Genomic DNA, 57,394 nt, shown 5'->3' with positions numbered 1-57,394 from the left:
CAGACTAGCTTCCTGATTCATGCGCATGTCCAGTGGCGCATCCTTTTTATAAGAAAAACCACGCTCACGCTGGTCCAATTGAGGACTAGACACTCCCAAGTCATAACAAATTCCATCAATTTCCTGAACACCAGCTTCGCGCAAACGTGCCTGTAAATGACGGAAGTTATCCTTGATAAAAGTCACCATTCCCTTTTCAATGTAAGGAGCCAAGCGTTTTTGCGCGTTGTCAATGGCATTCTGGTCCTGGTCAAAGGCATAGAGATGGCCTTTTTCACTTAATTTACTCAATAAATATTCGCTATGGCCTGCTCCGCCCAAAGTCGCATCAACGTAGATACCGTCAGGTTTTACGTCAAGCATATCAATCGTTTCGTGGAGCAAGACCGTTACATGATGAAATTCTTTTGTCATATCTTATCTATTTTACCACAAATCCGACCAGCTTGCACTAGTCAGACAAATCAGACAAGGGTACTACTATTTCTTCAAAAAATATGTCAAAAATACTTGACACTTTATGTTTAAAAGAATATAATATAGTCAAATATATACGACATAAATCAGAAAGGAGAACAGATGAATCGTGTGAAAGAATTTCGCAAGGAACTGGGCATTTCCCAGCTCGAACTCGCCAAGGATATCGGTGTCTCGAGACAAACCATCAATATGATTGAGAACGACAAGTACAACCCAACTCTGGAACTCTGTCTCAATCTCGCCCGCAGCCTCCAAACTGACCTCAACAGTCTCTTTTGGGAGGAAGATTTTTAAAAAAGGAGCCAACTCATGAAAAAAGAAACCTTTACTGAAAAACTGATCAAACGCACATACGGCATTTCTGATCCCCTTGACGAATACAAACGGCGCGAGGCCGATCGTATCGGTAACCAAGTCTTTATCATCCTCTTTTATCTGATGATTTTCGGAAATCTTATTCCACTCCTTCTGGCCTATAAATATCCTCAACTAGTGGCTCTAGTCTATCCTCCTCTAATTTTAGTGATTGCCCTCATCGTTGCTGGATATCTCACCTACCAAATGCAAAAAACAGGGATTACAACTATTGAACCAGATATGCTGAATGAGAAAGAAAGCAAGCAACTACACTACCCAGGTCTGAAAGCTGGGATAGTCTATGGATTAATGAGTTTTTTTACAACCCCTCTTCTCCATATACTGCTAGGTGAGAGTCAGGACTATCTTCAGTCACTTCTCGCTTTTAAAAATATTTTTTCAAGTATCCTCCAGTCTGTCTTCTTTGGAGTGGTTATACAGATTCTCATCTCCCGTCGCATTGCAAAAACTAAGAAAGATCAAGATGAGGATTAGGAGGTGCCCTATGAAAAAAGAAAAGAAACAGTCACGTTATCCTGGTCTGAAAGCAGGTTCGATTTATGGAACAGTGATATTTTTTATAATTCCACTCATTGATACCCTAACAAGTGAAAATCCAAATTTTATCAGTTCTCTTCTAAATACAAAACATATTTTTAAAACTATACTGGGAGCTTTCTTTTTCGGAGTGATGATACATATTGTCGACTCACTTCGTATTGCAAGAGCTAAAAAAGACCAGGATTAAGAGGTGCCCTATGAAATCATTACTAACTTTACTTACCTATCATCTTTTGTTCAGTTCTCTGCTCATCTTCATCATCGTTTCAGGGAACTTAATCAGAGAGATATTCCTCGTGCTAGTCTTTGTTCCAGCCCTTAACAAAGGACTGACTTATCTAAAGATTGACTCCCAAAAAACACGCATACTCAACTTAGCACTATGCTTTATGATTCTATCTTTACCACAACTGATGCTCATCTCAAGCGATTGGAAATATTATTTACTGCTCACTATCGCTATCCTTTCTTCTATCACTTATCTTTATTATCTCTATCAACTCGTTAAAGAAGTCAATCAAAAACCGCTCATTTAGGAGGTTAGCAGCATGAAAAAAGAAGACTTCACCACTCGCCTACTTCGAAATCTCTTTCATATCCAAGGTCCTTTTGATGAATGCCGGCAAGAGATTATCTACAAGGCTTGTGCCCGTTCCATGGTCCAAATCGTTTATTCTTCCTTCTTTCTCTTCTTGTTTTATCTATTATTTGGACGCTTCATAGAGGGCGTTCGCTATGCCATGCCCTACGTTTACTCTGGACTCATTTTTTTCATTACTTTAAAAACTCAGAGAGCCGTCAAAGAACTCCATCTGGAAAAAGATGACAAGTCAGAAATCATCCTCAAAACCTACAGCAAAGCCCAAATCAAATTTCGAAGCTGGGTTGTGTTTATCGGTCTTCAGATTGGCCTCTTTACCCTACTCATCTTTCATAAAGTCTTCGTTCAGCAGATGTCCCTTTCAGATTTTGGAAAGTTGCTCGTGCAATTCGATAAAAGTGTTCCTTTCCTGATGTATGGCCTGATTATCGTCAGCATTTTTGGAACCCTGACCTACGGCTTTCTATCACTACAGGAGGAGAAAACTCCTAAAAATACCAAACAGAAGGAGAAAAGCAATCAATGACCTCACTATACGATTTTTCAGTCTTGAACCAAGACAACCAAGAAACTCCCCTAGATACCTATCGTGGGAAAGTTCTCTTGGTTGTCAACACTGCTACTGGATGTGGTTTAACGTCCCAGTACCAAGGGCTCCAAGAACTCTATGAACGCTATCAAAACCAAGGTTTTGAGATTTTAGACTTCCCTTGCAATCAGTTTATGGGGCAAGCACCAGGTAGCGCAGAGGAAATCAACGACTTCTGTAGCCTACATTATCAGACCTCCTTTCCACGTTTTGCCAAGATTAAGGTTAACGGTAAGGAAGCAGATCCTCTCTATGTTTGGTTGAAAGAACAAAAATCTGGCTCACTGGGAAAACGAGTTGAATGGAATTTCGCTAAGTTTCTCATCGGTCGTGATGGGCAAGTCTTTGAACGCTTCTCTTCAAAAACAGACCCAAAACAAATTGAAGAGGCCATACGAACCCTACTATAATTTCACAATCTCACTATAATTAGCTTTCTTTTAGCCTGACGAATAGTGAGATTTTTTGATTGGCTTTGACTTATACTCTTCGAAAATCTCTTCAAACCGCGTCAACGTCGCCTTGCCGTATATATGCAACCTCAAAACAGTGTTTTGAGCAACCTGCGGCTAGTTTCCTAGTTTACTCTTTGATTTTCATTGAGTATTAAATAGAAAAAGTGGACGATTGTCTACTAGGAAAATCAGAAACATTGTGAGTTTTCATCAAACTAAAAGGACTTAGCTCTATGCAATACAGAACTAAATCCTTTGAATAAATAATTAATCTAACTTTTAGAATCCCTACAGAAATTCCAGTTTTTTCTATTTGATACCAGACATTAGTTTTTCAATACGCGGAACGTAGAAGAGTAAGATAATACTGAATACAATCGTAATTCCTCCAACAATTCCATAGTAAGCAACTTCAGTTTCGCTTGTATAAAATTTTACAATTTGAGCATTGATAGCTTGAGCAGCAGCATCACTCAAGAACCAGATAGACATCATTTGTGCTTGGAAGGACTTTGGTGCTAGCTTATTAGTGACTGATAGACCAATAGGCGAAATCAACATTTCACCCACAATCACAATAGCCCAACTCATAATCAACCAGAAAGGACTGACCTTAACATCTGTCCCAAAGAACATCCCTGGTAACATCATCCACAAGAAGGATAAACCCGCCGCAAATAAGCCGTAAGCAAATTTCTTAGAAGAGGACGGTTGCTTTTTACCCATTTTCCCCCACAACCACGCAAAAATCGGCACATAAATCATAATGAAAAGTGGATTGATACTTTGGAAAAAGCTAGATGGGAAATGAATCTGATTCCCAAATACATTAAAGTAAAGTCGAGTTTGATCATCCGCAAATAGAGCGAGAACAACAGAACCCTGTTCCTCAATAGACCAGAAGAGTACTCCAGCGATAAATAGAGGAATGTAGGCATATACTCGGGATCTCTCAGTAGCAGTTATTTTCTGACTAGATAAAATCTTGAAGAAATAGTAGATTGGAATGATTACCGCAATCACTGTAAAGATATTAACAATCATATCCACATTAAACTGGCGAGTAAGGACTAAAGCCATAACCACGAGAATAACCATGACAAGTGCAATCAGCAAACGTTTAATCAAGGTCTGCTGCTCCTTCTGTGAAAGGGGATCAGTGGGGTAAAGGCTTGATTCAGGCAGGTATTTCTTCCCATCCAAAACATACTTCACCAGACCAAAGAACATCCCAATAGCAGCTAATGAGAAGCCTAGATGGAAATTGACTTCCTGACCTAGATAACCCACTAGATAAGGGGCAACGAAGGCACCTAAGTTAATCCCAAAGACAAAGATACTAAAACCTGCATCCCGTCTATCATCCTCTTTCTCATAAATTCCTCCAACCATATCTGAGATATTGGGTTTTAAAAATCCAGTTCCAAAGATAATCAAGGCAATAGAAAGATAGAGAGCCACTTGTCCAAAAGGTGTTGCCAAAGCAATATGCCCTAGCATAATCAGAATCCCACCGTAAAAGACGGTCTTACGACTTCCTAAAATACGGTCACTGACAAAACCACCAACAACCGAGGACAAAAATACCAGCGAGCCATAAATCGCCATAACCGATGCAGCCGTGGTCTTATCCATCCCCAACCCACCATCTTGCACACTATAGTACATATAGTAAAGTAGGATAGCTCGCATCCCATAGTAAGAAAAGCGTTCCCACATTTCTGTAAAGAAGAGGGTAGACAAGCCCATAGGATGTCCAAAAAATGTTTTCTGTTTTTCCATATATATTCTCCTTTAACGATATAATAATTTATTTTACAGAATTTTCAAACAAATGTCAAACAAATCCTGTTTGTTTTAGAAAATTTTCTGAAAAAATCTAACGTCTCATACTTAATTCCACCATAAAAATCCATTTCAGACTAACTTCCACTGCGGTCAGGCAAGTGGAAGTTACTTTGAGAAATCACCTTTAAAAATTTGCTCTTGTTTAGTTTAAAAAATATTTCAAAATTTGAAACTTACTTATCTTATCCTTTCCTCTTCAGTAAACAAAAAATCCCTATGCCAAACTTGTAATTACTAAAATACAAGCCAATAAGCATAGAGATGTAAAACTATTACACATTAAAAAATAAATAATTAGTAATTAAAGAATAGAAATTGTGTACGAAATGTCTCAATTAGTTTTCGCTAGTAAATATCATTTCCAACAAACGCCCTCTCAATTCCTTATCCTGATGATGCAAGATATTCATTAACTCATGAGAATTTTTGGCATTGATGAATTGATTTAACAATCTATCTTTTAATTCATATGGAAGAGAGGCCGTCTTTAGTAGTCTAAAAACTTCATCATTTAAAGATATTGTTTTATTATCTTTACATTCAAATCTAGCTGTATCATTCTTATTTGGCAATTCAATTATAGACACATTCGTTCCTTTAAAATGAATTCTATGTCTTCTATTACTTGGAACGATACTAGAATCTCCTTGTAATGTTAACTCTACCATCCCCATTTCCCAGTCGATTGATAATCTTGTTTTATATCTTTGACCATTTTGATCTTCAATCATTTCAAAAGAATGTTGTTTGCCTGGGAATACATACCAATCTACAACTTCAGGTAAATCAACACCCATATCTATCTCAGAACCAACCAAGGGAATGATTGCACCACTTTTTGCAAACACAGGTATAGTCGAAATGTCTCTATAAACACTTAACTTCACACCACCTGTATATTTTTTCTCTGAAAAGAAGTCATACCATTCACCTTCAGGGAACCATACATCTACTTTTGCAGATTGGAATGCCAAGTCCATCTTTTCTACAACGGGAGCTACCATCAGTTCTGTTCCAAAAAAGTATTGATTTGGAACATTATAGCTCTCATCATTTTCTGGGTAGAAATAATACATTGGGCTGATTAATGGGGCACCTTCCTCATGTGTCTTTACATTCATGGTATATAGATATGGAATCATCTGATGTCTCAAACGAAGGTATTTCTTCATAATCTTAGATGTTGTTTCTGAAAAAAACCAAGGTTCTTTACTATTGAAGGGACTTCTAGAACTATGTAAGCGAGTAATCGGACTAAAAACGCCAAACTGTAGCCATCTAGTTTGCAGCTCTTCGTCATAATCCCCCAGCATGTGTCCACCAATATCATGGCTCCACCAACTATAACCGATATTAGATGCTGTCGCTGTAAAATAAGGTTGAAATCTTAAGGAATTCCAACTAATAATAGTGTCCCCTGAAAAACCAACAGGGTAGCGGTGACTACCAGGACCTGCATACCTTGATAAAATCAAACCACCTTCTGCATTTTTACAACTATCCTGATAATGATAATGGTTTAAAAGCCATAGTGGATCCAATATGCCTTGTGTCCCTTGTTGCCAGTCAATCCACCAAAAATCTACTCCCTGCTTTTCTAGCTCATAATGAACATCTTTAAAGTAAGCTTCCCTAAAAGAAGGATTAAAAAAATCAAAAATAGCAGGTTCTTCTAGTTCTACATTTAACCCCAATCGTTTTGCGACTTGAGGATAAGCTTCTTCATAAGCCCGTATACCATCAGCAGGATGGACATTTAAGGAGAGTTTTAACTTTCTATCATGAAGTTGTTGCAATAACTGTTCTGGATTAGGTATTAAGTTTTTATTCCAACTATATCCTGTCCAGCCACTTCCAAAACGAGCTGGAATGTCAGTTATATGCCAATCCATATCTAAAACACCGATAGATAATGGAATTTTCTCTGTTTCAAATCTATCTATTAAATCCAAGTATTCATCCGACGTATAAGGCCAATACCTACTCCACCAATTACCTAAAGCATATCGTGGCAACAAGGGTGTTGAACCAGTCAAATGGTAAAAGTCTCTGATTGCTCCTCTATAATCATGCCCATAGGCAAAGAAATAGAGGTCAATTTGATTTTCTCTCTCAATATAACCAGACTGTTCATCCCAAATAAATCCTTGAGAATCGTCCAATAAGGCTATACCATTTCTGCTAATAATTCCATCTTCTAACGAGATTGCTCCATCTGCCTCATCCAGAGTCCGAGCTGTTCCTTTTAACGTTTCAATAGATTCACCAAAATACCAGCGACTACCATATACGGCAAAATTTCCTTTTAATTCTATAAATAAATTTTCGGCGTTAAATTCTCCTTTATTAAAGTGCAGATGAAAATAGTCCGTCATAATATCTAGTACATTTGATGTCTCGATATAATCTAACGAAACTTGGCCAAAATCTCTATTATAGATAAGTTGTGTCGTTCTATCCTCAAAACTTCCAGTTTGAGAGTATTCTAACCTTACTAACTTGTCTGTTAATACAGAGATTCGATAAAACTCTCCCTTAAAAATTTTCAATTTGTTTTCCTCCTTTTATGGTAGCATAAAAACAGAACGCACCATTTTTGATGCGTTTTTCGTTATTCTGAATGCAATATTCTATCTGTTATATCTATGACAAATAATAGTCAATTGAAAAAATGTAGTGGACAAAATATCTTTTAACAAACCAAGATGTTATTAAAGAGTTATCCCCAGAGCAAGAGCTTCATCTCGCAGTGTTTCAACATCAATAACCGTAGGTCGCCATCCTTCAATCATATTTGTACTTAAAGCATACCAAACACTCTTAAAAACGGATTGGTTTTCAAAAGCTACTCCCATGATTGTCATCTTTTCTTTATCTATATCTAAGGACATATGCTACCTCCTTTAGTTACATTATACCATGTTTCCCAGTAGCTTTTAAATATTTTATTTTGTCTGTAATATCTAAATTTCCAGAACGTTTATCCTATTTATCAGAGGATAATTAAATATCTATCTCATAAACCAGCGGTATTTGTTATTAATTGGCCATGTAACTCAACAATTTGTTCTACCATGAGTTTTTCATTTCACTAATTTCTTAAATGCTTCTAAATGACTTGTTAACACAAATGATGCAACATCAACAAATACAATTTCTTTTTCTATCCTGAAGATATTTAAATAGTTCCAGATATTATTTCTAAACACTTAGAAATATTCAAATAAATTAAGCATTATTTCTAAATATTTGAAAATAATTACTATTTGTATTATACTATCTTTGAGGTAACTATTATGAACTATATTAAAAGACCATATTATTTAGATTTTTTAAGAAGACATCGTGACCGTCAAATCATTAAGGTTGTGAGTGGAGTTAGACGAGCTGGTAAATCTGTTCTCTTTCAACTCTATAAAGAAGAGTTACTAGCAACTGGGGTAGACGAGGATCAGATTATATCCATCAATTTTGAAGATCTGAGTTACTATGACCTACGACATTTTCAAACATTATTTACTTATATAAAAGAGCAGTTAGTTGGGGAGAAAACATACTATATCTTTTTAGATGAAATTCAACATGTTGAAAAATTTGAACTGGTAGCAGATAGTCTATTCATCTTAGCAAATGTAGACCTCTATTTAACTGGTTCTAACGCCTACTTTATGAGCAGCCAATTAGCTACAAATTTGACTGGGCGGTATGTTGAGATAGAGGTTCTTCCTTTGTCATTTGAAGAATATCTATCAGGTCAATCTCTCACAGAGAATCTGAATACAACAGAAATTTTTAACAATTATCTCTTTAGTGCTTTCCCTTACTTATTGCAAACATCATCTTACGCTGAAAAAATTGACTATCTCAGAGGAATATATAACTCCATACTGTTAAATGATATTGTCACTAGATTGGGAAATCCAAATCCTACTATTATTGAGCGCATTGTCCGAGCCCTTCTCAGTAGTACAGGTAGCTTGATATCAACAAATAAGATTCGCAATACCCTAGTCAGCCAAAATGTTTCAATCTCCCATAATACTTTAGAAAATTATTTGACGACTTTGACAGACAGTTTACTTTTTTATTCCGTTCCACGTTTTGATGTAAAAGGTCGAGCATTATTACAACGCTTAGAAAAATATTATCCCGTTGATTTAGGTTTACGACATCTCTTATTACCAGACCACAAAGAAGACATTGGGCATATCTTGGAAAATATTGTATATTTGGAATTGAGACGTAGATATTCCCAAGTATATGTTGGTAATTTAGATAAATATGAGGTTGATTTTGTTGTTGTAACTGATCTTGGTCACTACGCTTATTATCAGGTCAGTGAAACAACACTTGCTCCAGAAACACTAGAAAGAGAACTTAGACCACTAGAAGCCATTAAAGATCAATTCCCCAAATATCTATTAACAATGGATACGATTCAGCCAACAGCCAATTACAATGGAATTGAGAAGAAAAATATCATAGATTGGTTACTAGAAAAATAGATAAATATAAATCATACAGCTAACTAGATTTGTAACAGTCTGTTATCAATGATTCTACCCACCCCTAACAAGATATAGTGAATTTAGAACACATTATCTAATACAGACACTTGAAAATAAAAATTGGGGATGTAATGGGATCTATAACTTCTGGAAGTACTATCAAAAATTAATATCATAGTCTTATTAGAGAATAGCATCACCCACTTTCTCAAATAAGATTAAATTGTAACTGAATTATAATGAAAAAGAGAGTGAGCAATCAGTCTTTAAAATCAGAAAAGCGCATAGTATCAGGTATTGAATGAACAACCTTGATAATATGCGTTTTATTATGGAAATATTTGCTTCATTTTTTCCTGAATAGAGCTTTTGCTATCCTATTTTTCTCTATTTCTAATGATTTACTTCAACTTCTTATCTCTTGGGAAAAACAACAAAGATATGAACTAGTAAAGTTTGTCATCATCAGTAATCCATAACAATTTGTTTTTACATATATCGACACAAAAGGAAACACCAACAAGCCTTTACATGCTGACTATCTGAACAATAAAATGAAAAGCATTAGAAAGCGACATAAAGAGCTGACACACGCTACACCTCACAAATTACGCCATACAGGCGCAACTCTAGCTAAACAAGCAGGAACTTCACTTGAAGCTATTTCTGAAGCTCTAACCCATAGTGATACTATTACAACTAAGACTTATGTCAACACTTCAAATGTCATTCCAATGGCTGTTGGTGAATTTGCTTTAAAGTCTCTAAAACAATAAGGTAAAAATAAGGTAAACTTTGAGGTAAGCTTTTCAAAAAAATACGAAAAAAGCACCCATAAGGTAAACTTTTGAGTGCTTTGAAACGTTGATATGATCGTATTGATTAACGTTTACTAAATTGTGATGCTTTACGAGCTTTCTTAAGACCTGGTTTCTTACGTTCAACTTTACGTGAGTCACGTGTAAGAAGTCCTGCGCGTTTCAATGAATCGCGGAAGTCTGGGTCTACTTGAAGAAGGGCACGAGCGATACCGTGACGGATAGCTCCTGATTGACCAGCGTATCCACCACCTACAACGTTAACGAAAACGTCGTATGAACCTGCAGTTGAAGTAACTGCGAATGGTTGGTTGATGACAAGACGAAGGTCAGCGTGTGGGATGTACTCTTCAACATCTTTTTTGTTAACAGTGATTTTACCAGTTCCTGGAACAAGGCGAACGCGTGCAACAGCGTTTTTACGACGTCCAGTACCTGCATATTGTGCTTGTGACATACTTTATTGTTCCTTTCCTTAGATAAGTCCTGAAATGTCAAGAACTTCTGGTTGTTGTGCAGCGTGAGTGTGCTCAGCTCCAACAAATACTTTCAACTTCATACCTTGAGCGCGTCCAAGAGTATTGTGTGGAAGCATACCTTTAACTGATTTCTCGATCAAACGTACTGCATTTTTAGAACGAAGTTCACCTGCAGAGATTTGTTTCAATCCACCTGGGTGGTTTGAGTGAGTGTAGTAGATTTTATCAGTTGCTTTTTTACCAGTCAATTTAACTTTTTCAGCATTGATAACAATCACAAAGTCACCTGTATCAGTGTGTGGTGTAAATGTTGGTTTGTTTTTTCCGCGAAGTACGCTAGCAACTACTGCAGAAAGACGTCCAAGTGGTACATCAGTTGCGTCAACTACGTACCATTTACGTTCAACTTGGCCTGGTTTAGCCATAAATGTTGTTTTGTTCATGATTTCTCCTATATATAGTTCGATTTTTGTTTACGGTGATGGGTGTTCCTTCCCATCGAAAAGTATTTGGAAGGTTCCGGGGCCTTTCAAATGGGGTAAACAATACCGCCTACTATCATACCAAATTTCACCCCTAAAAGTCAATAGATATGAAAAATATTTTTCTAAACTGTAACTTCTCAAAGTAACTTCCACCTCTCTCCCAAAACTGGAAGTTACTCTAAGACGACTCTGTTTTAAGGCCATTTGTCGTGCACTTTTTTCTGAGTCTTTTCTCTTTTGAACCCTTATATATCAAGAAAAAGAAAACCAGTGGAAGTTAGTCTAAGACGGATTTCCACTGATTTCACGCGTTTTTCTCACACTAAAAGCTAGGTTGTGAGAAACTGGAAGTTAGTTTGGGAATTTACCCTCAAAGCGCTTTTTCTGATGTAAGCCCTATCTACGATACTGTTTCAAGAAACGAGTCATCTTTTCTTGGATTTGGGCTAGTTCATCAACACGAGGAAGGTAAACGATACGGAAATGGTCTGGTTCCTGCCAGTTAAAGCCTCGACCATGAACCAAGAGAACCTTTTCCTGCTTCAAGAAATTAAGGACAAACTGCTCATCATCATCGATACGGTACATATTGCGGTCGATTTTAGGGAAGATATAGAGTCCAGCCTTGGGTTTAACCGCAGACAAACCTGGAATCTCTTGAATGGCATTGTAGATGAAATTTCTTTGCTCGTAAATTCGTCCACCAGGAAGGAGCAATTCATCGACTGATTGGTGACCACCCAAGGAAGTTTGTACGACTTGTTGGGCCAAAACGTTAGAGCAAAGGCGCATATTGGATAGCATATTGAGCCCTTCTATATAGCCTTTAACATGTGTCTTAGGACCAGACAAGACCATCCAACCCACACGGAAACCAGCGATACGATGGGATTTTGACAGACCATTCATGCTAACACAGAAGACATCTGGTGCCAAGCTCGCCACAGGCGTATGCACATGTCCATCCATGACCATGCGGTCGTAGATTTCATCCGCAAAGATAATCAAATCGTTTTGACGGGCAATCTCAATAATCTCCAACAAGAGTTCCTTAGGATAAAGGGCTCCAGTTGGATTATTTGGATTGATAAGGACGATTGCCTTGGTATTGGAAGTGATTTTTGACTTGATATCGTCAATATCTGGGTACCATTCTGCAGCTTCATCACAGATATAGTGAACGGCATTTCCTCCAGCTAGACTGACAGCGGCCGTCCATAGAGGATAATCTGGCATTGGGACTAAGACCTCGTCTCCATTGTCCAAAAGTCCCTGCATAGACATGACAATCAGCTCACTGACACCATTTCCAAGGTAAATATCATCAATATCCACGTTTGGGAATTTCTTCAGCTGGCAATACTGCATGATAGCCTTACGGGCTGAGAAAATCCCTTTGGAGTCAGAGTAACCTTCACTATCACGCGCATTCATAATCAAGTCATGAATGACCTCGTCTGGCGCTGTAAAACCAAATTCTGCCGGATTTCCTGTATTCAGACGTAAAATCTTTTCTCCGTTTGCTCGCATCCGCATGGCTTCTTCCAAAACAGGACCACGGATATCATAAGCAACATGCTCTAACTTACTAGACTTGTTATATTCTTTCATCTTGTTTCCTCAATTCATCGAGATAGTAACATTATACCACTAGAAAGAGAATGCGACAAGTTTACTGAAATGTGTTACTAGGTGCGGATAGAAGAAAAACCTCGCTAAAAGCGAGGTCAAGACAAGTAAGATAGCAGGTGTTTTGCGAAAGTCACATCACATACCAAAAGATAAACCTAGAAAAAGCAAGCCTAAAAAGGAGTCATAAAGAAGATTGAACATGAGGAAAAGTCCCCATATCATCAAGTAATCCCAACGCCCACTTCGTTTTGCAACTAGGAATAAGATTAGATGGTAGAGTAGGTGAAAGACTAAAAATCCGATAAACCCTGGATAAAGAAACGGTACCAGACTCTCTAATTGCCAGATCATGACAACTTCTACCAAGACTGACACTAGGATAATTCCATAATAAAGGAAATTTGAATTTTTTGTTTCTTGAAAAGAGTTTTTCATCATTCTCCCTCCCTTCACTTCTTTCCTGCTATCCTTTCTTTTATTTTATCATATATTTATATAGATTTTAATCGCTAACATTCTTTTAAAAAATACTTTTTTTACTTTACTTCTATAGTGAAAAGGTTTACAATGATAGTAAGAAAATTTCAGGAGGTTTCATTATGGCACAACGTTACCAAAATATCATGGTCGCAATCGATGGTTCTAAGGAAGCAGACTTGGCTTTTATCAAGGGAGTTCATTCTGCTCTACGAAACGACGCTAAACTCACCATCGCCCATGTCATTGACACACGCGCTCTCCAAAGCGTATCCACCTTTGATGCTGAAGTTTACGAACAACTCCAAGTCGACGCTGAAAGTCTGATGAAAGAGTACGAAAAACGTGCTAAAGATGCTGGGGTGACAAATGTCCATATCGTCATTGAAATGGGAAATCCAAAGACCCTACTGGCACGTACTATTCCAGATGCTGAGGAAGTGGACCTCATCCTCGTTGGCGCAACTGGTCTCAACGCCTTTGAACGCCTCTTGGTCGGCTCTTCATCTGAATACATTCTCCGCCATGCTAAGGTCGATTTGCTGGTGGTGAGAGAACAAGAAAAAACCTTATAGTCACGAAGAAAAAGGAGCTCAGCGCTCCTTTTTCTTTACTGTTTATTTCTCTCTTTATGGCGTTCATAAGCCTTGAGCTGGCGCTGCAGTTCCTTTTTAATAGCAGGTTCTGGAGCATATTTTTCTTCCCAATTATCTGGTTTTAAGATTTTATGGGTCACTGGATCAAAATGAGCCTTTCCATCAGGGAAAATTTTCCCCATATTTGCCTGGTGGACAATGTCAAAAATACGTTCTGGGTCCACCCCCATCAAGACAAAACTACCGTAGGTGAAGTAAAGCGTGTCAATCAAGGCATCCACTTGCCCTATCAAATCTTGCTGGGCAGGTGTCTTCTGAGCTACTTTATCTGCCGCCTTATCAAGAGCTTGATGAAGTTGCGATAGAGCTTGACCAAAGTCCTCTTCAGAAGGACTTGCAGCTCGAACAAACTCCACCAATTCTTCTATTTTAAAACCAGCCCTGTGGGTTGCACCTTCTAAATCCCAAGCTCGAGGTTCTTCTTGGGTTCGTTCATCCATCATGTGGTGGAAGGTCTTGACCTTATTGAAATGATAGTCACGGCTGACAAAGACTTTTTCCGAAGCCAGAACACCAAAATGTTCCAAAGCCTTGTGAATTCCGTCTTGCTGATTGCTGGTTGTAATGTGCTTGGCAACTTCCTTAACACTGCTACTACCATTTCCCATAGCGACCGACATACCGACACCCGCCAGCATTTCAAGATCGTTATCCGAGTCACCAAAGGCCATCACTTGATTAAGGTCAAAGCCATATTCTTTTCCAACTCGGCGAATGCCTTCTAATTTAGAGTTTCCTTGATTGATGACATCCGCTGCAAAAGGATTGCTACGTGTCAATTTCAAGTCTTCAAAATCAGCTGCCGCCTTCTCAGATTCTTCTGGCGTCATCAGCATCAAAACTTGGTAGATAGGCTGATTCATCAGATGAAGCAGGTCTTCTTCCTTTTGGGGAACCACCTTGCTGACCATGCGATTAAAAGACTGACTCACTGTTCGGGTTAAAACAGAGGGAACGAAGCGACTGATTCGTTGGGAAAAAGAACCCAGACCAAAGGACATGATTTTGGAACCCAGCATGGCATCCTTGGTCCCTAGGGCAATCTCCTTGCCCTCTTTTTTAGCATAGCTAATTAGATGGCGCAAATGCAACTTGGAAATAGGGCTCGTGAACAAGACTTTGTCTTTAGTAAAGATATACTGGCCATTATAGGTTACCGCAAAGTCCAAATCCAAATCGTCCATCAATTCCTTAACAAAAAAAGGTCCTCGACCTGTCGCTACGCCGACAAGTACCCCTTGTTCTTTGACAATCTTAATCGCGTCCTTAGTGGATTTCAAAACACTCTTGCGATCGTTGACCAAGGTTCCATCGATATCAAAAAAAACCGCTTTGACTTCCATCCTATCCCAATCTCCCCTTTTGTGATACAATGATTATACCACATTTCAGAAAGAGTGAGTAAATCATGCCTAAGAAAATCCTTGTTTTACATACAGGTGGGACTATTTCCATGCAGGCCGATGCTTCTGGCGCTGTTGTGACGAGTTCAGATAATCCCATGAATCATGTGTCCAACCCACTTGAAGGAATCCAAGTCCACGCCTTAGATTTTTTTAATCTGCCAAGTCCCCATATCAAACCCAAGCATATGCTGGCCCTCTACCAGAAAATTAAAGAGGAAGCTGCTAACTACGATGGAGTGGTGATCACACACGGGACCGATACTTTAGAGGAAACAGCCTATTTTCTTGATACCATGGAAGTCCCCCATATGCCCATCGTTCTAACAGGAGCCATGCGTAGTTCCAATGAACTCGGCAGTGACGGTGTTTATAACTATCTGAGTGCTTTACGGGTGGCTAGCGATGACAAGGCTGCTGACAAAGGAGTTTTGGTTGTTATGAACGATGAAATCCATGCTGCCAAGTATGTTACCAAAACACATACGACCAACGTCAGCACCTTCCAGACTCCAACACACGGTCCACTTGGTCTCATCATGAAACAGGAAATCCTCTACTTTAAGACAGCTGAACCTCGTGTCCGCTTTGACCTTGATCACATACAAGGATTAGTCCCTATCATCTCTGCTTATGCTGGTATGACAGATGAGCTGATTGATATGCTGGATTTGGAACAATTGGACGGTTTGATTATCCAAGCCTTCGGAGCTGGTAATATTCCCAAAGAAACGGCTCAAAAATTAGAAAGCCTTCTGCAAAAAGGAATCCCAGTCGCTCTGGTATCACGATGCTTTAACGGTATCGCAGAACCTGTCTATGCCTACCAGGGTGGGGGCGTACAGTTGCAAAAAGCAGGTGTCTTCTTTGTTAAAGAACTCAACGCCCAAAAAGCCCGCTTGAAACTCCTCATTGCCCTCAATGCCGGACTAAAAGGACAGGCTTTGAAAGACTATATGGAAGGCTAATACTCTTCGAAAATCTCTTCAAACCGCGTCAGCTTCCATCTGCAACCTCAAAACAGTGCTTTGGGCAACCTGCGGCTAGCTTCCTAGTTTGCTCTTTGATTTTCATTGAGTATAACTCCTTCTCTAAAAAGCAAAATCAGGAAATCTTCACGATTCCCTGATTTTTTCTATTTACGTTTTCGTGTTGAACGACGTTCTGTCAAACCATGAGGTAAGAGAACTTCACGTTCTTCCAACTCTTCCTTGTGCATAATCTTAGTCAACATACGCATACTAATGGCACCAAGGTCATAAAGAGGTTGGGCAATCGTTGTCAAGTTTGGACGGGTAAAGCGTGAGATTTGTGAATCATCACTAGTAATGATTTCAAAATCTTCTGGCACAGAAACACCCTTATCAGCCAAACCGTTCAAGACTCCTGCTGCCAACTCATCACCTGTCACAACTGCTGCAGTTGCATTTGATGAAATCAAACGCTCTGCTAAGGCGTAACCATCATCATAGCTATACTTAGATTCAAATACCAAACCCTCACTATAAGCGATTCCTGCTTTTTTCAAGGCTTCCTTGTAGCCAACTAAACGAACCTTACCATTGATGTCATCCACTAGCGGACCGCTAACGAAAGCAATACGCTCATTTTCTTTAGCAAGGTAACTCACTGCATCAATCGTTGCTTGCTTATAGTCAATATTGACACTTGGCAACTGGTGCTCAACATCGACAGTTCCTGCGAGAACAATCGGAGTACGTGAACGCGAAAATTCTGAGCGAATTTTATCTGTCAAGTGATAACCCATAAAGATAATGCCATCTACCTGCTTTGAAAAGAGGGTATTGACAACAGAAACTTCTTTCTCGTTATCTTCATCGCTATTGGCAAGGACAATATTGTACTTGTACATTTCAGCGATATCATCAATCCCTTTAGCAAGTGTTGAGAAATAGCCATTGGTAATATTGGGGATTACAACACCGACAGTGGTTGTCTTTTTACTTGCAAGACCACGCGCCACGGCATTTGGACGGTAATCCAAACGATCAATCACCTCGAGTACTTTTTTACGAGTATTCTCTTTTACATTCTTATTGCCATTGACTACACGGCTAACCGTCGCCATTGAAACTCCTGCTTCACGGGCGACATCATAAATCGTTACTGTATCGTCTGTATTCATTTCATTTCATTTCCTTTCTATATCATACCTCACGAGACTCTAAAAAGAGACGGTATGAAAATTTCGTTTTCATGATTCTACTTATTCCATTTTATCACTATTTGTAAACACTTTCAAGCTTTTTTTGAAGATTCTTTGAAAAAATTTCATAGAAAACTATGTTTATGAAGAAAAAATCACCTTTTCTTGATTTTTAATCCTATTTGCTGTATGATAAGGGAAAAGAAAGGGGGAAGAAATATGGCTTTTACCAATACCCAGATGCGGTCTGCTAGTTTTGGCATTGTTACCAGCTTGCCTGATGACGTTATTGACTCTTTTTGGTATATCATCGACCACTTCTTAAAAAATGTCTTTGAATTGGAAGAAGAACTCGAGTTTCAATTGCTTAATAACCAAGGAAAAATTACCTTCCACTTCTCAAGTCAGCACCTCCCTACAGCCATTGATTTTGACTTTAACCACCCTTTCGACCCTCTTTATCCCCCGAGAGTTCTGGTTTTAGATATGGATGGTAGAGAGACTATCCTCCTCCCAGAAGAAAATGACCTATTTTAAAAACTCTAGCCTTCAGTTACAAACGACTGAAAACTAGAGTTTTTTCTATTGTTTCAAAGCATTATACAAGTTGCGGATCGGTTGCTTTAATATCGGATGGATAAAATGAGGCGCAATTTCCTGTAAGGACTCAAGGACAAAAAGGCGTTCCGCTATGTAAGGATGAGGCAAGATAAGGTCATCTGTATAAAGGATCTGGTCCTCCACAAAGAGCAAGTCCAAATCAATCAAACGAGGTCCCCAATGCACTTCTCTCACCCGTCCCATCTCTGACTCAATGGCTAACAAGGTCTCTAACAAGACTGGTGCTGGTAGCCAGGTTTCCACCTCAACCACTTGATTAGCAAAGCTATCCTGCTCCACTCCACCCCAAGGCTCCGTCGCTAAGACACTGGACTCTTTGAGAATATGGATGCCACGATCTCGCAGTTTGTCAATGGCTCGCTCCAAGTTTGCTTGCTTATCTCCCATGTTGCTTCCCAGAGCTATAAAGGCCCGTTGTTTACGGCGATGAATGGTTACCGAGCATGTATCTAGTGGCAAATGCACTGGCGCCCAAGGCTTTTTCAGTTCCAGCTTTATTTCTTGGACAAGAGGATAGGCCTCAAAGGTACGTTCTACCAGTTTGTAGGTTACCGTTTCAATCAAGTCCTCAGTTGTTTCCTGAAACCATGTCGTCCACTGCTGACACAGTTCTCCGTAATGGACAGAGGCCGTTAAATCCAAGTCTGTAGCCGCCTTGGTCATATCATAGGATAGGATTGCGGAAATAACAAACTTCTGCCCCAATTCTTTCTCACTCGGGAAAAGACCATGATAGGCAAAAATTTCCAAATCCTTAATCTGCAGTTGATCCATAACTAGTCCTTTCTAGAAAAATCCGCCCAAAGCGGATTCTTTTTATACTCAATGAAAATCAAAGTGCAAACTAGAAAGCTAGCCGCAGGCTGCTCAAAACACTGTTTTGATGTTGCAGATGGAAGCTGACGTGGTTTGAATTTGATTTTTGAAGAGTATTATAGTCCCATTAAACGATAAGCCTGATCTCGGAGGTCCTTATCTGTTTCAAATAGACCACGAGCTACTGTCGTCAAGGTTGCAGTGCCTGGTTTTCTAACACCACGCATGCTCATACACATATGTTCCGCCTCAATGACAACAAAGGCTCCTTTAGCACCTAGATAGTCCATCAAGGCATCGGCCACTTCGATATTCAAACGTTCTTGAATTTGTGGCTTTTTCGAATAAACTTCAACCGTACGAGCTAGCTTAGACAAACCTGCCACACGGCCATCTGGAATATAGGCAATATGCGCTCTACCATAAAATGGCAAGAAGTGGTGTTCACACATGGTATGGAAAAAAATATCCTTTTCTACCACCATATTATCGTCAATAATCTCAAAGGATTTTGACAAATGTTCCTCCGCTGTTTGACCAAGACCTGAAAAAATCTCTTGGTACATACGAGCGACACGAGCAGGTGTTTCCTGCAAGCCCTCGCGATTAACGTCCTCTCCGACAGCCTCGATAATCATTTTTACAGCTGCTTCAATCTTTTGTGTATCCATTTTCGTTCTTCCTCTCCATCAGATAGGCTCTCACTTGGCTCAAGAAATACAAGGAACCCGTGACAATCCTAACTGTTTGTTTCTCTTCTTTTTTATCTGTCAATTTCTGCTCTAGAAAATCCTGCCAACCTTGGTAGCTGAGATTTCTAGAATTAGCCGCCTCTTCCAGCACGCTTTCATCAGTCGCCCGACTATCGTCAAAATGTGTCAAAGTAAGCTCGGTATCTGGCATTGTCCCCAGCAAGTCCAACATATCCTCCAAGGCCTTGGTTTTGATACAGGTAAAGAGGATTTCCTTATGATAATCCGCAAAGCGTTCTTGCAAGGTTGCCAATAAGGCCTTGATAGCATGGGGATTGTGGGCCCCATCCAAAATCATCAGGGGGTCTCTCGACACAACTTCCAAACGCCCTGGCCATCTTGTTTCTTCCAAGGCTTGGACAATCAAGTCATTGCTTGCTAGCTCTCGACCATCTTCTTGACAAAAAGTATCAAGTAAAGCTATGGCCATCCCAGCATTCTCTATCTGGTGCAAACCAAGCAAACCAGTCTGGAAGCGACCTTGTCTGACAACACTTGTATAGTCAAAGACTTCGCCTGTAACCACACTCTCTTGATGACAAACTTGATAATCTTTCCCATAGGCAATTCTCGGCGCATCTTTCCCTTCCGCAATGCGGTCAATCACAGCCAAAGCTTCTGGAGCGATACGACCTGTCACCAAAGGAATACCTTGTTTGATAATACCAGCTTTCTGCTCTGCTATGGCTTCCAAGGTGTCACCAAGTAGGGCCACATGATCCAATCCAATAGTTGTAATTCCTGTCAAAATAGGCTGGCAGACATTGGTACTATCCAAGAGTCCACCCATGCCCACTTCCATGATGGCCACATCTACTTGCTCTGAGGCAAAGTAGTCATAGGCCAGGGCTGTGATAATCTCAAACTCGGTTGTGCCCTGTAAATTAGCGGCCGCTTCTCCCTCCAGCAAAGACTGATAGTCTGCCATGAGGGCTTCTAGCCTAGCCTCTGGAATGGATTCCCCATTGATGCTAATCTGGTCTGTGTAATGAATGAGATAGGGCGAGCTAAACACGCCAACTCTCAGCCCTAGCTTTTCTAGCATCTTTTTCAAAAAAGTAATGGTCGAACCCTTGCCGTTAGTTCCTCCGATATGGATGACCTTGAGTTTGAGATGGGGATTGCCACGCAAAGCTAACAGTTCCACCATTCGTTCCAAGCCAAAATGCGGTTGATCCGTCCGGTAGTTAGCAATCCACTGATTGTTTTCAAATTCTTTCATCTTATTTGTATTGTTTTAAATCTAAATTTTCCGCTTCATCAGCCAGACGAATAGTGGAGGCAATTTCAACTGCCATTCTGTGACTAGCTACGTTATGCACGCGCACCACTTCTACTCCCTGCCTCGCAGCGATACTAGTTACATGAGCCGAAGCCGTATCTCGATTACGGAAACCAAGTTCCGTCTCAGGATTGACTTCAAAACCATTCTCCTCTAGGATATTGATGACAAATCGCTTGCGCGACACTCCAAGAAAGATTGGATAGCCCTTCTGATGTAGTTTATCCAAGTCCCGTAAAAGAAGCAGATTTTCTTTCTTGGTCAGACCAAAGCCAATTCCTGGATCCAACAGGATATTTTCTTGTGCGATTCCAGCTTGATTCGCTCTCGCTAAGGCTCTGTCAAAGAAAGCCTCCAGCAACTCTTCGATTGGCAATTTTTCGAAGTCAGCTAACTCTTCCTCTGTAAAAGCTTGATTAAATCCAAAATGAGGGAATATGAGCGAGCTAGGATGCTGAGGTCGAGCCATAACTGGATTAAACATGATGACTACTTTCGCTCCAGCCTTAGCTACCACATGGGCCATTTTTTCATCACCCATAAGACCAGTGATATCATTGACTAGATTGGCACCAGCAGCCAAAGCAGCCTCTGCCACCTGACTCTTCCAAGTATCGATAGAAATAAGGACATCACTTTCCTTGCGAATCGCTTTGATCACTGGAACAACTCGCTGGATTTCCTCTTCTATCTCAACATAGCTACTTCCCGGCCGAGTCGATTCTCCGCCGATATCTAGCATACTAGCCCCTTCTGCTATCAATTTACGAGCCTGCTGGAGTGCCTGCTCAAGAGCAAAAAATTGACCACCATCCGAAAAGGAGTCTGGGGTTACATTGATAATTCCGCAAATAGCTGTCTTTGCATGATTTGCTTTAGTTGACATATCGGTCACTCCCTCAAGGCTTTTCACCATATTATTTCTCTATTTTACCATAAAAAGAAAAAGATGGACACGATTGCATTCATCTTTTTCCCAGTAGAAACATGTAAGCAATTGTCAAAAATCTTAAACAGAAATCCCTAATGTCCGACTCATGATCACCACAAGAGCCAACAAACAGAAAGCAACCCCATTCACAATCATGTGAGGCAAGATAGACATTTCCAAACGTTGGGTCTTGTAAGCCGTCCAAGACAGAACGATCGACATACCTCCATAAATCAATAAAGAAGGTAAATTACTTGGTTGATGCAATAAAGCAAACACAATCGTACCGACTACAAATCCCCAGCTCTCCTTACCTCTGAAAACCTTTTTAGGAATAATCCCACGGCACAAGATTTCCTCACAAATCGGAGCAAGTAGGGCTAGCAAGAAGAAACTAGAAATCAAAGAGCTATTTTGAACCATATCGTTAATCTGAGACTGGTTAGCTGTTGTCGTCTCATTTGACAGTTGTAACAAGATAGAACCAAGTATATTTGAACAGATAATGACTAGATAACTCAAGCCCAAACGTGCCAAATCCTTAGCTCTAAAAAAAGAAAATTAAAACTTGCTAAGTGCGTTTTACGAGCTCCAATGATAAATAGCGCTAAAATCACAATTGAAATACCAGCAACTATCAATCCTGACTGTAACAGTGGTACTGCATTTAAAGTTAAAATAGCAGTAACCCCTATAGGAATCTGATATAAAATTGTCGCCAGCAAAAAGATTAACAGCCAGCCTGTACGATTCAATAATGCTTTCCACATATTTTTCTCTTTCATCACCTATCTCCTCTGTATTAAAAAAGGGGGAAATCCCCCTGGGTTATACTATTATAAGGCCATACTGATGTAGTTAAGGATAAACAAAGCATCCAAAATCCAAATCATGACATGGACATCTTTAGCTTGACCTTTAACAATCTTAGTCAAAGTGTAAGTCAAGAAACCAACTGCAATCCCTTGAGTGATAGAGTAGCTGAATCCCATAAAGATAGATGTGAAGAAAGCAGGAACCGCTTCAGACATATCATCCCAATGAATATTTTTCAAGCTAGCCAACATCATAATCCCAACGATAATCAAGATTGGAGCTGTAGCGGCTGTTGGTACAATCGCTAGAAGTGGACTAAAGAAGCTTGAAATTGCAAAACAGATAGCTACAACCAAGGCTGTCAAACCAGTACGTCCACCTGCACCGATACCAGCAGCAGACTCAACATAAGTCGTTACGTTTGAAGTACCAGCTACTGCACCAATTGTTGTAGCAATTAAATCAGAATAAAGAGCTTTGTCCAATTTAACTGATTCATTGTTCTCACCTTTAGAAGCAATGATTCCAACTTTTTCACCAGTACCAATTAGAGTACCAATTGTATCGAAAATATCTGTTAATGAAAAGGCAAGAATAGCCATAAGAGTCTCAGGTAAGCGAGCTGTATCTGAAATCAAAGCTCCTAAACCTTCTGAACCAAGAGCTGCACCAAAAATTTTCTTCAAATCTTCTACCGCAGCACCCAAGTGATTATTTGAAAAATCAATGCTAGAAATATTAACTAAACCTACTGCAATTGCAAGAACTGTTGTTGTTAAGATAGAAAGGATAATCCCTCCCTTAATCCCTTTGATGACAAAGAAGATAGTAATAGCAAGTCCTGCAAGAGCGACTAAAACAGCTGGATTATTAAAGTCAACCAATCCTGGAACCGCTGAAGAGTTTGCTGCAATCGTTGCTTGAGCTTTGTCAGCCCCTTCTCCTATAACAGTATAGTTACCTGGATCAATCGTAAATTTCAAAAGTCCAGCATTCTTAATCCCTACGTAAGCAAGGAAGACACCGATACCTGCTGAAATAGCTGAACGAAGAGCAGTAGGAATGGATTCAATGATCATTTTGCGTACATTTGTCAAAGTAATAATCAATGAAATAATACCACAAATGAAAACCATAGCCAAAGCTTCTTGCCAAGAATAACCAAGTCCAAAGACAACTGTAAAGGTAAAGAAAGCATTCAGTCCCATACCTGGTGCTTGGGCATATGGTAAGTTAGCATAAAAAGCCATCATAAGAGTTCCTACCACAGAACCAATAATCGTTGCTAGGAAGATACCCTGAGCAGGCATTCCTGTTTGCGAAAGAATTTGTGGGTTTACAAAGAGAATATAGCTCATTGCAAAGAAAGTTGTTAAACCAGCGAGAACCTCTGTACGAACGTCTGTACCGTTCTCTTTTAGTTTAAATAATTTGTCCATCATCAATCTCCTTTTAATTTTTACGAACAATAATAGAATTATATCATTTATCATTCACTTTTTCAATATCTTTGTTTGATTTATTGAAGAAAATGATATAATTTAATTTTTTGTTTCGACTCTGCTTTTCTACCTGCTTTTTGTTATAATAGAAGACATCTTATACTCAATGCAAATCAAAGAGCAAACTAGGAAGCTAGCTGCAGGTTTTTCAACACACTGTTTTGAGATTGTTAATGGAAGCTGGCGTGGTTTGAAGAAATTTTCGAAGAGTATTATCTGGAAAGACACTAGAAAGGTCCATATGACGAAAAAAATTATTGCAGTTGACCTGGATGGAACCCTACTCAACTCAGACAGTCAAATTTCTGACTTTACCAAAAAAACCATCAAAAAAGTTACTGAAAAAGGCCATCAAGTTATTATTACGACAGGGCGCCCTTACCGAATGTCAAAAGATTTTTACCGTGAACTAGGCTTAAACACTCCTATGATTAATTTCAACGGCTCCCTCACTCATTTACCAGACCAAGTTTGGAACTTTGAAAAGTGTTTGACCGTAGACAAAAAATATCTGCTAGACATGGTTCAACGTTCAGAGGACATTCAAGCCGATTTTATCGCTGGAGAATACCGTAAAAAATTCTACATTACAAATCCCAATGAAGAAATTGCCAATCCCAAACTATTTGGGGTAGAAGCTTTCCAGCCTGAAGATCAATTCAAGCCTGAATTGGTGACCAAGGACCCTAACTGTATCCTCTTGCAGACCAGAGCCAGTGACAAATATGCCTTGGCAAAAGAAATGAACGCCTTCTACCAGCATCAACTGTCTATCAATACCTGGGGAGGTCCGCTCAATATCCTTGAGTGTACCCCAAAAGGTGTCAACAAGGCCTTTGCTTTGGACTACTTGCTCAAGGTAATGAACCGTGACAAAAAAGATTTGATTGCTTTTGGAGATGAGCACAACGATACCGAAATGCTAGCTTTTGCTGGGAAGGGCTATGCCATGAAAAATGCCAATCCAGAGCTACTCCCTTATGCAGATGAGCAAATTGCCCTGACCAATGACCAAGATGGAGTTGCCAAAACCCTGCAAGACTTATTCTTATAGTCCATACTGATACTCAATGAAAATCAAAGAACAAACTAGGAAGCTAGCCATAGGTTGCTCAAAGCACTGCTTTGAGGTTGTAGATGAAACTGACGAAGTCAATAACCATATATACGGCAAGGCGAAACTGACGTGGTTTGAAGAGATTTTCGAAGAGTATGACCAGCTTGCGAGCTGGTCTTTGTGCTCTTTTCACAGTCTCATCAACCAGTTAATCGATTGTTCTATTTTTTACCCCCAAAACCTTGGAAAAGGCTTTCTTTTGTGATATACTTCACATATAAATACAAGAGAGCTCGTCACACTCGACTCTGTTGACACAAAATCAATCCAGTCCCGTTGTCCCTGTTCTCGGTCAATATAAAGGAGGATAGCTATGAAAGCTGTTGTTGTAAATCCAGAAAGCACTGGTGTTGCTGTTGAAGAAAAAGTGCTCCGTCCACTTGAAACTGGGGAAGCACTTGTAGAAATTGAATACTGTGGTGTTTGCCACACTGACCTCCACGTTGCCCATGGTGACTTTGGTCAAGTACCAGGACGTGTTCTTGGCCACGAAGGTGTTGGTATCGTTAAAGAAATTGCCCCAGATGTTAAAAGCCTTAAAGTCGGCGACCGCGTCAGCGTTGCTTGGTTCTTTGAAGGATGTGGTACTTGCGAATACTGTACTACTGGTCGCGAAACCCTTTGCCGTACAGTAAAAAATGCTGGCTACTCAGTAGACGGTGGTATGGCTGAACAATGTATCGTAACTGCAGACTATGCTGTTAAAGTTCCTGACGGACTTGATCCAGCCCAAGCTTCTTCTATCACATGTGCTGGCGTAACAACCTATAAAGCGATTAAAGAAGCAAAAGTTGAACCAGGCCAATGGGTTGTTCTTTACGGTGCAGGTGGACTTGGTAACCTCGCTGTTCAATACGCTAAAAAAGTATTCAATGCTCATGTTATCGCAGTTGATATCAACAATGACAAACTTGCCCTTGCAAAAGAAGTAGGCGCTGACATTGTGATTAACGGTCTCGAAGTTGATGATGTACCAGGACTCATCAAGGAAAAAACTGATGGAGGAGCTCATTCAGCTGTCGTAACTGCTGTGTCTAAAGTTGCCTTCAACCAGGCTGTTGACTCAGTTCGTGCCGGTGGTCGCGTCGTCGCTGTTGGTCTTCCTTCTGAAATGATGGAACTCAGCATCGTGAAAACAGTTTTAGATGGAATCCAAGTCATCGGTTCTCTTGTCGGAACTCGTAAAGACTTGGAAGAAGCCTTCCAATTCGGTGCAGAAGGTTTGGTAGTCCCAGTTGTTCAAAAACGTCCAATAGAAGATGCCGTAGCCATTTTCGACGAAATGGAAAAAGGTCAAATCCAAGGACGTATGGTACTCGACTTCACCCACTAATCTAATAAAAACCTATTTCAAAAGTTGGAATGCGCTTCCAACTTTTTTATATTAAATTTTAAAATAAGGATTCAAAAAAGCTCTCCCAAAACTTAATATATCAATATTTTTAAACGTAAGCTTTTTAATCATTTTATGATAAATAGTTGATTTTTAGATGAAAACGGTTTATACTTAAAAAGTCTTAAAGTTTTCTTAAACAATGGGCACAACATTTTATAAGGAGGAATGACAATAATGAGTATTGGAATCATTATTGCGAGCCACGGCGAATTTGCTGCGGGTATTCATCAGTCAGGATCTATGATCTTTGGTGAACAAGAAAAGGTTCAAGTTGTAACCTTTATGCCAAATGAAGGTCCTGATGATCTATACGCTAAGTTTAATAACGCTGTTGCTGCATTTGACGCAGAAGATGAGGTTCTAGTTTTGGCTGACCTTTGGAGTGGATCTCCATTTAACCAAGCTAGTCGCGTGATGGGAGAAAATCCTGAGCGTAAGTTTGCCATCATCACAGGACTGAACTTACCGATGTTAATTCAAGCCTATACAGAGCGCCTGATGGACGCTGCTGCAGGTGTAGAAAAAGTCGCTGCGAATATCATTAAAGAAGCCAAAGATGGCATCAAAGCTCTTCCAGAAGAGCTAAACCCAGTTGAGGAAGTAGCAAGCGTTGCAGCTGCTCCAGTTGCCCAAGCTGCGATTCCAGAAGGAACTGTTATCGGTGATGGGAAAATCAAGTATGTCCTAGCTCGTGTAGATACTAGACTCCTACATGGACAAGTGGCAACCGGATGGACACGTTCTAGCAACCCTGACAGAATTATTGTTGTTTCTGATACAGTATGTAATGATAAATTACGCACTAACATGATTAAGCAAGCTGCTCCTAGTGGAGTTAAAGCTCATGTAATTCCAATTAAAAATATGGTGAAAGCTAATAATGATCCACGTTTTGGAAACACACGTGCAATGTTGTTATTTGAATCTGTAGAAGATGCCTTAGCAGCTATTAAAGCTGGAGTTGAAGTAGAAGAAATTAATCTTGGTTCTTCTGCCTATAAAGAGGGTAAAGTTAATGTTACTAAAGCTTTATCATTCGATCAAAAAGACATTGATGCCATTAAAGAGTTGCAGAAGCTAGGTGTCAAATTTGATGTTCGTGGTGTCCCAAGTGATAGTCCATCAAATATTGATACTTTAATTAAATCAGCTGAAAGCAAGTTAGCAGAAAAATAATATAGGAGTATATCTAAATGAATACAATGCAAATTCTTTTAGTCGTTATTGTTTCTTTCATTATCGGCTGTAGCTCAGTTAACGACCAGATTGAAACTTATCAACCCGTTATTGCTTGTTCCTTGATTGGTCTAGTAACAGGAAATCTCGAATTAGGGATTATGTTAGGCGGTAGTCTTCAATTAATTACCATGGGATGGGCTAACGTTGGTGCCGCTATGGCTCCAGACGCTTCTCTTGCAGCAGTTGCCTCAGCAATCATTCTAATCCAAGGAGGACAGGGTACTAATGGTATCGGTTCTGCTATTGCACTTGCAGTTCCCCTAGCTGTTGCTGGACTCGGTTTAACTATGATTGTTCGTACTGCTACAGTATTTATCGCACACGCAATGGATAGTCGTGCTGAGGCTGCAGATATTGCTGGTATTGAAAGATGGCATATGATTGGTATGTCTTTACAAGGTCTTCGAGTTGCAATCCCAGCTTTACTTCTAATGCTAATTCCATCTGAAGTTGTTCGTAGTGGTCTAGAGTCTATGCCACAATGGCTAACAGCAGGTATGACAATTGGTGGTGGTATGGTTGTTGCCGTTGGTTATGCCATGGTTATCAACATGATGTCTAGCCGTGAAGTTTGGCCTTTCTTCTTCCTAGGTTTCGCTTTAGCAGCTATCAATCAATTAACCTTAATTGGTCTAGGTATTATTGGTGTCTGTCTTGCAATCATCTACCTTGCTCTTGAAGCTAGCGGTACAAATAGTTCTTCTAATAATAACTCTGGTGATCCACTCGGAGACATTCTAGAAGACTTTTAATCAGGAGGGAATAAAATGGCTGAAAATAAAATTAATCTTACAAAATCAGATCGCTTTAAAGCTTTCTTACGTTCATACTTTCTTTTAAGTTCATTTAACTATGAGCGTATGCAGAATGGTGGTTTCGTTTATACCCTAATTCCTGCAATTAAAAAATTGTATACTTCTAAAGAAGACCGTGCTGCAGCTTTAAAACGTCATTTAGAGTTCTTCAATACTCAACCATTTATGGCTAACCCAATTTTTGGAGTCACTCTAGCACTTGAAGAAGAAAGAGCTAATGGAGCTAACATCGATGACGCTGCAATTTCTGGTGTTAAAATTGGTATGATGGGACCTCTTGCTGGAGCTGGAGACCCACTATTCTGGTTTACTCTCCGTCCTATTTTCCTTTCACTCGGTGCAAGTTTAGCTATTTCAGGGAACATATTAGGACCAATCGTTTTCTTTGTACTTTGGAATGCTATGGTTGCAGCAGTTAAATGGTATAGCCAAGAATTTGGATACAAAGCAGGGACAGCTATCACTGACGATTTATCAGGGAACTTACTTCAACAAGTTACACGTGGTGCTTCAATGATGGGGATGTTTGTTATTGGTGCTTTGATTCAACGTTGGGTAAGCATTACATTTACACCTGTAGTTTCTACTGTAAAACAACAAGAAGGTGCTTATATTGATTGGGAAAAATTACCTGCTGGAGCAGATGGTCTAAAAGAAGCTTTCACTCAGTTCGCATCTGGTAGATCTTTAGATGTAAATAAAGTTACAACTTTACAAGATAACTTAAATCAATTAGTTCCAGGTTTAGCTGCGTTAGCTTTGACTTTCCTATGTATGTATCTCCTTAAAAGAAAAGTATCTCCAATCGTTATTATTTTAGGTATCTTTGTTCTAGCTATTGTGCTTCACCTCATTCACCTTCTATAAAACAAAACTGACTTATGGTAAATTCTTTAAATACAACTGTAGATTATACTATTAAGGGCACTTGGTTTCGCGAAGGCCCTATCTATGGTAATATTCTAATTGGGGATCAATCTTTTGAATTTTATAATGATACGAAGTTACACGATTATATTCAAATTCCTTGGACGGAAGTAACTTTTGTAATTGCAGATGTTTATTTTGGTGGAAAATATATCCCACGATTTGAAATTCGTACAAAACAAAACGGTAGATTTCGTTTTTCTAGTAGAAATAGTCGTAATACATTAAAAATAATTCAGAGGAGAATCCCAAGGGAAAAGTTACGAAAAGCTCCTAGTATCATCTCAACACTTAAATTGGGCTTTAAAAATCTTTTTAAACTTATTGTTAAGAAAAAATAGTTCAAAATTCGCTCCAAACTTATAAATAATAAGCTCTCTATCAACTCAGTACTGTTGTGGAGAGCTTTTTAAGTATTTAAGTTTCTTCAGTAGAAATGAAACGAAGAGGTAGCATTTTATAATTTCTAAACTAAATGGAGTACTGTCTCAGCTATAACCCCTGCTAAAAATGTTCATAATTTACTCTGTTAGATCATGTTTCATAACAATTCTTTTTTAGACATCCTTTCAAAAAGCATTTTCTTCTAAAAGGTATTACATTTTAAATCCAACTTAATTCTAATTTGTAAAAACGACCTGTTTTATAACTTGACTTACACCGTGTTCATCGTTACTTGATGTGATGATATTTGAATTCGATTTAACTTGTAAAGGTGCATTCCCCATAGCAACACCAAGACCAGCAGTTTCAATCATAGGAAGATCATTAAAATTATCACCAATTGTCATAACCTGCTCTAAAGTAAGACCGTAGTATTCTACCAACTCCAACAAAGCTTGTTTCTTAGATACGCATTTATTAGTTACTTCAAGATAATTATCTTTTGATAAATAAAAGTCTGTTTCAACAAAATTCATTTCAGACAATATTTTTTGAACTTTCTGAATAGTTTTAGATTCATCTATTAGTAATAATTTATGGATAATAGTATCTTCTTTTTTGATAAAATCTGATACATTAGTTACTATAGGAGTCTCACCAGTAATTCTTGCTTCATTTTTTACCCATTTATTAAAAGACTCTACAATCCAATCTTTTCCAGAATAAATATTGATAGACACTGTTGGAAACTCTCTTATAATAAATTCATATATGCTTATGAATTCTTTTTGATTAATGGAATGCTGGCTTAAAATTTTATCTCCTTTTGTAATAAGTGCTCCATTATAGCAAGCTATTGGCTCATTTTGTATTCCCAATTCTTGAACGATTGATGCCATACCAAGAGGTGATCGTGCAGAAGAAAGTATAAAAGGAATTCTTTGTTCCTTTAAAGCAGGCATGAGTTCAATTAATTTCGTGTCTACTTGGTGTTTACTATCCAAAATTGTACCATCAATATCGCTTATAATTAGTTTAATGTTCATTATTACATCCTCCCTTCGGGTATAAAATAATAGTATTTCCCTCTAACTGTTTCTCTAATTCCATGTCTGGTTTTTTATCAGTAATCCAATAATCAAAGTCTGTTAATTTACCAAGAACAAAATGAGAGTGCCGATTTATTTTACTAGACTCAGCTAGTAAGATACGAATTTGGCTAGATTTAAAAGCTCTTTTTTTAACTAAAACATCTTCTTGATCCTCATAACAAACTAATCCATTTTCTATGCTAGCAGCTCCAAAAAACGCTAGATCTAGATGTATCTTTTCTAAAGCTTTTGTTTCCTCTAGAGAATAATAGAAACGATTTTTTTGATGAAACTTTCCGCCAAGTATATGAAACTCAATTTTCTCTTTTCCTCCTAGTATAAGAGCATTATCTAATGAATGGCTAAATACAGTGACTTTTTTGTCAACTTGTTTAGATAAAACTAGCATAGTTGTTGAAACATCTAAAAATAGAAAATCTCCGTTGGAAATTAGTTCATTAGCAAGCAATGCCATTTTCTGCTTTGATTCAGGAAATTGTTCTGTTCTACCTTGAAAACCAAGAATAGGCTGTCTATTAATAGGTAGTAATCCACCGTGTGTTCGTTGCGCTCGTTTTTCTCTTGCTAAAATTGCAAAATCTCTTCTAATCGTATCTTTTGATACATTGAAATGTTTTACCATTTCCTTTGCACTTAAACTCCCTTTTTCATCTAAAAGTTTCAGAATTTGCTCAAGTCTTTGTTCTTGATACATAACACAACCTCCTCTTATATATATTCTACTCCTTACGTAAGTGTTTGTCAATAATTTTAAGCGTTTTTAAGCACTTTAGTACTTTATAATTTGAACAAGATGATATCTTTCTTCGGTATCATGTAGTAATCAAGCAACATAAAAGGAACCAGGTTCTAAGCCTGATTCCTTTTTTCTATGCTTTTATTCTGCCAAGGCTCCCATTGGATCCCAAGGTGCAAGTACGATTGGTTCTGCTTCATAGGCAGCTTGTTCTTCTGCTGTCAGCAATTCTTTGCGAACAACGATTTGGTAAGTGTATTCGTCCATCCAAGCGTCTGAGGCAACAAAGTAACCATCTGCACCAACCTTGTCTCCCCATGAGTTTTCAACCTTCCACTTGGTTGACTTGCCATTTTCATCCAAGTCAACACCTGTCAAGACCATAGCGTGGGTCATTAAGCTTTCGCTATAGTCCAAACGTCCAGCCTTGTCTTGAGTGAGTTGAATGTCCATGCTTGATTCAAAGTCATAAACATCTGTCGCAAGGATTCCAGCTTTGCGGTTGCTGAGCTGACCAACATCAGAACCAAACCAAACAGTCTCACCTGCTTGCATTTGGGCAATCGCTAATTCTTTCAAGCGCTCCATCGGCACGTTGATGTAGCGAACTGCACGGCTACCAACCACATTTCCCAACATCTCAACTGTGTAAGATTTACCGTATGGTTTATCAGCAGTTGGAGCATTGATAACAGAAACGTAATCTTCTAGTGGAAGATTGACATATTTCTTGTAAAATTCTTGTGGAGTAATGCTCTTTTCACTTTGGTAGTTGTTATCCTTATCACGATAAGCAAAGTCAAATTTACGTGGTGGAAGACCTAGTGACATAGCAAGGAAATTAAAGATTTCTTGCAAGAGGTCTTCTTTCTTAGCTTGAACAGTCGCTTGGTCTGCGCCAGAAGCGAGCAAGTCACGCAAGATTTGAGCATCTTGACGAAGCAATTTGTTGAGAATGGCATTTAGCTCACGACTGCTGCTAGATGAAACAGACTCAGGATAAACTGACTTAGGCACGACACCGTATTTCTCAAAGAGAGATACCACCATATCCCATTGACCACCATCTTGTTGAGGTGTTTGAAGTAGGAATTTAACCTTACGGCTCGTCAAGTCTTGGTCTGCAGTCGCAATGACTTGCTCCAAGAACCAGTTGGATTTCTCATACTTGTCCCAAAAGAAAGTGTGGGCCTGTGACAACTCAAAATTTTCCAGCTTGTATTGAGAGATGAGTTTGTGGCGGAAAGTGTTAAGAGCTGCAAACATCCAGCAACGACCAGATGCTTTCTGGTTAGTTACCTTGTCCTTGGTCAAATCCAATGAGAAAACAGGGATGTTGTCTACATGGCTTTGGCGACGTTCTAGGGCTGCAAAAATTCCATTGTGACTAGCAGCATTTTCAATCGCTTGGTATTTTACATTTGCTTCATAGTTGGCAAATAGTTTATCTGTAAATGATTCTTGAATCGCGTTCATAGATTCCTCCTTTTATTCTACAGTCTATTATAACTCTTTTCACAAAGGAAGCAACTGAAAAACATAAAAGGCAAGGACATTGTCTCTCACCTTTTTCGAATATAAACTAAATTAAGCAATACTAGCACGGAGATCTTCTAATTCTTCCTTGGTCAAGCGGCGCCATTCTCCTCGCTGCAAGTTCTCATCTAAAACTAAAGTTCCCATAGTCAAACGTTGCAAGTCTACAACTTCCTTGCCACAGTAGCCCACCATACGCTTGACCTGATGAAACTTCCCTTCTGCAATGGTCACACGGATTTGGCTTTGATTTTTTTCTGTATCTATGGACACAAGCTCCAGTTTAGCGGGCTGACAAGTAAAGTCTTTGAGAGGAATACCCTCAGCAAATGTCTCCACATCTCCTTGGGTCATGATTCCCTTGACCTGAGCCAGATATGTCTTGTCCACATGACGCTTTGGCGAAAGAAGAGCATGAGCCAGCTGACCATCATTGGTCAAGAGCAAAAGACCATGCGTGTCAATATCCAAGCGTCCTACTGGGAAAACTTCCTTGCTCCGAGCAATGTCATCCAGCAAGTCCAGAACGGTTCTGTGCTTAGGATCCTCAGTCGCTGAGATAACTCCTTGGGGCTTGTTCATCATGTAGTAGACAAACTCTTCATATTCCAACACTTGCCCATCAAAGCGAATCTCATCTCTTTTTTCATCAATCTGCAGTTTTGCTGATTTTTCTTTTTTACCATTTACCGTCACGCGCCCAGCCTTGAGCAAGTTTTTGACCTCAGTCCGACTTCCCACAGCGCAGGCAACTAAAAATTTATCTAATCTCATAGAACTATTATATCATATCATATCAAAAGGAGGCTGTCTCAATGACTAACCTCCTTTTCGTTTCATACTCTTCAAAAATCTCTTCAAATCGCGTCAACGTCGCCTTGCCGTATATATGGTTACTGACTTCGTCAGTTCTATCTGAAACCTCAAAACAGTGTTTTGAGCTGACTTCGTCAGTTCTATCTACAACCTCAAAGCAGTGCTTTGAGCAGCCTGCGGCTAGTTTCCTAGTTTGCTCTTTGATTTTCATTGAGTAGCAGATTTAAGAAATTAACTTCCTCGTCTCCAGAAAATCGCTAAGACAATCATGGAACCTAGTACTGCCGGAATAATGGCAGTTCCTGCTATTATCGGTCCCCAAGTCCCAAAAAGCAAGTGGCCTATAAAGGCACCAATCCAGCCTAGAAACATTTTTCCAAAACATCCCATGTGTTCTCCACGATTGGTCAGAGTACCTGCTAAAAATCCCACTAGGAGACCAACGAACATACTTCCTAACATATTATCTCCTTAATTTGCCCAATCTCCGTTACGGAAGAGTGGTACACGTGTCCCATCCTCACGGATACCATCGATATCCATTTGGTTAGAACCAATCATAAAGTCTACGTGAACATCTGAACGGTTAAGCCCCGCAGCTTCAAGCTCCTCTTCGCTCATCTCCGCTCCACCAACTACGCTAGTCGCATAGGCTGCACCGATAGCCAAGTGATTTGACGCATTCTCATCGAAAAGGGTGTTAAAGAAGGTAATGCCTGACTGAGAAATTGGGCTTGGATCTGGTACCAAGGCACATTCACCCAAGGCACGCGCACCCGTATTTTCAAAGACAAGGTCTTTCATGACTTGATCGCCTTTTTCTGCAGTGATATCCACAATTTGTCCATCCTTGAAGGTTACTTTAATTCCTTCGATGATATTTCCATTATAGCTAAGCGGTTTTGTAGAAGTGACATAACCATCTGCACGACGGAAGTCAGGCGCTGTGAAGACTTCCTCTGTCGGCATATTTGGCAAGAATCCTTCGCCCTGTGCATTGATAGCACCAGCTGATTCCCAAACATGGTTTTTCGGCAAACCAAGTGTCAAATCTGTCCCTGGCGCTGTGTAGTGAAGGGCTGAAAATTGTTCTTTATTAAGCATATCGGCCTTGCTCTTTAAGATAGCTGCATGCTCTTCCCAAGCCTTAACAGGATCTGCTTCGTAGACACGGCAAGTTTTGAAAATTTGGTCCCAAAGGAGATCGACTGCTTCTTCATCGCTCGCAGCATTTGGAAAGACTTTCTTAGCCCACTTAAGTCCAGCAGCGGCTGCTACAGTCCAGCTAACCTTGTTGGATTGAGTTGCAATACGCATTGGCTTCATGGCAAGTCCCATAGCTTTAGCAGAAGCTGAAAGCTTGTCAGCATCCACACCGTTCAAAGCACCTGGATCAGATGAACGAACTCCGAGACGGCTAGCCTTGTTCTCCAAGAGATAGTTCATCTCAGCAATCTTGTATTCTGGTACATTATCCAGACACTCCATCGGTGCATGGAGGAATTTCTCACGGTTGATGACATCATCTGTCCACTGAACGATAACCTCATGCGCACCCAAAGCGTAAGCTTCTTTCACGATTAGATGTGCTAACTCGCGTTGCTCCACATCGATAGAGAGAGCCAAGGTGTGACCAGGTTGCACATTGATTCCATTCGCAACCAATAATTTCGCATATTTTTCTAGATTTTCTTTAAAATTTGGTAAAACCATGTTGTCTTCTCTTTTCTATTTTTATTTTTCTTTCAAAGCAGAAAGTAGCCCTGCTAGTGCAATAGTACCTGACAAGAGTGCTGTTGATAGAAGAATTGTACGATCAGCAAGTTCTAATTGATATTCAAATACCTTCTCAGCCGGCTTATCTTCCGCAAAAATTCTTAGTTTCATGAGAATCCCCTTAAAATTTATTAAAATAAATCACTATGACTGCCTTTCCTCAGCAAATTTAAAATCAATTCCGACTTGTCTACTTTATAAACCAAAAGCCAATCTGGCTGGGTATGGCATTCACGAACTCCTTGAAAATGCTTGGATGCCGTCAATTGATGATCACGATATCTAGCAGGAAGTTCTTTTTCTTGAACAAGAAAATTTAAAACTTCTTCTAATAATTCTGCCTTCAAACCACGCTTCATAGCCAACTTAAAATCTTTTTTAAACTGTTTATGATAACGAATCTTAAGCACGCAAATCCTCCATCAAGTCAGAGACTGATTCAAAAGACTGGCTCATATTACGATTTTGATCTAAATCCGTTAACACTTGGAGCAACTTCCGATTTTCGTCTAGTCTAACATCAAAAGGTAATCCCTGATATTGAATAGCCTGACGAAGAAAAATATTGATAGCTGTTGTCATATCCATTCCCAGGTTATTAAACACCTGTTGGGCCTGCTCCTTGACCTCACTATCCAAACGGATACTCATGCTCGTCTTTGACATACTCTCACCCTCTTTCTATAGACTATTTTAACAAAAAAGAAAGCCAATGTAAATCTATTGGATATACATTAGCCTCTTTGAATAGATGATTAAACAATTCTCTTAAAACAACTCATCAAACAAACTCAACTGGTTATCCTCTGGCATATTTCCGAGAATGCCCATTTCATCCATCTTTTCAACCAATGTCGATGAGAGTCCACCACGCTTGCGTAGTTCTGTTTTAGAGAGGAATTCTCCCTCTTCACGCGCTCGCACCAATTGCTTGGCAACGTTCTCTCCCAGACCATCCATAGCAACGAATGGTGGAATCAGTGTATCTCCGTCAATGATGAATTCAGTCGCATCACTACGGTAGAGGTCTAACTTCCCAAACTTGAAACCACGTTCCCACATTTCATTGACAATCTCAAGAGTTGTATAGAGGTCAATCTCCACATTAGAGGCCTCATTGTTCTTCCGTTTTTCAGAGATTTCTTCCATTCTGCGCTTGATAGCATCCAAGCCCGCCCCCATGGTCTTGATATCAAAAGCCTTAGCACGGATCGAGAAGTAAGCACAGTAGTAATAAATAGGGTGATGAACCTTGAAGTAAGCTACACGAAGAGCCATCATAACGTAGGCTGCCGCATGGGCTTTAGGGAACATGTACTTGATTTTTCCACAAGATTCGATATACCACTCAGGAACATTGTTGGCCTTCATAGCTTCGATATAACCATTGCGCTCTTCTTCAGAGATTTTGAGCCACAAGCCCTTACGTACCCGTTCCATAATGGTAAAGGCCATCTTAGGTTCCAGACCCGCATGCATGAGGTAAACCATGATGTCGTCCCGACAACCGATAACGGTCGACAGGTCCGCAATTCCTTGCTTGATTAAATCCTGGGCATTTCCCAACCAGACATCAGTACCGTGGGACAATCCAGACAACTGCAGCAACTCCGCAAAAGTCGTTGGATGCGTCTCATCTACCATTCCACGTACAAAGTTGGTTCCAAACTCAGGAATCCCCAGCATGCCCGTAGGCGTTCCGATTTGCTCAGGTGTCACTCCTAGCACATCAGTCCCAGAAAAGAGGGCCATTACGCCTTCGTCATCCATAGGAATTTCATTAGGATCAATCCCAGACAAGTCCTGGAGTTTTCGAATCATGGTCGGATCATCATGTCCCAGTACATCAAGTTTGAGGACGTTCTCATCGATATCGTGGAAGTTAAAGTGAGTGGTCTGCCATTCAGCCGTCACGTCATCTGCTGGATACTGGACAGGCGTAAAGTCGTAAACATCCATATAGTTAGGAATAACAACGATTCCCCCCGGGTGTTGTCCTGTTGTCCGCTTGACACCAGCTGCACCTTGAGCAAGGCGTTCCACCTCTGCATCACGATAAAACTTCCCGTAGTCTCTCTCGTAGCCCTTGACAAATCCATAGGCAGTCTTAGCAGCTACCGTACCAACCGTTCCCGCACGGAAGGCATATTCCTCACCAAAGATATCACGCACATCCAAGTGGGCGCTAGGCTGATCCTCTCCCGAGAAGTTCAAGTCAATATCAGGAACCTTGTCTCCATCAAAACCAAGGAAGGTTTCAAACGGAATATCCTGTCCGTTTTTACTGAGTTTGTGACCACAGTTTGGACAATCCTTATTGGGCATATCAAATCCTGAACCGTACGAACCATCTGTGATAAACTCACTGTACTGACACTGACCACAGACATAGTGAGGAGAGAGAGGATTAACCTCCGTAATCCCAATCATGGTCGCAACGAAACTAGATCCTACAGACCCACGAGAGCCAACCAAGTAACCCCGTTCATTGGAACGTTGAACCAGCATCTGCGAGGCCAGATAAATCACAGCAAATCCATTCCCCAGAATGGAAGTCAATTCTTTTTCAATCCGCAAATCAACAATATCTGGCAGCGGATTTCCATAAATCTCGAAAGCTTTCTTATAGGTCAATTCAGCGACCGTTTCTTCAGCCTTGTCAATGAAAGGCGTATACAAGTCACCCTTAACAACCTCAACGGGTTCAAAGATTTCTGCCAAAGCATTGGTGTTTTCAATAACCAATTTGCGAGCTAATTCCTCTCCCAAGAATGCAAATTCATCCAACATTTCATTAGTCGTTCTAAAATGAGCTTTTGGAAGAGGAGCGGGTTGGGCATGTTCGCCATGACCAATAGTTCGGTTAATCATCGCCCCCTGTCCCAAACTACGGACGATAATTTCACGGTAAATCTCTTCTTCTGGTTCGATATAGTGGACATTTCCCGTAGCCAAAACGGGCTTGCCAAGACGGTCTCCCACCTCTATCAAACTCTTGATAATGGTCTGGAGTTCTTCCATATCCTTGACCTGCTCCTTGGCAATCAAGGGAGCATAGATAGCTGGTGGCATGACCTCGATAAAGTCATAATACTTGGCCACCTCAACCGCCGCATCCACACCTTGGGAAACAACCGCATCAAAAACTTCACCTTCTGAACAAGCCGACCCCAGAATCAATCCTTCCCGATGGGCATCTAAAACTGTTCTCGGAATTCGTGGCACCCCTTCAAAATACTTGGTATTGGACAAAGAAACCAACTTAAAGATATTTTTTAGACCTACCTGATTCTTGACATAAATAGTCGCATGCTTGATCCGAGCTTTTTTATAAGAATCTGGACTAATCAAATCAATATTAAGTCTAACTAGATCAGTCACACCATGTTTTTCTGCTACCTCTTTGATAAAGATGAAGAGCAGACGACCAGTAGCTTCCGCATCGTAGTTGGCCATGTGGTGATGTTCTAAGGCCACACCAAAACGCTTGGTCAAAGGTCCCAAACCATGACGCTTATACTCAGGATAGAGGTTTCTAGCAAACTCTAACGTATCGATAACTGGCTGACTAATCCTTGGAAGACCATGACGCTCATAGTTGGCATTCATAAATCCAACGTCAAAGGTAGCATTGTGGGCAACTAAGACCGTATCCTTGCAGAATTCTTGGAATTCTTGCAAAACTTGTTCCAGTGGTTTGGCATTTTTGACATGGTCATCTGTAATTCCAGTCAACTCAGTAGTAAAAGCTGACAAGGGATGTCCAGGATTGATAAATTCATCAAATTCAGCAATAACATTCCCCTTGTACATCTTAGAGGCCGCAACCTGAATCAAATCATTATAGATAGCTGAAAGCCCCGTCGTTTCCACGTCAAAGACCACGTAGGTCGCTTCCGACAAGTCCATCTCCACTTCGTTGTAGACGATAGGGACACGGTCCTCCACGATATTGGCTTCCATACCATAGATCAGCTGGATTCCCGCTTTCTTAGCAGCCTTATAGCCATGTGGGAAGGACTGAACATTTCCATGGTCTGTGATGGCAACCGCCTTGTGTCCCCACTTAGCAGCTGTCGCAACGATTTCTTCTACCTCTGGTAGTGCATCCATGGTCGACATATTAGTATGAGCATGAAACTCAACCCGTCGTTCTCCTTCTGGCATTAAATCCTTCCGCTCATAGTGAATAACTTCCTGCACGTCTTGCACGTTCATAGTCAAATCGCGTGTGAAGTTATTCATCTCCACATTCCCACGCACTCGGAGCCAAGAATTTTTCTTGATTAGATCAAATTTCTGAGCCTCTTCCTCATTCTTAACCCACTTTTGCATCGAAAAACTTGAAGTGTAGTCCGTCATTTTAAAATTGATTAAAACACGACCTGTTCTGGTCACTTTTTGCTCCATATCAAACACAACCCCTTCAAAGACCAGACGATTCTCCTCCGTCGTCACTTCGATCATAGGAGTAATCTCTGCCTTATCCAGCTTTGGTTTAGCTACAGCTTTTTTCGCTTGAAAATCAAAGGCTGGCTTCTCTTCCGCTGGAGGAGGTGCCATCTGTTCCAGTTGTTCCATAGCACGGAGCGCTTCCTCATTGGCCGCTTGAACAATCTGCTCATTTTCAGCGTGAAAGGCCTCTTCCTGCTCTTGGGTCAACACATCATTTTTCTCTACTTGACAGTTGAAAGTTGGAAAACCAAACTTTTCAAGTTGTTTGGCTAAATTAGGAAGGTGATTTTTCTTAAAATGTTCCTTATCAATCGCCTCTGAACCTTCAATAAATAGTTGATTGCCTTCAGCACGAACTTGCAAATTCTGATAAAGAGATTTAAAGCCTTGACTAGCACATGGACCCTCAGAAAAAGCCTCTCTATAGTAGGACTGTAAGAGTTGGTTTGAAAAATCTTGAGACAGAGTCTTGATTTCGAAAACAGCTTTATTGCCTGTCTTAGAAAATTCCTCACTCAGCCCTTTCTTTAATTCTAAAAAGATTTCAATCGGTAAAATATTAGAAAATACGAAATGAAACTCCCATACCTTACTAATTTTATGAACCACAACTCGCTCAATATCAGCCTGTAATAAAGCAGGATCCTGTCTCATTTCAGCAGACATCCCCAATTGATTCATCAAAATTTCAAAACTATTTGACATTCATTTTCCTCACATTATTCTCCTACTATTTTACCATACTTAGAGGTATTTTCTAAAGACAAAAGGAAGCCACTAAGTGACTTCCTTCTAGAGTGAGGACTGATTAGTCTTCACCTTTATTTTTCTTAATGATTTCTTCTTGTACTGACTTAGGTACATCTTCGTAGTGGTCAAATACCATCATGAATGTACCACGTCCTTGAGATGCAGAACGAAGAACTGTTGCGTAACCGAACATTTCAGCAAGTGGAACGTAAGCACGAACGATTTGGCTGTTACCATGTGCTTCCATACCATCTACACGTCCACGACGAGCAGTTACGTGACCCATAACATCACCAAGGTTTTCTTCTGGAACAGTGATTGTTACAAGCATCATTGGCTCAAGGATAGCTGGTTGTGCTGATTTAGCAGCTTCTTTAAGGGCAAGTGAAGCCGCGATCTTGAAGGCAGTTTCAGATGAGTCGACATCGTGATATGAACCATCGTAAAGCTTAGCTTTAACGTCAACCATTGGGTAACCTGCAAGAACACCGTTAGCCATAGATTCTACCAAACCTTTTTCAACCGCTGGGATAAATTCACGAGGAACCACACCACCGACGATTGCGTTTTCGAATTCGAATCCTTTACCTTCTTCGTTTGGAGTAAATTCAATCCATACATCACCGAATTGACCTTTACCACCAGATTGACGTTTGAAGAATCCACGTGCTTGAGTAGAAGCGCGGAATGTTTCACGGTAAGATACTTGAGGAGCACCTACGTTCGCTTCAACTTTGAACTCACGACGCATACGGTCAACAAGGACGTCAAGGTGAAGCTCACCCATACCAGAGATAACTGTTTCACCAGTTTCAACGTTTGTTTCAACGCGGAATGTTGGATCTTCTTCAGCCAATTTTTGAAGGGCGATACCCATCTTATCTTGGTCAGCTTTAGATTTTGGCTCAACCATCAATTGGATAACTGGTTCTGGAACGTTGATTGACTCAAGGATGATTTTAGCTTTTTCATCTGTCAATGAGTCACCAGTTGTAGTATCTTTCAAACCAACGGCAGCAGCGATATCACCTGAGTAAACAGTGTCGATTTCTTGACGGCTGTTAGCGTGCATTTGAAGGATACGTCCGATACGCTCACGTTTACCTTTAGAAGTGTTCAATACGTATGAACCTGATTGAAGCACACCTGAGTACACACGGAAGAATGTCAAACGACCTACGAATGGGTCAGTCATGATCTTGAAGGCAAGAGCTGCAAATGGCTCTTCGTCAGATGCTGGACGAGTTTCTTCAGCGTCTGTATCTGGGTTAATACCTTTGATAGCTGGGATATCAAGTGGGCTTGGAAGGTAGTCAATAACTGCATCAAGCATCAATTGAACACCTTTGTTCTTGAAGGCAGAACCACACAATACTGGGAAGAATTCAACGTTGATAGTCGCTTTACGGATACCAGCTTTCAATTCTTCGTTAGTGATTTCTTCACCTTCGAGGTATTTCATCATCAATTCTTCGTCAGTTTCAGCAACTGCTTCAACCAATTTTTCACGGTATTCTTGAGCTTGGTCAAGGTATTCAGCTGGAATATCTTCTTCAAGGATATCTGTACCAAGGTCGTTAGTATAGATTTCAGCTTTCATCTTGATCAAGTCGATGATACCACGGAAGTCATCTTCAGAACCGATTGGCAATTGGATTGGGTGTGCGTTTGCTTGAAGACGATCGTGAAGTGTGCTTACAGAGTAAAGGAAGTCAGCACCGATTTTGTCCATTTTGTTGGCAAATACGATACGTGGAACTCCGTACTCAGTTGCTTGACGCCAAACTGTTTCAGTTTGAGGCTCAACACCTGATTGTGAGTCAAGAACGGTAACCGCACCATCCAATACACGAAGAGAACGTTGTACTTCGATTGTGAAGTCCACGTGTCCTGGTGTGTCGATGATGTTTACGCGGTGGTTGTTCCATTGAGCTGTTGTTGCAGCAGATGTGATAGTGATACCACGTTCTTGCTCTTGCTCCATCCAGTCCATTTGTGACGCACCTTCGTGAGTTTCACCGATTTTGTGGATTTTACCAGTGTAGTAAAGAATACGCTCAGTAGTTGTTGTTTTACCAGCATCGACGTGAGCCATGATACCGATATTACGAGTTTTTTCAAGTGAAAATTCGCGTGCCATGAGGTTTGTTTCTCCTATTTATTTTGATTTCTATTCTATTATAACACGATTTTAATAAAAACGGATAGGCAGGACCTACCCGTTCTCAATGTTTTCATGCTATTGTTGGTTTCAACTTGTAGATTTACAAGTTGAATTGAACTCGGGCTAAAGTTAATTAGCCGATTTGAGCCGGAACGGGATGCTGTGTGAAAAAGATAAACTTCCTTGTATTCGTCGAATACTGCGTCAGTTTCCTATTTTCACCTTGCATCCTTACCGTTCCTAGCATCATGATATAGTTGAGCTCAAGCTAAAAGTCTGGAGAAAAAGATGAATCTCATTGGTTGCAATCGCAACCTGCTTCGATTCCCTATTTTCTCTGGGACTTTCTTAACGCTTTCGCATCCTATCTTACCAACGGAAGTGTGCGAATGCACGGTTAGCTTCAGCCATACGGTGAGTGTCTTCACGTTTCTTAACAGCTGCACCAGTGTTGTTAGCAGCATCCAAGATTTCTTTTGCAAGACGATCTTGCATTGTGTGTTCACCACGAAGACGAGCGATTGTTACCAACCAACGAAGTCCAAGTGTTGTACGACGTTCTGGACGAACTTCAACTGGGACTTGGTAGTTAGAACCACCAACACGACGTGCACGTACTTCAAGTACAGGCATGATGTTTTCCATAGCTGTTTCAAATACTTCAAGTGCATCGTTTCCAGTAGCTTCTTTGATTTGCTCAAAAGCACCGTAAACGATTGAAGCAGCTGTACCACGTTTACCATCAAGCATAACGCGGTTGATAAGACGAGTAACTAGTTGTGAATTGTAAAGCGGATCTGGCAATACGTCACGTTTTGGAGCTCTATTTTTACGACTCATTTCTCTTTATCCCCTTTCCTTATGCTTTTGGACGTTTAGTACCGTATTTAGAACGGCCTTGTTTACGATCGTTAACACCTGCAGTATCAAGTGCACCACGGACGATATGGTAACGTACCCCTGGAAGGTCTTTTACACGTCCACCGCGAAGAAGCACCACGCTGTGCTCTTGCAAGTTGTGTCCGATACCTGGGATGTAGGCAGTAACTTCGATAAGGTTGCTCAAACGTACACGAGCGAATTTACGAAGGGCTGAGTTAGGTTTTTTAGGTGTCATTGTTCCAACACGAGTTGCAACACCACGTTTTTGTGGTGAAGAAACGTTTGTTTGAACTTTTTTATGACTGTTGTAACCAACGTTCAAAGCTGGTGATTTAGATTTTTCTACTTTTGATTTACGCGGTTTGCGAACCAATTGGTTAATTGTAGGCATCTACATTCTCCTGTGTTTTTTTATTTTTGGTGATGATACACTTGGTGACAGCTATCATCTGTGTGTACTTTTGCAACATTTGTCAGCACGTCCCTGTACACTCTTGAGAGACCAAAAGTAAAAAGTACCGTCTATTATTGTAACAAATTTTTCCCTTGCTTGTCAAGATATTTTTCTTTTTTATTGTTAATTTTAGCTCTTTGGTACCACCTTATACTCAATGAAAATCAAAGAGCAAACTAGGAAGATAGCAGCAGGCTGCTCAAAGCACTGCTTTGAGGTTATAGATAAGACTGACAAAGTCAGTCACATATATAATCCAAGGTGAAGCTGACGTGGTTTGAAGAGATTTTCGAAGAGCATTAGACGAAACAAAAAGGAGGAAACTAAGTCCTCCTCTAGTTACAAAATTATTTGATTGAATAACTTCAATTTTAGCACATAATGGTTTTCGAGTTATGATAGTATCACAACCAACCAGATTCTTTCGCGATATTAGCTGCCTCTGTTCGATTAGCAGCATCTAGTTTCGAAAGAATATTGGTGACATAATTTCGGACGGTTCCGTTTGATAAATAAAGTTGATCTGCAATTTCTTGGTTAGACAAGCCTTGAGCAATTCCCTTTAAAACTGCGATTTCTTGTTCTGTTAATGGATTGGGATGAGTCATCACCACTTCCATCAATTCAGGCGAATACTCCTTACGTCCTTCGAGGACGGTGTGCAAGGTTTGCATGAGATCTGCAATGCTTCGTTCCTTTAATACATAAGCATCCACTCCAGCCTTGACCGCACGTTCAAAATACCCTGGGCGCTTGAAGGTCGTCACTACAACCACCTTTGTTTCAAGCTTTTCTGCTCGTATCCACTCCAAGACTTCGAGGCCCGTCTTAACAGGCATTTCTACGTCAAGGATGGCGATATCTACAGACTCCTTTTCTAATAGTTGGATTGCTTCTTGCCCATTCTTGGCTTGAAAGACAGACTCTACATCCGGTTGAAGCGCGAGCAACTGGCACATGGCATCTCGCAACATACTTTGATCTTCTGCGACTAATACTTTCATCTACTTTCTCTCCTTATAAGCTAGTCGAACCTGAACTTCTGTCGGTTGTTTCTGACTAATCACCTTTACCTCTCCCGAAAATGGAAGGACACGTTCTCGGACTGTATGGAGCTCATTTTCTGTTACAGTTTCAAAACCTTTCCCGTCATCTCTGACCATCAAGAGCAATTCCTTCTCTGTCCGTTCTAATTTTAAGTAAGCTTTAGATGCATTGGCATGTTTGATGATATTGGTTACTAACTCAAGCAAAATCATGGAAGCCGTTGACTCCAATTCCTGAGTTAAGCTAGCTGTATCTAGTTGATTAGCTATTTCCACCTCAATTCCAGCAATTTCTAACATCTTTTTCACAGTCTCTAGTTCGGATGCCAAAGTTCTAGACTTAAGATTTTCCACAATGGTTCTCACTTCACGCATTGATTCTTTGCTAATCTGCTGTATTTCTCTTAATTCCTTTTCCACCTGTGGATAAGCCTGCATTTGAAATAACTGCAAGGCTAAATCTGTCTTGACACTCAACATAGCAAAGGTATGTCCCAAGCTATCATGCAAATCTTGACCGATACGACTACGTTCATTTTCAGCAAGCAATAGATTTATCTGGGCATTTTGCTTAGCCTGAGCTTCTTTCAAATCCTCCACAATACGAATCCGAACCAAGCCAAAAGTCATTAAATCGACAAAAGCAAGAATTACAAGTAGATAGAATAGAAACTCAACTTCGATTCTCTGAAAAATCAACAGTTGCCCCACAACAAGGACTTGAGCAAGAAGAAAAGTCCAGACATGTAAAGACTTTAAACTACGTACGCTGAAATGATAACTTAAGAGATTGGATAGGAAAAAGAAAAACCAGATATAATTAACAGCAACAAAGGCAGTATTCCCAACTACATAAGTCAGCATGAGGCCCCAATATAGCCAAGATAGGCGCTGGTTTTTAGTTATTAAAACACCCAAATACGTCACTACAAATAGAATATCAGCCAATAAATGCCAAGCAGGAAGCTCCCCAATCACTACAGGTAGGATGGGAAAAAGCATAAAAATCAAACTGACCCAAAACATATAGTGTATGCTTTTCAGTCTCTCAAGCATTAAGCATTCTCCTTATGACCTTGAAGGTAAATAGTCAAACCAAATAAAACTGCTGAAAAAACAAGTAAATAAACTGTGGCTGATAAATTGATGCCACCCTCATTTAAGAAGGTCTTGATTAATTCCATCAACTGATAGGTCGGGAGACACTTACCTACTGCTTGCATCCAGTCTGGAAATAAAGAGATAGGCATCCAGAGTCCACCTAAAACAGCCAACCCTAGATAAAGAAGATTGCCCACGACAGACATCAGCTGACTAGTTGGTAAGAGAGTCAAGGTCAAGCCAAGCGCTACAAAAGCAATACTTCCCATAATCAGCAAAATCGCAGCTCCAACCCAGCTTGCTAGAGGTATGTCCACACCTCTTACAAAATGCCCAACTGAGAAAACCACCAAGATTGAAACCAAATAATCAACCAGCATACTTGTTATCTTTGATAGATAATATTCTACCATATTTACCGGAGTATGACGCAATGTTTTCTGCCAGTTGTTGATTTTATCTGTATGTAAAACAGCTGGGAATGAAAACATAGCTGTCGACATCATGGAAAAGGCTGTCATGGAGATGAGGTAATCACGCATAAAATTAGCTGGTCCACCAGGTGTGTCCTGGTACATGCCTGAAAAGAATAAATAGAAGGCTGTCGGCATCCCTACGGATAATAGATAATAGACTAATTGTCGTTTGGTCAATAGAAATTCTATCTTATTTAATGCGATCCATCGTTTCATCTTAGTCATCTCCCTTCTGTGTTTCTTCAAAGATTGTATCTAGCAAACTACGGTTATTAACTTCGATTTCTTGTATGCTACATCCTGCTTGAACTAACAGTTCCCAAAAAGCATTTGCCTCTCGTGTGACTACTTGCAGAGCATCTTGTTTTTGTACCCAATTTTCAACCAAGTTAGACTGTTCGACAACTTCCTTATATGCTAGAGGAAGGATAAAGTGCTTTTCAATCTCCTCACTGCGCATGGCTAGAGGTGTTGTATCGCGAATCAACTCTCCCTTATTCAAGACCAAGATTCGGTCCGCTGTATGCTCTACCTCTTCGATATAATGGGACGAATAGAGGATGGTTACTCCCTGAGCTTTTAACTCCTGAACAATTTCCCAAAAGCGTTGACGAGTTGAGGTATCCATGGACGCAGTAGGCTCATCTAAAAAGACAAGCTTTGGTCGCCCAATTAAGGTCAAGACAAAAGAGAAAAGACGCTTTTGTCCACCTGATAATTTTTCTGCAAATTGCTCTTTTTGTTGCTTGTCAAACTGCAATAGTTGATCGATTTCCTGCTCGCTCAAGGGATTTGGATAGATACGTTGAAAGAAAACAATCAACTCTTTTACCTTTAGTTTTTGAACAATTACGTTTTCTTGAGGGAGATAGGATCTCGTATAGTCTAACTTAGAGCTCGTTACCGGCAAATCTTGGATGGATACTTGACCCCTTGTGACCAGTTTATCTCCAAGCAAACAGTCCAAGAGTGTCGTCTTACCAGCTCCATTTGGCCCAATCAAGGCAATGCATTCGCCTTCTGCCACCTCAAAGGAAATATCCTTCAAAATCCCCTTGCCCTTGATATTTTTATGTAAGCCTTGAACCTTAATCATGTTCATGATATTCTCCTTTCAACCATTCCATCCCCATCGGAAAGGCGATAAAAATCATAAATCCACCCCCCATGCACCACGGATGAATTGGCGAAGCAAGGTTTGAGCAAACCAACCTGTAAACATTTCTACCAACCATACCCCTAGTGACAGGCCGATAAAGAAATAGATGACCCCTCTCTTCATTCCTCAAACTCCTTCTTCACATCTCTGACTAATTTCAAACCTTCTCTAACAAGCCAAGACATCATTCCAAAGCCAGCAAAGACCTCCCAAGGAAAATGGTAGAAACCCTCATCCAATCCCGAAAATATGAGATAGGTCATAACTCCTGCTACTACTAAACTCACTGCGATAATCATTTTATTTCTCATCACTTCTTCCTCCATTTTATACTTCAATTATAGTCTTTTGAAATCAGAGGAGATAGAAGCTTCTGTCACTAGAAAATATGACAAATGTCATAAAAAATTCTGTTTAAAAGAATCAAGAAACATTACACAACAAAACACGGGTAGAAAAGAATCTATAGTTCCTTCCGTCAAAGTGATATCAAATTTAGACTATAACGTAAATTAATACTCATTTAAAATCAAAAGACCAGAAATTTTCATCCCATAAGCACATATATTATACATTGCTCCAAAAAATTTTTTATTGCTTTCTTAAAAATTAGTAAGATTTATAAAATCCCTTGAATTCAATGTGTATACCTACACGACAGTATTTAATAAAAAGTCTAGGAACAAAAAACAATACTATAATTTTAATAGAATATCATTTTATAAAATGAATTACTGATACCTAAAAAAGAGAGAACCAAACTGATTCTCCCTTAAGGTAAATAATATGGGCTCTATAATATTTGTAGTGGGTAAATCCCCTATAGATATTATGGAGCCTATTTTATTGTAGAAAAAAGTCCCATATCATCTATAATGAAAAGCGACCAAACCATCATTAGAAAGATTCATATAGAACAATTACATTTTATCACAAAACTACGAGACATTAAAAACCCTAATATTCAAATTATAGATATCATCAATAGGGATTCCCACAAAGAAATCATTGCTAAATTGGATTATGAGGCTCCATCTTGCCCTGATTGCGGAAGTCAAATGAAGAAATATGACTTTCAAAAATCTTCTAAAATTCCTTACCTTGAAACTACTGGTATGCCTGCTAGAATTCTCCTTAGAAAACGTCGTTTCAAGTACTATCATTGCTCTAAAATGATGGTGGTTGAGACTTCTATCGTCAAGAAGAATCATTAAATTCCTCGTATTATCAACCAAAAAATTGCGCAAAAGTTGATTGAAAAGACTTCTATGACCGATATTGCTCATCAGCTGGCTATTTCAACTTCAACTGTCATTCGTAAGCTCAATGACTTCCGTTTTAAGTCTGATTTTTCTTACCTCCCTGAGATTATGTCCTGGGACGAGTACGCCTTTACAAAGGGAAAGATGAGCTTTATTGCGCAAGATTTTGACAAGCTCAATATCATCACTGTTCTTGAGGGTAGAACACAAGCTGTCATTCGTAATCACTTTCTTAAATATGATAGAGTCGTCCGATGTCGCACCAAAATCATTACTATGGATATGTTTAGCCCTTACTATGACTTGGCTAAACAGCTTCGCTTTCGAATTTCTAGGTTCAGGCTAAAACAGTCCACTGGACTGTTTTACTCCAACACTTAAGCCGTGTTATGAGTCGTGTGCGTATCCAAATCACGAATCAGTTTGATCGAAAGTCTCATGAATACAAGACTATCAAGCGCTACTGGAAACTCATCCAACAGGATAGCTTTAAACTCAGCGATAAACGTTTTTATCGTCCTACTTTTCGCATGCACTTGACCAATAAAGAGATTCTAGACAAGATTCTGAGTTATTCAGAAGACTTGAAACACCACTATGAACTCTATCAACTCTTGCTTTTTCACTTTCAGAATAAAGAACCAGAAAAATTTTTCGGACTCATTGAGGACAATCTGAATCAGGTTCATCCTCTCTTTCAGACTGTCTTTAAAACCTTTCTAAAGGATAAAGAAAAAATCGTCAATACCCTTCAACTACCCTATTCTAACGCCAAACTGGAAGCGACTAATAATCTCATCAAACTTATCAAGCACAATGCCTTTGGTTTTCGAAACTTTGAAAACTTCAAAAAACGGATTTTTATCACTCTGAACATCAAAAAAGAAAGGACGAAATTTGTCCTTTCTCAATCTTAGCTTTTCTTCAACTAACTATAGTTAGAAAGAGCTAAAATTTTTAAAAAAAGAGTTATAAACTCTCATTAAAACGGAGAATAAGGGATTCGAACCCTTGCGCCAGTTACCCGACCTAACGATTTAGCAAACCGTCCTCTTCAGCCTCTTGAGTAATTCTCCAATTAATGGGCACGAGTGGACTCGAACCACCGACCTCACGCTTATCAGGCGTGCGCTCTAACCACCTGAGCTACGCGCCCAAGTTAAAAACTTGGTAATTTGAACAAAGTTCAAAGCGGGTGACGAGAATCGAACTCGCGACAACAGCTTGGAAGGCTGTAGTTTTACCACTAAACTACACCCGCATACATACTATTAATAAAAATGGCGCGAGACGGAATCGAACCGCCGACACATGGAGCTTCAATCCATTGCTCTACCAACTGAGCTACCGAGCCTTATTGCGGGAGCAGGATTTGAACCTACGACCTTCGGGTTATGAGCCCGACGAGCTACCGAGCTGCTCCATCCCGCGTTAATAAAAAGGAGGATGTGGGATTCGAACCCACGCACGCTTTTACACGCCTGACGGTTTTCAAGACCGTTCCCTTCAGCCGGACTTGGGTAATCCTCCATACTATTCAAATGGACCTTGTAGGACTTGAACCTACGACCACTCGGTTATGAGCCGAGAGCTCTAACCAGCTGAGCTAAAGGTCCAACAAGATCTTTATAGCGGCGAAGGGGATCGAACCCCCGACCTCCCGGGTATGAACCGGACGCTCTAGCCAGCTGAGCTACACCGCCATATATCGGGAAGACAGGATTCGAACCTGCGACACCTTGGTCCCAAACCAAGTACTCTACCAAGCTGAGCTACTTCCCGAGTTAAATAGAAAAATGCACCCTAGAGGAGTCGAACCTCTAACCGCCTGATTCGTAGTCAGGTACTCTATCCAGTTGAGCTAAGGGTGCTCTATATTATGCCGAGGACCGGAATCGAACCGGTACGATCGTTACCAATCGCAGGATTTTAAGTCCTGTGCGTCTGCCAGTTCCGCCACCCCGGCCTCTCCAAGCGAACGACGGGATTCGAACCCGCGACCCCCACCTTGGCAAGGTGGTGTTCTACCACTGAACTACGTTCGCACTGTTTTCTTCTATCTAAAAATGCCGGCTACATGACTTGAACACGCGACCCTCTGATTACAAATCAGATGCTCTACCAACTGAGCTAAGCCGGCTCATTTATTATATCTTAATGCGGGTTAAGGGACTTGAACCCCCACGCCGTTAAGCGCCAGATCCTAAATCTGGTGCGTCTGCCAATTCCGCCAAACCCGCATATATGACCCGTACTGGGCTCGAACCAGTGACCCATTGATTAAAAGTCAATTGCTCTACCAACTGAGCTAACGAGTCTAAAATAACTTCCGTTATCTTAACGGTCCCGACGGGAATCGAACCCGCGATCTTCGCCGTGACAGGGCGACGTGATAACCGCTACACTACGGGACCTTTGGGAGTTAACGGGATCGAACCGCTGACCCTCTGCTTGTAAGGCAGATGCTCTCCCAGCTGAGCTAAACTCCCTAGAGCTAAGCGACTTCCATATCTCACAGGGGGCAACCCCCAACTACTTCCGGCGTTCTAGGGCTTAACTTCTGTGTTCGGCATGGGTACAGGTGTATCTCCTAGGCTATCGTCACTTAACTCTGAGTAATACCTACTCAAAATTGAATATCTATTCAAACCAAGAAAACCATTCGCTTTCATATTCTCAGTTACTTTGGATAAGTCCTCGAGCTATTAGTATTAGTCCGCTACATGTGTCGCCACACTTCCACTTCTAACCTATCTACCTGATCATCTCTCAGGGCTCTTACTGATATATAATCATGGGAAATCTCATCTTGAGGTGGGTTTCACACTTAGATGCTTTCAGCGTTTATCCCTTCCCTACATAGCTACCCAGCGATGCCTTTGGCAAGACAACTGGTACACCAGCGGTAAGTCCACTCTGGTCCTCTCGTACTAGGAGCAGATCCTCTCAAATTTCCTACGCCCGCGACGGATAGGGACCGAACTGTCTCACGACGTTCTGAACCCAGCTCGCGTGCCGCTTTAATGGGCGAACAGCCCAACCCTTGGGACCGACTACAGCCCCAGGATGCGACGAGCCGACATCGAGGTGCCAAACCTCCCCGTCGATGTGAACTCTTGGGGGAGATAAGCCTGTTATCCCCAGGGTAGCTTTTATCCGTTGAGCGATGGCCCTTCCATACGGAACCACCGGATCACTAAGCCCGACTTTCGTCCCTGCTCGAGTTGTAGCTCTCGCAGTCAAGCTCCCTTATACCTTTACACTCTGCGAATGATTTCCAACCATTCTGAGGGAACCTTTGGGCGCCTCCGTTACCTTTTAGGAGGCGACCGCCCCAGTCAAACTGCCCGTCAGACACTGTCTCCGATAGGGATCACCTATCTGGGTTAGAGTGGCCATAACACAAGGGTAGTATCCCAACAACGTCTCCTTCGAAACTGGCGTCCCGATCTCGTAGACTCCTACCTATCCTGTACATGTGGTACAGACACTCAATATCAAACTGCAGTAAAGCTCCATGGGGTCTTTCCGTCCTGTCGCGGGTAACCTGCATCTTCACAGGTACTAAAATTTCACCGAGTCTCTCGTTGAGACAGTGCCCAAATCATTACGCCTCTCGTGCGGGTCGGAACTTACCCGACAAGGAATTACGCTACCTTAGGACCGTTATAGTTACGGCCGCCGTTTACTGGGGCTTCAATTCATACCTTCGCTTGCGCTAAGCACTCCTCTTAACCTTCCAGCACCGGGCAGGCGTCACCCCCTATACATCATCTTACGATTTAGCAGAGAGCTGTGTTTTTGATAAACAGTTGCTTGGGCCTATTCACTGCGGCTGACTTAAAGTCAGCACCCCTTCTCCCGAAGTTACGGGGTCATTTTGCCGAGTTCCTTAACGAGAGTTCTCTCGCTCACCTGAGGCTACTCGCCTCGACTACCTGTGTCGGTTTGCGGTACGGGTAGAGTATGTTTAAACGCTAGAAGCTTTTCTTGGCAGTGTGACGTCACTAACTTCGCTACTAAACTTCGCTCCCCATCACAGCTCAATGTTATAGAACTAAGCATTTAACTCAATTCACACCTCACTGCTTAGACAGACACTTCCAATCGTCTGCTTTAGTTAGCCTACTGCGTCCCTCCATCACTACATACTCTAGTACAGGAATATCAACCTGTTGTCCATCGGATACACCTTTCGGTCTCTCCTTAGGTCCCGACTAACCCAGGGCGGACGAGCCTTCCCCTGGAAACCTTAGTCTTACGGTGGACAGGATTCTCACCTGTCTTTCGCTACTCATACCGGCATTCTCACTTCTATGCGTTCCAGCACTCCTCACGGTACACCTTCATCACACATAGAACGCTCTCCTACCATACCTATAAAGGTATCCACAGCTTCGGTAAATTGTTTTAGCCCCGGTACATTTTCGGCGCAGGGTCACTCGACTAGTGAGCTATTACGCACTCTTTGAATGAATAGCTGCTTCTAAGCTAACATCCTAGTTGTCTGTGCAACCCCACATCCTTTTCCACTTAACAATTATTTTGGGACCTTAGCTGGTGGTCTGGGCTGTTTCCCTTTCGACTACGGATCTTAGCACTCGCAGTCTGACTGCCGACCATAATTCATTGGCATTCGGAGTTTATCTGAGATTGGTAATCCGGGATGGACCCCTCACCCAAACAGTGCTCTACCTCCAAGAATCTCTAATGTCGACGCTAGCCCTAAAGCTATTTCGGAGAGAACCAGCTATCTCCAAGTTCGTTTGGAATTTCTCCGCTACCCACAAGTCATCCAAGCACTTTTCAACGTGCCCTGGTTCGGTCCTCCAGTGCGTCTTACCGCACCTTCAACCTGCTCATGGGTAGGTCACATGGTTTCGGGTCTACGTCATGATACTAATTCGCCCTATTCAGACTCGGTTTCCCTACGGCTCCGTCTCTTCAACTTAACCTCGCATCATAACGTAACTCGCCGGTTCATTCTACAAAAGGCACGCTCTCACCCATTAACGGGCTCGAACTTGTTGTAGGCACACGGTTTCAGGTTCTATTTCACTTCCCTCCCGGGGTGCTTTTCACCTTTCCCTCACGGTACTGGTTCACTATCGGTCACTAGGGAGTATTTAGGGTTGGGAGATGGTCCTCCCAGATTCCGACGGGATTTCACGTGTCCCGCCGTACTCAGGATACTGCTAGGTACAAAGACTATTTTAAATACGAGGCTGTTACTCTCTTTGGCTGATCTTCCCAAATCATTCTTCTATAATCTTTGAGTCCACATTGCAGTCCTACAACCCCGAAGAGTAAACTCTTCGGTTTGCCCTCCTGCCGTTTCGCTCGCCGCTACTAAGGCAGTCGCTTTTGCTTTCTCTTCCTGCAGCTACTTAGATGTTTCAGTTCACTGCGTCTTCCTCCTCACATCCTTAACAGATGCGGGTAACAGGTAGTACCTGTTGGGTTCCCCCATTCGGAAATCCCTGGATCATCGCTTACTTACAGCTACCCAAGGCATATCGTCGTTTGTCACGTCCTTCTTCGGCTCCTAGTGCCAAGGCATCCACCGTGCGCCCTTATTAACTTAACCTTATTTTTCTGACCTTTCAGTCATAAACTCTTATTAATACTACAGCGTTTTCGGTTTATTTTCTTGTTACTATTTGATATAGATATTCAATTTTCAATGTGCATTACTTGGTGATCTCTCACCAATGGAGCCTAGCGGGATCGAACCGCTGACCTCCTGCGTGCAAAGCAGGCGCTCTCCAGCTGAGCTAAGGCCCCACAAGACCTCTCAAGACTAAACAAGACCAATGCGCAGTTCCTTATCCTTAGAAAGGAGGTGATCCAGCCGCACCTTCCGATACGGCTACCTTGTTACGACTTCACCCCAATCATCTATCCCACCTTAGGCGGCTGGCTCCTTACGGTTACCTCACCGACTTCGGGTGTTACAAACTCTCGTGGTGTGACGGGCGGTGTGTACAAGGCCCGGGAACGTATTCACCGCGGCGTGCTGATCCGCGATTACTAGCGATTCCGACTTCATGTAGGCGAGTTGCAGCCTACAATCCGAACTGAGACTGGCTTTAAGAGATTAGCTTGCCGTCACCGGCTTGCGACTCGTTGTACCAGCCATTGTAGCACGTGTGTAGCCCAGGTCATAAGGGGCATGATGATTTGACGTCATCCCCACCTTCCTCCGGTTTATTACCGGCAGTCTCGCTAGAGTGCCCAACTGAATGATGGCAACTAACAATAGGGGTTGCGCTCGTTGCGGGACTTAACCCAACATCTCACGACACGAGCTGACGACAACCATGCACCACCTGTCACCTCTGTCCCGAAGGAAAACTCTATCTCTAGAGCGGTCAGAGGGATGTCAAGACCTGGTAAGGTTCTTCGCGTTGCTTCGAATTAAACCACATGCTCCACCGCTTGTGCGGGCCCCCGTCAATTCCTTTGAGTTTCAACCTTGCGGTCGTACTCCCCAGGCGGAGTGCTTAATGCGTTAGCTACGGCACTAAACCCCGGAAAGGGTCTAACACCTAGCACTCATCGTTTACGGCGTGGACTACCAGGGTATCTAATCCTGTTTGCTCCCCACGCTTTCGAGCCTCAGCGTCAGTTACAAGCCAGAGAGCCGCTTTCGCCACCGGTGTTCCTCCATATATCTACGCATTTCACCGCTACACATGGAATTCCACTCTCCCCTCTTGCACTCAAGTTAAACAGTTTCCAAAGCGTACTATGGTTAAGCCACAGCCTTTAACTTCAGACTTATCTAACCGCCTGCGCTCGCTTTACGCCCAATAAATCCGGACAACGCTCGGGACCTACGTATTACCGCGGCTGCTGGCACGTAGTTAGCCGTCCCTTTCTGGTAAGATACCGTCACAGTGTGAACTTTCCACTCTCACACTCGTTCTTCTCTTACAACAGAGCTTTACGATCCGAAAACCTTCTTCACTCACGCGGCGTTGCTCGGTCAGACTTCCGTCCATTGCCGAAGATTCCCTACTGCTGCCTCCCGTAGGAGTCTGGGCCGTGTCTCAGTCCCAGTGTGGCCGATCACCCTCTCAGGTCGGCTATGTATCGTCGCCTTGGTGAGCCGTTACCCCACCAACTAGCTAATACAACGCAGGTCCATCTGGTAGTGATGCAATTGCACCTTTTAAGCAAATGTCATGCAACATCTACTATTATGCGGTATTAGCTATCGTTTCCAATAGTTATCCCCCGCTACCAGGCAGGTTACCTACGCGTTACTCACCCGTTCGCAACTCATCCAGAGAAGCAAGCTCCTCCTTCAGCGTTCTACTTGCATGTATTAGGCACGCCGCCAGCGTTCGTCCTGAGCCAGGATCAAACTCTCATTAAAAGTTTGAGTTCTCACTCATTTCTGTCACTGACAGATTTATTGTTTTTTTCATTGTTCAGTACTACAACAGTTGTTGTAGTGCCCTGCACATTGGTTCGTCTTGTTCAGTTTTCAAAGGTCTTTGTCACTTGCTTCTCTCAAGCGACAACTATATTAGTATATCACAGACGCTTT

49 protein-coding genes, 18 tRNA genes, 3 rRNA genes and 4 pseudogenes (1 of these 74 cut by a window edge) are annotated in these 57,394 nt (G+C 41.0%); 18 read left to right on the top strand and 56 right to left on the bottom strand.

Going from position 1 to position 57,394, the window contains the following annotated elements; all coding sequences use genetic code 11:
* Positions 1-414 carry the beginning of a 16S rRNA (cytosine(1402)-N(4))-methyltransferase RsmH gene (gene rsmH, locus HMPREF9957_RS08740; RefSeq protein ID WP_000159417.1) on the bottom strand. The gene continues 537 nt to the left of window position 1, outside the view, so the window shows 414 of its 951 coding nt (coding positions 1-414); it begins with the start codon at positions 412-414; its stop codon lies off the left edge, out of view.
* A gap of 165 nt (positions 415-579) precedes the next feature.
* On the opposite strand from rsmH, the gene HMPREF9957_RS08735 reads away from it, so the two are divergent.
* Genes HMPREF9957_RS08735 through HMPREF9957_RS08715 form a run of 6 tightly spaced genes read left to right on the top strand, consistent with a single transcriptional unit; the run spans position 580 to position 2,998 of the window.
* Complete coding sequence (locus tag HMPREF9957_RS08735; protein ID WP_001082472.1) at positions 580-774, top strand: helix-turn-helix transcriptional regulator; 195 nt, start codon at positions 580-582, stop codon at positions 772-774.
* A 15-nt stretch (positions 775-789) separates the two neighbouring features.
* Entirely contained in the window at positions 790-1,332 is a 543-nt protein-coding gene (locus tag HMPREF9957_RS08730) for a DUF3278 domain-containing protein (protein ID WP_000712353.1), read from the top strand.
* A gap of 10 nt (positions 1,333-1,342) precedes the next feature.
* Positions 1,343-1,585, top strand: a complete 243-nt coding sequence (locus HMPREF9957_RS08725; RefSeq protein ID WP_000711749.1) for a hypothetical protein — start codon at positions 1,343-1,345, stop codon at positions 1,583-1,585.
* Between the two features lie 10 nt (positions 1,586-1,595).
* Positions 1,596-1,934: a hypothetical protein gene (locus tag HMPREF9957_RS0102470; RefSeq protein ID WP_000838785.1), complete on the top strand. Its 339-nt coding sequence runs from the start codon at positions 1,596-1,598 to the stop codon at positions 1,932-1,934.
* Positions 1,935-1,946: 12 nt separating this feature from the next.
* A complete protein-coding gene (locus HMPREF9957_RS08720) occupies positions 1,947-2,525 on the top strand; it encodes a DUF3278 domain-containing protein (RefSeq protein WP_000711231.1) in 579 nt (192 codons plus the stop codon).
* Positions 2,522-2,998 (top strand): glutathione peroxidase, encoded by a 477-nt coding sequence (locus tag HMPREF9957_RS08715; protein WP_000203046.1) that lies wholly within the window; start codon positions 2,522-2,524, stop codon positions 2,996-2,998. The genes HMPREF9957_RS08720 and HMPREF9957_RS08715 overlap by 4 nt, the downstream gene beginning before the upstream one ends.
* Before the next feature lie 354 nt (positions 2,999-3,352).
* On the opposite strand, the gene HMPREF9957_RS08710 is transcribed toward HMPREF9957_RS08715, so the two are convergent.
* The 3 genes from HMPREF9957_RS08710 to HMPREF9957_RS08700 all read right to left on the bottom strand — a co-directional run bounded on the left by HMPREF9957_RS08710 (position 3,353) and on the right by HMPREF9957_RS08700 (position 7,782).
* Positions 3,353-4,825 (bottom strand): peptide MFS transporter, encoded by a 1,473-nt coding sequence (locus HMPREF9957_RS08710; RefSeq protein ID WP_000414839.1) that lies wholly within the window; start codon positions 4,823-4,825, stop codon positions 3,353-3,355.
* A gap of 401 nt (positions 4,826-5,226) precedes the next feature.
* Entirely contained in the window at positions 5,227-7,440 is a 2,214-nt protein-coding gene (locus tag HMPREF9957_RS08705) for a glycoside hydrolase family 31 protein (RefSeq protein WP_000688719.1), read from the bottom strand.
* A 162-nt stretch (positions 7,441-7,602) separates the two neighbouring features.
* On the bottom strand, positions 7,603-7,782 hold the full coding sequence (locus HMPREF9957_RS08700; RefSeq protein WP_000050752.1) for a hypothetical protein: 180 nt from the start codon (positions 7,780-7,782) through the stop codon (positions 7,603-7,605).
* Between the two features lie 405 nt (positions 7,783-8,187).
* Between HMPREF9957_RS08700 and HMPREF9957_RS08695 the strand changes: the two genes are divergently transcribed.
* Entirely contained in the window at positions 8,188-9,396 is a 1,209-nt protein-coding gene (locus HMPREF9957_RS08695; RefSeq protein ID WP_001106643.1) for an ATP-binding protein, read from the top strand.
* Between the two features lie 386 nt (positions 9,397-9,782).
* Positions 9,783-10,175: pseudogene (locus HMPREF9957_RS08690) on the top strand (tyrosine-type recombinase/integrase); the annotation flags it as partial.
* Between the two features lie 106 nt (positions 10,176-10,281).
* Here the strand turns inward: HMPREF9957_RS08690 and rpsI are convergent.
* The 4 genes from rpsI to HMPREF9957_RS08670 all read right to left on the bottom strand — a co-directional run bounded on the left by rpsI (position 10,282) and on the right by HMPREF9957_RS08670 (position 13,251).
* A complete protein-coding gene (rpsI, locus tag HMPREF9957_RS08685) occupies positions 10,282-10,674 on the bottom strand; it encodes a 30S ribosomal protein S9 (protein ID WP_000075964.1) in 393 nt (130 codons plus the stop codon).
* Positions 10,675-10,692: 18 nt separating this feature from the next.
* On the bottom strand, positions 10,693-11,139 hold the full coding sequence (gene rplM / locus HMPREF9957_RS08680) for a 50S ribosomal protein L13 (protein ID WP_001044624.1): 447 nt from the start codon (positions 11,137-11,139) through the stop codon (positions 10,693-10,695).
* A 438-nt stretch (positions 11,140-11,577) separates the two neighbouring features.
* Positions 11,578-12,792 (bottom strand): pyridoxal phosphate-dependent aminotransferase, encoded by a 1,215-nt coding sequence (locus HMPREF9957_RS08675; protein ID WP_000666462.1) that lies wholly within the window; start codon positions 12,790-12,792, stop codon positions 11,578-11,580.
* Positions 12,793-12,948: 156 nt separating this feature from the next.
* Positions 12,949-13,251, bottom strand: a complete 303-nt coding sequence (locus HMPREF9957_RS08670) for a hypothetical protein (protein ID WP_004242501.1) — start codon at positions 13,249-13,251, stop codon at positions 12,949-12,951.
* 161 nt (positions 13,252-13,412) lie between these two features.
* Here HMPREF9957_RS08670 and HMPREF9957_RS08665 point away from each other — a divergent pair, with 161 nt between their 5' ends.
* Positions 13,413-13,865: a universal stress protein gene (locus HMPREF9957_RS08665; RefSeq protein ID WP_000079146.1), complete on the top strand. Its 453-nt coding sequence runs from the start codon at positions 13,413-13,415 to the stop codon at positions 13,863-13,865.
* A 35-nt stretch (positions 13,866-13,900) separates the two neighbouring features.
* Here HMPREF9957_RS08665 and HMPREF9957_RS08660 read toward each other — a convergent pair whose 3' ends face one another.
* Positions 13,901-15,289 (bottom strand): Cof-type HAD-IIB family hydrolase, encoded by a 1,389-nt coding sequence (locus HMPREF9957_RS08660; RefSeq protein WP_000452110.1) that lies wholly within the window; start codon positions 15,287-15,289, stop codon positions 13,901-13,903.
* A 65-nt stretch (positions 15,290-15,354) separates the two neighbouring features.
* Between HMPREF9957_RS08660 and HMPREF9957_RS08655 the strand changes: the two genes are divergently transcribed.
* The gene (locus HMPREF9957_RS08655) at positions 15,355-16,317 is read left to right on the top strand and encodes an asparaginase (protein ID WP_001124764.1); all 963 of its coding nucleotides are present in this window, start codon (positions 15,355-15,357) and stop codon (positions 16,315-16,317) included.
* 167 nt (positions 16,318-16,484) lie between these two features.
* Here HMPREF9957_RS08655 and ccpA read toward each other — a convergent pair whose 3' ends face one another.
* Positions 16,485-17,495 (bottom strand): catabolite control protein A, encoded by a 1,011-nt coding sequence (gene ccpA / locus HMPREF9957_RS08650; protein ID WP_001090638.1) that lies wholly within the window; start codon positions 17,493-17,495, stop codon positions 16,485-16,487.
* Positions 17,496-17,735: 240 nt separating this feature from the next.
* Here ccpA and HMPREF9957_RS08645 point away from each other — a divergent pair, with 240 nt between their 5' ends.
* Entirely contained in the window at positions 17,736-18,053 is a 318-nt protein-coding gene (locus tag HMPREF9957_RS08645; RefSeq protein WP_000886037.1) for a DUF960 domain-containing protein, read from the top strand.
* Between the two features lie 45 nt (positions 18,054-18,098).
* Here the strand turns inward: HMPREF9957_RS08645 and folK are convergent, their stop codons facing one another.
* From folK to HMPREF9957_RS08615, 6 genes and pseudogenes are all read right to left on the bottom strand, one after another.
* The gene (folK, locus tag HMPREF9957_RS08640) at positions 18,099-18,911 is read right to left on the bottom strand and encodes a 2-amino-4-hydroxy-6-hydroxymethyldihydropteridine diphosphokinase (protein ID WP_000372494.1); all 813 of its coding nucleotides are present in this window, start codon (positions 18,909-18,911) and stop codon (positions 18,099-18,101) included.
* Positions 18,912-19,069: 158 nt separating this feature from the next.
* Positions 19,070-19,624, bottom strand: coding sequence for a GTP cyclohydrolase I FolE (gene folE / locus HMPREF9957_RS08635; RefSeq protein ID WP_000380921.1), 555 nt, complete (start codon positions 19,622-19,624; stop codon positions 19,070-19,072).
* Entirely contained in the window at positions 19,605-20,927 is a 1,323-nt protein-coding gene (locus HMPREF9957_RS08630) for a bifunctional folylpolyglutamate synthase/dihydrofolate synthase (RefSeq protein WP_000657462.1), read from the bottom strand. The genes folE and HMPREF9957_RS08630 overlap by 20 nt, the downstream gene beginning before the upstream one ends.
* Before the next feature lies 1 nt (position 20,928).
* Positions 20,929-21,903 (bottom strand): dihydropteroate synthase, encoded by a 975-nt coding sequence (gene folP, locus HMPREF9957_RS08625; RefSeq protein ID WP_000240969.1) that lies wholly within the window; start codon positions 21,901-21,903, stop codon positions 20,929-20,931.
* Positions 21,904-21,996: 93 nt separating this feature from the next.
* Positions 21,997-22,703 (bottom strand): annotated as a pseudogene (locus HMPREF9957_RS13785) (lysostaphin resistance A-like protein).
* Between the two features lie 51 nt (positions 22,704-22,754).
* Complete coding sequence (locus tag HMPREF9957_RS08615) at positions 22,755-24,173, bottom strand: NCS2 family permease (protein WP_000359252.1); 1,419 nt, start codon at positions 24,171-24,173, stop codon at positions 22,755-22,757.
* 304 nt (positions 24,174-24,477) lie between these two features.
* On the opposite strand from HMPREF9957_RS08615, the gene HMPREF9957_RS08610 reads away from it, so the two are divergent.
* The 6 genes from HMPREF9957_RS08610 to HMPREF9957_RS0102465 all read left to right on the top strand — a co-directional run bounded on the left by HMPREF9957_RS08610 (position 24,478) and on the right by HMPREF9957_RS0102465 (position 30,071).
* Entirely contained in the window at positions 24,478-25,290 is an 813-nt protein-coding gene (locus tag HMPREF9957_RS08610; RefSeq protein ID WP_025170710.1) for a Cof-type HAD-IIB family hydrolase, read from the top strand.
* Positions 25,291-25,666: 376 nt separating this feature from the next.
* Positions 25,667-26,686: an alcohol dehydrogenase AdhP gene (gene adhP, locus HMPREF9957_RS08605; protein ID WP_000649181.1), complete on the top strand. Its 1,020-nt coding sequence runs from the start codon at positions 25,667-25,669 to the stop codon at positions 26,684-26,686.
* 237 nt (positions 26,687-26,923) lie between these two features.
* Positions 26,924-27,925, top strand: a complete 1,002-nt coding sequence (locus HMPREF9957_RS08600) for a PTS sugar transporter subunit IIB (RefSeq protein ID WP_000021976.1) — start codon at positions 26,924-26,926, stop codon at positions 27,923-27,925.
* 17 nt (positions 27,926-27,942) lie between these two features.
* On the top strand, positions 27,943-28,740 hold the full coding sequence (locus HMPREF9957_RS08595) for a PTS mannose/fructose/sorbose transporter subunit IIC (RefSeq protein WP_001095147.1): 798 nt from the start codon (positions 27,943-27,945) through the stop codon (positions 28,738-28,740).
* 15 nt (positions 28,741-28,755) lie between these two features.
* Positions 28,756-29,670, top strand: coding sequence for a PTS system mannose/fructose/sorbose family transporter subunit IID (locus tag HMPREF9957_RS08590; protein ID WP_000829619.1), 915 nt, complete (start codon positions 28,756-28,758; stop codon positions 29,668-29,670).
* Positions 29,671-29,684: 14 nt separating this feature from the next.
* Positions 29,685-30,071 (top strand): DUF956 family protein, encoded by a 387-nt coding sequence (locus HMPREF9957_RS0102465; protein WP_000248235.1) that lies wholly within the window; start codon positions 29,685-29,687, stop codon positions 30,069-30,071.
* Positions 30,072-30,350: 279 nt separating this feature from the next.
* On the opposite strand, the gene HMPREF9957_RS08585 is transcribed toward HMPREF9957_RS0102465, so the two are convergent.
* The 19 genes and pseudogenes from HMPREF9957_RS08585 to HMPREF9957_RS08490 form a co-directional block, all read right to left on the bottom strand.
* Positions 30,351-31,160: a Cof-type HAD-IIB family hydrolase gene (locus HMPREF9957_RS08585; protein ID WP_001022273.1), complete on the bottom strand. Its 810-nt coding sequence runs from the start codon at positions 31,158-31,160 to the stop codon at positions 30,351-30,353.
* Entirely contained in the window at positions 31,150-31,920 is a 771-nt protein-coding gene (locus HMPREF9957_RS08580; RefSeq protein ID WP_000284185.1) for a DeoR/GlpR family DNA-binding transcription regulator, read from the bottom strand. The genes HMPREF9957_RS08585 and HMPREF9957_RS08580 overlap by 11 nt, the downstream gene beginning before the upstream one ends.
* 183 nt (positions 31,921-32,103) lie before the next feature.
* The gene (pepC, locus tag HMPREF9957_RS08575; RefSeq protein WP_000991646.1) at positions 32,104-33,438 is read right to left on the bottom strand and encodes an aminopeptidase C; all 1,335 of its coding nucleotides are present in this window, start codon (positions 33,436-33,438) and stop codon (positions 32,104-32,106) included.
* A gap of 111 nt (positions 33,439-33,549) precedes the next feature.
* Positions 33,550-34,272, bottom strand: a complete 723-nt coding sequence (locus HMPREF9957_RS08565; RefSeq protein WP_004242492.1) for a pseudouridine synthase — start codon at positions 34,270-34,272, stop codon at positions 33,550-33,552.
* 273 nt (positions 34,273-34,545) lie between these two features.
* Positions 34,546-34,776: a GlsB/YeaQ/YmgE family stress response membrane protein gene (locus HMPREF9957_RS08560; RefSeq protein ID WP_000901569.1), complete on the bottom strand. Its 231-nt coding sequence runs from the start codon at positions 34,774-34,776 to the stop codon at positions 34,546-34,548.
* 9 nt (positions 34,777-34,785) lie between these two features.
* Complete coding sequence (locus HMPREF9957_RS08555) at positions 34,786-36,027, bottom strand: aminopeptidase (RefSeq protein WP_000243911.1); 1,242 nt, start codon at positions 36,025-36,027, stop codon at positions 34,786-34,788.
* 21 nt (positions 36,028-36,048) lie between these two features.
* Complete coding sequence (locus HMPREF9957_RS08550) at positions 36,049-36,201, bottom strand: hypothetical protein (RefSeq protein WP_000776629.1); 153 nt, start codon at positions 36,199-36,201, stop codon at positions 36,049-36,051.
* Between the two features lie 20 nt (positions 36,202-36,221).
* Positions 36,222-36,500 (bottom strand): type II toxin-antitoxin system YafQ family toxin, encoded by a 279-nt coding sequence (locus HMPREF9957_RS08545; protein ID WP_000913058.1) that lies wholly within the window; start codon positions 36,498-36,500, stop codon positions 36,222-36,224.
* Positions 36,493-36,756, bottom strand: a complete 264-nt coding sequence (locus tag HMPREF9957_RS08540) for a type II toxin-antitoxin system RelB/DinJ family antitoxin (RefSeq protein WP_000047860.1) — start codon at positions 36,754-36,756, stop codon at positions 36,493-36,495. Before HMPREF9957_RS08540 ends, HMPREF9957_RS08545 begins: the two co-directional genes overlap by 8 nt.
* Before the next feature lie 102 nt (positions 36,757-36,858).
* A complete protein-coding gene (locus HMPREF9957_RS08535) occupies positions 36,859-41,250 on the bottom strand; it encodes a PolC-type DNA polymerase III (protein ID WP_000071440.1) in 4,392 nt (1,463 codons plus the stop codon).
* Positions 41,251-41,353: 103 nt separating this feature from the next.
* The gene (gene fusA / locus HMPREF9957_RS08530) at positions 41,354-43,435 is read right to left on the bottom strand and encodes an elongation factor G (protein ID WP_000090354.1); all 2,082 of its coding nucleotides are present in this window, start codon (positions 43,433-43,435) and stop codon (positions 41,354-41,356) included.
* Positions 43,436-43,828: 393 nt separating this feature from the next.
* Positions 43,829-44,299, bottom strand: a complete 471-nt coding sequence (rpsG, locus tag HMPREF9957_RS08525) for a 30S ribosomal protein S7 (protein WP_000087873.1) — start codon at positions 44,297-44,299, stop codon at positions 43,829-43,831.
* Between the two features lie 19 nt (positions 44,300-44,318).
* Positions 44,319-44,732, bottom strand: a complete 414-nt coding sequence (gene rpsL, locus HMPREF9957_RS08520) for a 30S ribosomal protein S12 (RefSeq protein WP_001142332.1) — start codon at positions 44,730-44,732, stop codon at positions 44,319-44,321.
* A gap of 467 nt (positions 44,733-45,199) precedes the next feature.
* On the bottom strand, positions 45,200-45,799 hold the full coding sequence (locus HMPREF9957_RS08515) for a response regulator transcription factor (protein WP_000866701.1): 600 nt from the start codon (positions 45,797-45,799) through the stop codon (positions 45,200-45,202).
* Positions 45,800-46,897 carry a sensor histidine kinase gene (locus HMPREF9957_RS08510; RefSeq protein ID WP_000893551.1) on the bottom strand — a complete coding sequence of 366 codons (1,098 nt, stop codon included), beginning with the start codon at positions 46,895-46,897 and terminating at the stop codon, positions 45,800-45,802.
* On the bottom strand, positions 46,897-47,634 hold the full coding sequence (locus HMPREF9957_RS08505) for an ABC transporter permease (RefSeq protein WP_025170708.1): 738 nt from the start codon (positions 47,632-47,634) through the stop codon (positions 46,897-46,899). Before HMPREF9957_RS08505 ends, HMPREF9957_RS08510 begins: the two co-directional genes overlap by 1 nt.
* Position 47,635: 1 nt before the next feature.
* Positions 47,636-48,520: an ABC transporter ATP-binding protein gene (locus tag HMPREF9957_RS08500; protein ID WP_001055988.1), complete on the bottom strand. Its 885-nt coding sequence runs from the start codon at positions 48,518-48,520 to the stop codon at positions 47,636-47,638.
* Positions 48,507-48,700 (bottom strand): annotated as a pseudogene (locus tag HMPREF9957_RS08495) (hypothetical protein). The gene HMPREF9957_RS08500 and the pseudogene HMPREF9957_RS08495 overlap by 14 nt, the downstream one beginning before the upstream one ends.
* Positions 48,697-48,903 (bottom strand): hypothetical protein, encoded by a 207-nt coding sequence (locus HMPREF9957_RS08490; RefSeq protein ID WP_000390793.1) that lies wholly within the window; start codon positions 48,901-48,903, stop codon positions 48,697-48,699. The pseudogene HMPREF9957_RS08495 and the gene HMPREF9957_RS08490 overlap by 4 nt, the downstream one beginning before the upstream one ends.
* Positions 48,904-49,488: 585 nt before the next feature.
* Between HMPREF9957_RS08490 and HMPREF9957_RS12695 the strand changes: the two are divergent.
* A pseudogene (locus tag HMPREF9957_RS12695) lies at positions 49,489-50,756 on the top strand (ISL3 family transposase).
* 71 nt (positions 50,757-50,827) lie between these two features.
* Here the strand turns inward: HMPREF9957_RS12695 and HMPREF9957_RS08475 are convergent.
* The 21 genes from HMPREF9957_RS08475 to HMPREF9957_RS08375 form a co-directional block, all read right to left on the bottom strand.
* Positions 50,828-50,915, bottom strand: a tRNA-Ser gene (locus tag HMPREF9957_RS08475).
* Positions 50,916-50,921: 6 nt separating this feature from the next.
* Positions 50,922-50,995, bottom strand: a tRNA-Ile gene (locus tag HMPREF9957_RS08470).
* Between the two features lie 34 nt (positions 50,996-51,029).
* Positions 51,030-51,100, bottom strand: a tRNA-Gly gene (locus HMPREF9957_RS08465).
* Positions 51,101-51,120: 20 nt separating this feature from the next.
* Positions 51,121-51,193: transfer RNA gene (locus HMPREF9957_RS08460), tRNA-Phe, on the bottom strand.
* 3 nt (positions 51,194-51,196) lie between these two features.
* Positions 51,197-51,270: transfer RNA gene (locus tag HMPREF9957_RS08455), tRNA-Met, on the bottom strand.
* Positions 51,271-51,279: 9 nt separating this feature from the next.
* Positions 51,280-51,369: transfer RNA gene (locus tag HMPREF9957_RS08450), tRNA-Ser, on the bottom strand.
* Positions 51,370-51,381: 12 nt separating this feature from the next.
* Positions 51,382-51,455, bottom strand: a tRNA-Ile gene (locus HMPREF9957_RS08445).
* Positions 51,456-51,468: 13 nt separating this feature from the next.
* Positions 51,469-51,542: transfer RNA gene (locus tag HMPREF9957_RS08440), tRNA-Met, on the bottom strand.
* Between the two features lie 5 nt (positions 51,543-51,547).
* Positions 51,548-51,621: transfer RNA gene (locus tag HMPREF9957_RS08435), tRNA-Pro, on the bottom strand.
* Between the two features lie 15 nt (positions 51,622-51,636).
* Positions 51,637-51,710 (bottom strand) — tRNA-Arg (locus HMPREF9957_RS08430).
* 9 nt (positions 51,711-51,719) lie between these two features.
* Positions 51,720-51,805, bottom strand: a tRNA-Leu gene (locus HMPREF9957_RS08425).
* A 7-nt stretch (positions 51,806-51,812) separates the two neighbouring features.
* Positions 51,813-51,884, bottom strand: a tRNA-Gly gene (locus HMPREF9957_RS08420).
* A 22-nt stretch (positions 51,885-51,906) separates the two neighbouring features.
* Positions 51,907-51,979, bottom strand: a tRNA-Thr gene (locus tag HMPREF9957_RS08415).
* A gap of 18 nt (positions 51,980-51,997) precedes the next feature.
* Positions 51,998-52,079, bottom strand: a tRNA-Leu gene (locus tag HMPREF9957_RS08410).
* A 5-nt stretch (positions 52,080-52,084) separates the two neighbouring features.
* Positions 52,085-52,157 (bottom strand) — tRNA-Lys (locus tag HMPREF9957_RS08405).
* 23 nt (positions 52,158-52,180) lie between these two features.
* A tRNA-Asp gene (locus HMPREF9957_RS08400) sits at positions 52,181-52,253 on the bottom strand.
* Positions 52,254-52,255: 2 nt separating this feature from the next.
* Positions 52,256-52,328: transfer RNA gene (locus tag HMPREF9957_RS08395), tRNA-Val, on the bottom strand.
* Positions 52,329-52,332: 4 nt separating this feature from the next.
* A 5S ribosomal RNA gene (gene rrf / locus HMPREF9957_RS08390) occupies positions 52,333-52,448 on the bottom strand.
* 76 nt (positions 52,449-52,524) lie between these two features.
* Positions 52,525-55,426 (bottom strand): 23S ribosomal RNA (locus HMPREF9957_RS08385).
* 125 nt (positions 55,427-55,551) lie between these two features.
* Positions 55,552-55,623: transfer RNA gene (locus HMPREF9957_RS08380), tRNA-Ala, on the bottom strand.
* A gap of 51 nt (positions 55,624-55,674) precedes the next feature.
* Positions 55,675-57,220: ribosomal RNA gene (locus HMPREF9957_RS08375) — 16S ribosomal RNA — on the bottom strand.
* The 16S, 23S and 5S rRNA genes sit together here with 18 tRNA genes alongside, the layout of an rRNA operon.
* Between the last annotated feature and the right edge of the window lie 174 nt (positions 57,221-57,394).

Origin of the sequence: Streptococcus mitis SK1080 (genome assembly GCF_000220085.1) — a bacterium.
GTDB lineage: Bacteria > Bacillota > Bacilli > Lactobacillales > Streptococcaceae > Streptococcus > Streptococcus mitis_K.
The sequence above is the reverse complement of the archived record's forward strand: the minus strand, read 5'-3'. Positions and strand labels throughout refer to the sequence as shown.

Coding starts and splice junctions, on each gene's coding strand:
- HMPREF9957_RS08735 (WP_001082472.1), top strand. CDS start 580: ATGAATCGTGTGAAAGAATTTCGCAAGGAACTGGGCATTTCCCAGCTC.
- HMPREF9957_RS08730 (WP_000712353.1), top strand. CDS start 790: ATGAAAAAAGAAACCTTTACTGAAAAACTGATCAAACGCACATACGGC.
- HMPREF9957_RS08725 (WP_000711749.1), top strand. CDS start 1,343: ATGAAAAAAGAAAAGAAACAGTCACGTTATCCTGGTCTGAAAGCAGGT.
- HMPREF9957_RS0102470 (WP_000838785.1), top strand. CDS start 1,596: ATGAAATCATTACTAACTTTACTTACCTATCATCTTTTGTTCAGTTCT.
- HMPREF9957_RS08720 (WP_000711231.1), top strand. CDS start 1,947: ATGAAAAAAGAAGACTTCACCACTCGCCTACTTCGAAATCTCTTTCAT.
- HMPREF9957_RS08715 (WP_000203046.1), top strand. CDS start 2,522: ATGACCTCACTATACGATTTTTCAGTCTTGAACCAAGACAACCAAGAA.
- HMPREF9957_RS08710 (WP_000414839.1), bottom strand. CDS start 4,825: ATGGAAAAACAGAAAACATTTTTTGGACATCCTATGGGCTTGTCTACC.
- HMPREF9957_RS08700 (WP_000050752.1), bottom strand. CDS start 7,782: ATGTCCTTAGATATAGATAAAGAAAAGATGACAATCATGGGAGTAGCT.
- HMPREF9957_RS08695 (WP_001106643.1), top strand. CDS start 8,188: ATGAACTATATTAAAAGACCATATTATTTAGATTTTTTAAGAAGACAT.
- rpsI (WP_000075964.1), bottom strand. CDS start 10,674: ATGTCACAAGCACAATATGCAGGTACTGGACGTCGTAAAAACGCTGTT.
- rplM (WP_001044624.1), bottom strand. CDS start 11,139: ATGAACAAAACAACATTTATGGCTAAACCAGGCCAAGTTGAACGTAAA.
- HMPREF9957_RS08675 (WP_000666462.1), bottom strand. CDS start 12,792: ATGAAAGAATATAACAAGTCTAGTAAGTTAGAGCATGTTGCTTATGAT.
- HMPREF9957_RS08670 (WP_004242501.1), bottom strand. CDS start 13,251: ATGATGAAAAACTCTTTTCAAGAAACAAAAAATTCAAATTTCCTTTAT.
- HMPREF9957_RS08665 (WP_000079146.1), top strand. CDS start 13,413: ATGGCACAACGTTACCAAAATATCATGGTCGCAATCGATGGTTCTAAG.
- HMPREF9957_RS08660 (WP_000452110.1), bottom strand. CDS start 15,289: ATGGAAGTCAAAGCGGTTTTTTTTGATATCGATGGAACCTTGGTCAAC.
- HMPREF9957_RS08655 (WP_001124764.1), top strand. CDS start 15,355: ATGCCTAAGAAAATCCTTGTTTTACATACAGGTGGGACTATTTCCATG.
- ccpA (WP_001090638.1), bottom strand. CDS start 17,495: ATGAATACAGACGATACAGTAACGATTTATGATGTCGCCCGTGAAGCA.
- HMPREF9957_RS08645 (WP_000886037.1), top strand. CDS start 17,736: ATGGCTTTTACCAATACCCAGATGCGGTCTGCTAGTTTTGGCATTGTT.
- folK (WP_000372494.1), bottom strand. CDS start 18,911: ATGGATCAACTGCAGATTAAGGATTTGGAAATTTTTGCCTATCATGGT.
- folE (WP_000380921.1), bottom strand. CDS start 19,624: ATGGATACACAAAAGATTGAAGCAGCTGTAAAAATGATTATCGAGGCT.
- HMPREF9957_RS08630 (WP_000657462.1), bottom strand. CDS start 20,927: ATGAAAGAATTTGAAAACAATCAGTGGATTGCTAACTACCGGACGGAT.
- folP (WP_000240969.1), bottom strand. CDS start 21,903: ATGGTGAAAAGCCTTGAGGGAGTGACCGATATGTCAACTAAAGCAAAT.
- HMPREF9957_RS08615 (WP_000359252.1), bottom strand. CDS start 24,173: ATGGACAAATTATTTAAACTAAAAGAGAACGGTACAGACGTTCGTACA.
- HMPREF9957_RS08610 (WP_025170710.1), top strand. CDS start 24,478: ATGACGAAAAAAATTATTGCAGTTGACCTGGATGGAACCCTACTCAAC.
- adhP (WP_000649181.1), top strand. CDS start 25,667: ATGAAAGCTGTTGTTGTAAATCCAGAAAGCACTGGTGTTGCTGTTGAA.
- HMPREF9957_RS08600 (WP_000021976.1), top strand. CDS start 26,924: ATGAGTATTGGAATCATTATTGCGAGCCACGGCGAATTTGCTGCGGGT.
- HMPREF9957_RS08595 (WP_001095147.1), top strand. CDS start 27,943: ATGAATACAATGCAAATTCTTTTAGTCGTTATTGTTTCTTTCATTATC.
- HMPREF9957_RS08590 (WP_000829619.1), top strand. CDS start 28,756: ATGGCTGAAAATAAAATTAATCTTACAAAATCAGATCGCTTTAAAGCT.
- HMPREF9957_RS0102465 (WP_000248235.1), top strand. CDS start 29,685: ATGGTAAATTCTTTAAATACAACTGTAGATTATACTATTAAGGGCACT.
- HMPREF9957_RS08585 (WP_001022273.1), bottom strand. CDS start 31,160: ATGAACATTAAACTAATTATAAGCGATATTGATGGTACAATTTTGGAT.
- HMPREF9957_RS08580 (WP_000284185.1), bottom strand. CDS start 31,920: ATGTATCAAGAACAAAGACTTGAGCAAATTCTGAAACTTTTAGATGAA.
- pepC (WP_000991646.1), bottom strand. CDS start 33,438: ATGAACGCGATTCAAGAATCATTTACAGATAAACTATTTGCCAACTAT.
- HMPREF9957_RS08565 (WP_004242492.1), bottom strand. CDS start 34,272: ATGAGATTAGATAAATTTTTAGTTGCCTGCGCTGTGGGAAGTCGGACT.
- HMPREF9957_RS08560 (WP_000901569.1), bottom strand. CDS start 34,776: ATGTTAGGAAGTATGTTCGTTGGTCTCCTAGTGGGATTTTTAGCAGGT.
- HMPREF9957_RS08555 (WP_000243911.1), bottom strand. CDS start 36,027: ATGGTTTTACCAAATTTTAAAGAAAATCTAGAAAAATATGCGAAATTA.
- HMPREF9957_RS08550 (WP_000776629.1), bottom strand. CDS start 36,201: ATGAAACTAAGAATTTTTGCGGAAGATAAGCCGGCTGAGAAGGTATTT.
- HMPREF9957_RS08540 (WP_000047860.1), bottom strand. CDS start 36,756: ATGTCAAAGACGAGCATGAGTATCCGTTTGGATAGTGAGGTCAAGGAG.
- HMPREF9957_RS08535 (WP_000071440.1), bottom strand. CDS start 41,250: ATGTCAAATAGTTTTGAAATTTTGATGAATCAATTGGGGATGTCTGCT.
- fusA (WP_000090354.1), bottom strand. CDS start 43,435: ATGGCACGCGAATTTTCACTTGAAAAAACTCGTAATATCGGTATCATG.
- rpsG (WP_000087873.1), bottom strand. CDS start 44,299: ATGAGTCGTAAAAATAGAGCTCCAAAACGTGACGTATTGCCAGATCCG.
- rpsL (WP_001142332.1), bottom strand. CDS start 44,732: ATGCCTACAATTAACCAATTGGTTCGCAAACCGCGTAAATCAAAAGTA.
- HMPREF9957_RS08515 (WP_000866701.1), bottom strand. CDS start 45,799: ATGAAAGTATTAGTCGCAGAAGATCAAAGTATGTTGCGAGATGCCATG.
- HMPREF9957_RS08510 (WP_000893551.1), bottom strand. CDS start 46,897: ATGCTTGAGAGACTGAAAAGCATACACTATATGTTTTGGGTCAGTTTG.
- HMPREF9957_RS08505 (WP_025170708.1), bottom strand. CDS start 47,634: ATGAAACGATGGATCGCATTAAATAAGATAGAATTTCTATTGACCAAA.
- HMPREF9957_RS08500 (WP_001055988.1), bottom strand. CDS start 48,520: ATGAACATGATTAAGGTTCAAGGCTTACATAAAAATATCAAGGGCAAG.
- HMPREF9957_RS08490 (WP_000390793.1), bottom strand. CDS start 48,903: ATGGAGGAAGAAGTGATGAGAAATAAAATGATTATCGCAGTGAGTTTA.